This is a genomic window from Spiroplasma endosymbiont of Thecophora atra, assembly GCF_964019735.1.
In the GTDB taxonomy this organism is placed as follows: Bacteria; Bacillota_I; Bacilli_A; order Mycoplasmatales; family VBWQ01; genus Spiroplasma_E; species Spiroplasma_E ixodetis_A.
Map to the genome: position 1 here is coordinate 1,153,431 of NZ_OZ026464.1, position 57,671 is coordinate 1,211,101.

A 57,671-nucleotide genomic window follows, 5' to 3' on the forward strand; every position below is an offset into this window, starting at 1 on the left:
TGTAAAGGTCATAAATAAAGACAACAATAAGCACTAAAACTAAGAATAGAAATTGGATGAATAATTTTTTTATTAAATTTTAAAATACAACTAAAAATTAAAAAAAATAATGCTTTCATTGCTGCAATAGATCAATTAAGTAAATATAAATAAAAACATAAAATTACAAAGCAAATTAAAAGTTTAATTAATTGATTTTTGATAAATCAAAAACTTTTTTTTAAAAAAACAAAGAAAAAATTAATGTGTAAACCACTAACAACAATAATTGGAGTAATACCAAACTTATTAAAAATGGTAAAAATAGATTTGTTTTCTTCAGTTTGCTGACCAAATAATAATAATAATTTAGTTCAAGTTTTAATTTCCTTTGGAAAAGTATTTATATAATTAAAAAAAATAGTTCTAAGAGTTTTTCCAAAAACAACTTTTACTTTATTTCCATTAACTACTATTTGTTTATTAACATTATTAGCATTTAAAAATAATTTAAAATCAAACTCATAAAAATTATTAATAGTTTTTAAATCTTTAGTTTGACCTTTAAAAATAAGTGTATCATCTAATTGGGCATTAATAGTATACTGCATATTATTAATATAATAATGTGATAATAAATAATATTTTTCTCATCCTTCTTGTACTATCAAATAATTTGGATAGGTTTCTACTACTTTCAAATTAACATTTTCAATATTTATATGTTCATCTTTTTTAAAGTTAATATTAACTAAGGAAGTAAAAGTAAATACTAATAATAAAAAGAAATACTTATAAAATGATTGCTTTTTAAAAAAAATATAATACAAAATAATAATTATTATTAATAATAAAACTAAACCACTAAATATCGTAAAACTTGATAAAAAGAAAACTAAAAATATTAGAAATAAAACTAATAAAGCATGATAAGTAAACATCATTAAAAACTAATAAATTTATGCATCAATTGTATATATTTTCTTTTTGTGGTTATTAATAATTTTTCTAAATTCTCTAACAATTGTTTTGCATTTAAATTTTTTTTATTAAATAATAATAATACTTTTTTGGCATCTTGACTATTTAAACCTAAATTAATTAAAGGCTCTAAAGTAATAGTATAATGGGAATAATATTTAATAGCATTATTTCTTGGTGATAATATTAATTTATAATTTTCACTAATATTTTGATTTAGATTTAATGCCAAAATGTCAAAATAAACATTAGAAATATTCAAAGTATTAATTAAATTAATAATACTTATTTTTGAATTAAGAATTTTAACATAATATTTATTTCGTATACATAAATCTTCTCTAATTGGTAAATGTTCTTTAATTTCAACAGTAATAGTAATAATTTTTGTATCATTTTTTTCCTTACTAACTATTTCATTTTCATTAAAATTTTTAATCAACTTTAATACAACTAATCCATTACTTGCAAGAAAAAGAATTGTCAATGTTATAATTAATAATCTCATTTAATTTCACCTCAATAATTATTAAAAATGAGATAAGCAATTTCCTTTTTTTATTTTTTTAATATGCTGAGTTATACTTGTAAGTGCAAGTAAATAAAATTGCAAAAAATTCTCATATAAAAATTTCATAATGCTAAATTTAGTTTAGAAAAAAGTAAGGAGTTTTTATATGAGTTATAAACATCTTGGCATAGATGAAAGGATTTATATTGAGAATCAATTGAAATTTAAATTTAAAATTAGTGAAATAGCTAAAAATCTTAATCGAAGTATTAGTACTATTATTCGAGAAATTAATAGAAATAAAGATAATAATCATTATTTTTCATTAATTGCACAAAATAAAGCTGAAAATCGAAAACAATCACATATTAGTTTTCATAAGTTTAAAAATAAGAATTTAGTAAAATATGTACAACAAAAATTACTATTAGGTTGATCACCTGAACAAATTTATGGCAGAATTAAAAATTTTCATAAAGAGTGAGTTATTAGTTTTAAAACAATTTATACTTGAATTTATTTTGGAATGCTTGATAAAGTTACTAGTAAAAATTTAAGAAGAAAAGGTAAAAAACGAAAATCTAAAGAAAATCGTGGCAAGTTTAATGGTAAATCAATTAAAGAACGAGATATAAATGTTAATGATCGTATAACACTTGGTCATTGAGAAGGAGATACTATAGTATCATCACGAGGTAAAAGCAAATCATGTTTAATAACTTTAGTTGAAAGAGTATCACGATTTACTTTAGCAATATTAGTTAAAAACAGAACTACTAAAGTTATTAATAAAAATGTTAGTTATTATTTATCAATTCTTCCTAAAAACATTGTTAAAACTATTACTTTTGATCGTGGCAAAGAATTTTCAAATTGACAACAACTTGAAAAAAATTTAGATATAAAAATTTATTTTGCCAATCCATATTCACCTTGACAAAGAGGTACTAATGAAAATACTAATGGTTTAATTAGAGAAAAATTTCCTAAAAAATTTATTTTTTCAAAAACTAATAAAAATGAAGTTCATAAATTTATATTGTCTTTAAACCAAAGACCAAGAAAAATACTAAATTATCTTTCACCAATCGAATATTTGGATAGAAAAATAATTTAGTTGCACTTACCTTTACAATTTAGCATATAATAAAATAAAAAAGATAATTCAAAGGCTGATAATAATGACAAAAATAAAAACTGATGGTAAGAAATGAGAAAATAATTTTATAAAAATAATTAAAAATAAAACATTTATTAAATGATGCAAATATAATTCTATTATATTAATATTAGGAACTTCATTAATACTAAATATTATTTATATCCCAAAATTCTTAAATGGTACTACTAATCAAAATAGTATTACTACTAATATTGAAATTACAGCTATCAACGGCAAGGAAACTATTCTTGAAAAAACTAATTATATTACTACTTTTAATACACTTGGTAATTTATTAAGTGCTTGTTCTAATGATTTTACTGTTGAAAAAAGTCAATTGGGAAGATTTTTGGTTGCTGTAAAAGGTAAAAAAGGTACTCAAGAAGATAAAAAATTTTGATACATTGAGCATTGAAATGGTAAAGAATTTATTGATTTTTCAGTAGGTATTGATGATATTAAATTGGAAAATAATGAAATTTTTCAACTTGAATTAAAATAAAAGTTTTTTTATAATTCTTTAATCTTGGCATTGATTAATTTTTTTTGATTTTGATACTTTTCTAATTTCTGCTTTTCTATTTCAACTTTTGTTGGTGGTGCCTTTGCTAAAAATTGTTGGTTATTTAAAATATCTTTACTACGTTTTATTTCATTTTCAATATAAACTAATTCCCCTTTTAATTTTGCTAATTGTTCTTCTTTATTAAATAAATTTGAAACATTAATTTCTATTACTGCTGAATTAATAATTTTAATTATTTTATTATTAACAGACAACGGACTATCACTAATAGTAACAATTTGACTATTAGTTAATTGTAATAAATAAGGATTTAAAGTATTTTTTTCTACTTCAAAAAAAGAATTAGTCGTATTGATATGAATAGTTAACGGTAATTTTAAAGATAAATTAAGTTCTTTACGAATTTCTCGAATATTACCAATAATTTCAATTAATATTTCAACAAATTGTGTTACAACTTTTGTTTTTTCCATAACTTTAACTTTAGGAAACTTATTTGTTAAAATGCTATTTTTATACCCCATTTCTTCATAAATTGCTTCTGTAATAAAGGGAATAAAGGGATGAACCATAATAATAATTTGCTGTAAAACATAATATAATGTTTGTAATGAGTTACTTTGTTGCTCTTGATTTTGTAAATTAACTTTATTTAATTCAATATATCAAGAACAATATTTATTTCATATAAAATTTGATAGTGCTTTAACTACTAAAACAAATTCATATTTTTCCATATATTGCTCTACATAAATAATCAATTGATTAAGTTCTTGTAAAATTCATTGATCAATAAATGATAACGAATTATTATAGACAATATTTTCATCCAATTGAAACTTATCATCAATATTCATTAGTACATAACGTGCAGCGTTTCATAACTTATTATTGAAATTTCAAGCTGACTCAACTTTAGTAATACTAAATCTTAAATCTTGACCGGGAGCACAATTGCTAACTAAAAAGTAACGTAAAGCATCCGCACCATACTTTTTAATAACTTCCATTGGATCAATTCCATTATTTAATGATTTTGACATTTTTCTACCTTGTTCATCACGAATTAAACCATGAATTAAAACATTAGTAAATGGTTTTTGATTAGTAAATTTTCAACCCATAAACAGCATTCGTGCAACTCAAAAAAATAAAATATCATAAGCAGTAACTAATACTGATATTGGATAATATTTTTGCAAATCAACATTTTTTTGTGGTCAACCCAAGGTTACAAAAGGTCATAAACCGCTAGAAAATCATGTATCTAATACGTCTGATTCTTGAATATAATCGTTAATTGGTGATGGTGGGTTATTATCAACATAAATTTTCTTAGTTTTTTTATGATATCAAACCGGAAGCGAATGACCCCATCACAATTGACGGGAAATACATCAATCTTGAATATTATTTAATCACTGCAAAAGTTGTTGTTCAAATAATATTGGATGAAAATCAATCTTTGTTTTCTTATTTTTTTGTTTATCAATAATCATTTCAACTAATGGTTTCATTTTTATGAATCATTGTTGTGATAAATATGGTTCAATAATAGCGTTACTTCTTTCTGAATAACCAACTTGATGAAGATAGTCTTCAACCTTTACAACTAAATTTTCTTTTCTTAATTGTTCAACTAATTGTTTACGACATACCATTCGATCTTGATTAATATATGATTGTGCTAATTCATTCATAGTTCCATCAACATTCATACAAATAGGCATTGCTAAATTGTGACGTAATGCAATTTCATAGTCATTAGCATCATGAGCCGGTGTACATTTCATAGCACCCGTTCCAAAATTCATATCAACATAATCATCAGCAATGACTTTAATTAACATTTTATTAGCCGGATTAATAACCATTTTACCAATAAATTGTAAATAACGTTTATCTTTACTATTTACAACTATACACTGATCAGCAAACATTGTTTCTGGTCTGGTAGTAACAATAGTAATAAATTCACTACTATTTTCTATAAAATATTTTAAATAATACATTTTTCCTTTTGTTTCATGATAATTTACTTCAATATTAGAAATAGCGGTTTTTAATTCTGGATCTCAATTTACTATCTTTTTTCCTCGATAAACTAAACCTTCTTTATATAACTTTACAAATACTTCATTAACTGCTTGCTTAACATTTTCATCTAAAGTAAATACTTCATGCGAATAATCTAATGCTAAGCCAAGTTTTGCTCACTGTTTTCTTATGTTTTGTGCATATTCTGTTTTTCATTTTCATGCTTGTTGTAAAAATTTATCTTTACCTAATTCTTGCAAATTAAGTTTTTGTTCTTCTTTAATACGTTGTGCAACTTTAACCTGAGTAGCAATGCCAGCATGATCCATACCGGGTATAAATAAAGTATTAAATCCTTGTAAACGTTTATAACGAATTAATAAATCTTGGATAGTACTATCTCAAGCATGACCTAAATGTAAAAGTCCGGTTACATTGGGTGGTGGTAAGATAATAGAAAATGTAGGATTAATAGAACTAACATTTGCCTTAAATAATCCAGATTTTACTCATTGTTGATAACGATCCTTTTCAATTTCAATATGATTATATTTTTTGTTTAAATTTCTATTCATTTGTTATACTCCTTTTTAAAATAAAAAAACATTCCACAAATAGGAACGTTTTTTAACGCGGTACCATCCTAATTCATTTACAAAGTAAATGCACTTAATTATTATTTAAATTACTAATAATATAAGTTACCTTCAAATTAAACTTGCTTAGTTTACAGCAACCACTAAGTCTCTAAATTACCATTTAATTTTACTCTTTTATATTTTAAATTAATTATGTATTTTATTTTACATTGTTAATTTTAAAAAACAAGACATTTGAGAAAAGAAAAAATCTAAATATTAAAATTATCTTTTTTAAAAACAGGAGTTGATGTTTTCATAGACTGCATGCAGTCTAATTTATTTTTTATATTTTGATCAAAATCACACAATAAAGGAGTATCATCTTTTTTTATTGTCTTTTTTTGATATGCTTGTTTTTCTAATAATTTTATTTTTCTTTGTTCTGGTGTTAAGTTATTTCATCATTTTTTTGCCTCATTTTTAACAACTTCTACTTGTTTGGGGGTTAAAGTATTTCATCATTGTTTTGGATTTTTGATTATTTGTTCTCTTTGTTGATTAAATCAATCAATAACTTTTTGATAATCTTCCTTTAAAATTGATTCTTCATGTATTAAAACTTCATCTAAAATACTAGATAATATTTCACTATCCTCTAATATCTTTTGTTCATCATTTATAGCTTTTGATTTTGACTTATCAAAATCAATAAAAATTTCTTTTATTTTAATATTTTTTCACTTTTCAATATCATCTCTTTTATTAAAAATTGCATGAGGTATATTAATTTCATAATCATAAAAAAAGTTTTTTTATTTCATGCATAAGTGAATCCTAATTTTTCATAAAATTCACCGACAGTAACATTAGTTGGATCTGATAATAAAATAAGGTTTTCGATATTATTGCTATGACATATCTCAAAAATTTTGTAAATAAGTAAACTACCATATTGTTGCTTACGATATTTTTCTTCAATAAATATACTTTCTAAAATAGCTTCTTTTTTTTCTAAATCAATAATAAGTAATGCGTCACCAATTTTATTACTAAATTCATCAATTAATAATAAACTTTTTATACTTGGATTATTTAAATTATTAGTAATAATAACTTCTCTGCCGTTTGCCATATTTTAACTTCTTTCTAATAAATTCAATATAAAACTTGACTTTAAACGCAATAAACCTAATATATAATATTTTTTTAATTAAATTAATTTAATTAAAACAAAAAAACTAAATAGGTAAAACTATCTATACTAGTAATTAACAGTTATTAAATTAATTTAATAATATCATAAAATATCTTTTTTTTAAAAAAACAAATTGTATGCAAAAAATATATTATATAACTTTTTTATTACATTTAACCTTACTAATAACATAAAATTTTTTCCTAATATTTATATATTTTTATTTCTATCATAAACTAAACACTTATTGCATTTATTTTTAAATGACTTAAAATATAAATTAACTTCTTAAACTTAAGAAGTTATTGGGGAAAAACAAAAAAGGAGATCTTAATGAAAATATTAATCAAAACATTAAGTGTTTTAACACTTGCAACAACCACAGGTAATTTAACTAGTTTCTTAAACACTATCAAACAAAATACTAATATTACACAAAATAAAATACAACAAGATACAATTTATATTGACAAAACAGGAACAAAAGTAGAAACAAATAAAAAAGATTTATCAAATATAGATAGTAAAGAAATTATTCAAATCGGATTTTTTGAAAATGGAATTAGAGAAATTCAAGCTGTTAAAATGCCAAGAATAGTTGAAAAAGTACCAGATCAATTACCAACAAAAATTACTTCTTTAAGTAATATGTTTGCTGATAATCTAACATTTGATCAAAACATATCTTCTTGAAATATATCAAATATAGTAGATATGAGTTATATGTTTTATGATGCAAAAAAATTTAATCAAGATATTTCAAAGTGAAATACTTCAAAAGTAACAAATATGATGGGAATGTTTTGAAATGCAAAAAAAATTAATCAGAACCTTTCAGCATGAAATGTAGAAAAAGTTAATAATTTTGATCTTTTTGCTACTAATTCAGGATTTGATAGCCGAAGTAAATGACCAAAATTTAAGTATCATTAATTTTTAAAAATAAATCAAAACAAGCCTAATTAGGCTTGTTTATTTTGTAAATATTTTTTAAAATTTAAATAATTTCTTTATAAACAAATATTTTTTCTTATTTACTTATTTACGTCGATATTTATAAGCCATAATTGCTCCAAATATTAATGCTCCAATTCAAAGTAAACTAACTAAAATCGGTATTCAGTAATTATCAAAAAGTGCTGCATTGATTAAATCATTTGGAGTACCATAATTATTTCATCCTCTATTCATAATAGAAACGGGATAAGAAAAAGGAATAATTTTAGCAATAATAACTAAAACTGGTTGTCCTTTAATGGCTACATACGGAATATATTGACCCGATAAAAATGATGTTGGCAAATATAATAATAAAGCAAAAGCATTAGCAATTTTAAAATCAGAAGCAAGAATACCAACCATTATTCCTACTGCTGAACACATAATTGATGAAAGCAGAATTGCTAGTAATATATAACCTCAATTAATTAGTTCTCAATTAATCTGATTATGATATAAAGCTGCACCAATTCCTAATGTTCAAAAACTACCAATAAAAATTAAAATAACATGAAATATTAAAATACTACTAATAAATTGTCATGGTTTTAATGGTGTTGCACCAATTCTTTTAATAATTATTGATTGTTTAAAATCAGAATATGTCATTGATAAAGTAACAATTCCTAATACTGGTGAAGCTGACATCACTAACCCCGGTAATACTGTTTGTGCAGCATTTGGGTTACCAGGTGTTAATACAGCAAGTAAAATTGTTAACATAATAATAGGGAAAATAAAGCCAAAGAAAATACTATGGAAAGATTTCTTAAAATAACCAAATAATAATTGAAACATTGCTAGCATTATTTTTTTTCCTTTCTCGTAGTTATTTCTAATGATATTTCTGTTTTTTCTAAATAATATTTTAATAATGAACCATGTTTTTTAGTAACTTCAACAACAGTAGTATCATCAATAATTTGACCATCCTTTAAAAAAATAATACGTTTACATAAAGCTTGGATTTCATCTAAGTTATGACTAACTAAAATTAAAGTAATGTTATTCAAACTAATTTGTTCTTGTAAAAAATTAATAATATCAATTCTTGTTTTAACATCTAAACCAGTTGAAATCTCATCACCAATATAAATTTTTGGTTGATGAAATAATGATAAAAATAAATTAACTCTTTGTCTTTGACCACCCGATAAACTATTTACTTTACGTTTGTATAATTCTTTTAATTGAAACTTATCTAACATACTATTAAAAATTTCGGGTTTTATTTTATCTAAATAAATTTTATGATAAAAATTTATTAATTCTTTAACTGTTATAAAATTAGGATAAACTTGATCTTGAAAATTTATTCCAACAACATATGGAATATCTTTTTTATTAAAGTTATATTCAATTTCTCCTGTACTTGCATTTTTAGTATTACTAATAATCTCACATAATGTGGTTTTACCAGCACCATTAGCACCAAAAATAGCAACAGAACTACCACTCTCAATTTCTAAATTAATAGGTCCCAGTACAACATTACCATTATATGACTTAGTAATATTTTTAACCTTAATTACTTTCATAATTGCTTCCTTTCATATTATTTTAAACTTTATAAATAAGTATAGCATTAAAAAAATCTAATTTTATATCATAACAGCCAACATTTTTTAATTAAAATCTTTTTTTAATATGCTAAATTGTAAAGGTAAGTGCAACTAAATTATTTTTCTATCCAAATATTCGATTGGTGAAAGATAATTTAGTATTTTTCTTGGTCTTTGGTTTAAAGACAATATAAATTTATGAACTTCATTTTTATTAGTTTTTGAAAAAATAAATTTTTTAGGAAATTTTTCTCTAATTAAACCATTAGTATTTTCATTAGTACCTCTTTGTCAAGGTGAATATGGATTGGCAAAATAAATTTTTATATCTAAATTTTTTTCAAGTTGTTGTCAATTTGAAAATTCTTTGCCACGATCAAAAGTAATAGTTTTAACAATGTTTTTAGGAAGAATTGATAAATAATAACTAACATTTTTATTAATAACTTTAGTAGTTCTGTTTTTAACTAATATTGCTAAAGTAAATCGTGATACTCTTTCAACTAAAGTTATTAAACATGATTTGCTTTTACCTCGTGATGATACTATAGTATCTCCTTCTCAATGACCAAGTGTTATACGATCATTAACATTTATATCTCGTTCTTTAATTGATTTACCATTAAACTTGCCACGATTTTCTTTAGATTTTCGTTTTTTACCTTTTCTTCTTAAATTTTTACTAGTAACTTTATCAAGCATTCCAAAATAAATTCAAGTATAAATTGTTTTAAAACTAATAACTCACTCTTTATGAAAATTTTTAATTCTGCCATAAATTTGTTCAGGTGATCAACCTAATAGTAATTTTTGTTGTACATATTTTACTAAATTCTTATTTTTAAACTTATGAAAACTAATATGTGATTGTTTTCGATTTTCAGCTTTATTTTGTGCAATTAATGAAAAATAATGATTATTATCTTTATTTCTATTAATTTCTCGAATAATAGTACTAATACTTCGATTAAGATTTTTAGCTATTTCACTAATTTTAAATTTAAATTTCAATTGATTCTCAATATAAATCCTTTCATCTATGCCAAGATGTTTATAACTCATATAAAAACTCCTTACTTTTTTCTAAACTAAATTTAGCATTATGAAATTTTTATATGAGAATTTTTTGCAATTTTATTTACTTGCACTTACAAGTATAACTCAGCATATATTTAATTTTAAGTAACATTTTAAATGTTACTTAAAATTTTTATTTGAATACAAAATGCCTTCAGTTCCTGCAGCATATAAAGTGTTTTCTGAATTAATTGTTAAGGCAAGAATATGTTCATTATCATTATCTATTCCTAACATATTATAAAAAGTAGATGATTTTTTTACTTTTTTATATATTTGATTTGAATCAACACCAGCAAACAAAACACCATCTCTATCAATAATTAATCGTTTAATTTCATGACCTGTATTTAAAATTTTAGAATACATTCCACTATTAATTTGATAAATATTACCATTATCAGAACCAGCAAAAATAGTTCCAATAGTATCTACGACTAAACTTTTTATTGATCCAGCATCATTTTGTTCTTTAATTAATTGAAAATCATTTACACCATTACTTTTATAAATTTTACCATGATTATTAGCTCCAGCAAAAACAGAACCATCTTCACCTATTGCTAAACTATTAATATAATCATGTGTTCCTAACATATGATTAACGTTACTATTTTTATCAATGCTATATACACCATCATCATTTCCAACATAAACAATGCCGGTTTTTTTATTAACTGCTAAAGCTCATATTCAATTTATTGAATCTGGCAATAAAATTTTTTCAAATTTATGTATTCCATCACTTTTATAAACAGAACCAGAATCAGTTCCAACATAAACATTATCTTCATTATCAATTACTATATTTCTGGCAGTTTTACCAGCATCTAATCCTTCTATTAAAGTTTCTACTCCTGTAGTACTAAGTTTATAAACTCTATCTTCTTGTGTTCTAAAAATATTACTTTGTGAATCAACACCCAAAGCATAAATTTTTTCATTTGCTATTTTTTTATTTAATAAAACAGATGAATCAGATAAATTATGAAATGTAATAGATTCCAAATTTATATCATAAGAACTACCACTAGCACAAAACTGAGAAGAATTATGACCTGCATATTGACAATAAATATTATTATCATCATGCCATATACATAAATATATATGAATTCGATTTTGAGCCATAAAAATTCAAAAATTATTTTCAAACTTAAAATTAAAAGTATCATTATTTAATACTACAGGATCATTAAATGGAGGAGCAATATACTCAGGAATAGATTTATTAATTTTATTAGTCATTAAACTTAGATTATTGTTAATAACAGGACCATTAGAATTAGTTAATTTAATATAAGAATTATTAAATGAAAGGCTAGGTCATAATAGACAAAATTCTTCTCATCTTTTTGCATATTTTGTTCAATTAATTAAAGTGTAGTTTTCTGATTTAAAATCTTCTCAACTATTAGTTCCATCAAATGATTGAGAATTAAATATATTAATATTTTTACTTAAATTCGTATTATTAAATTTATGATAATAAATTTCAATTAAATTATTATCTTTATCAAAAATATAATTAATTGAATAATCTCTTGCATCTTTAGAAAAGGGCAATTCATTAATTAGTTTATAAACTTTTTCTTTATCAACAATTAAATTAATAATCTCATTAGTTAAACTTTTATTAAAACTATTTTTAATACTAATTTTACTAATAAAATCCTTTCCTAAACTATCAGCTACACCTTTAGTAATTTTATTTTCGTGTACTGCTTTAACAATATAGTATAAACCTAATGTTTCATTTAGATTATTACTGTGTTCAACTTTATCAGCACCTACTTGATTTGAAATATCAATATGACTATTTAATCCTCCAAATTGAATATATTGTCAATCATTATTATCACCTTCAAAATAATTATTATCATAAATACTTTCATTAGATATATTTTTTTTATCTTTAGTTTTTGTCACTTTTTTATAGTTAATCATTTCTTGTTTTGTATTTTCAATATTTAACTTATCCTTTTCTAAAATAAGTGTAGAATCATAATTTAAATTACCATCATTATCAACAAAAAAACTTCTCTAGCATTAATATCATTGCTCAACTTATAATTAGCATGATTTGTATCATAACTGTAAAATTTTTGATCTAAATCTGATTGATTCGTAATTCAATTACTATTTATTAAATAATTATATTGATTATTAAATAAATGAGTTAAGGGCTCATTTGTTGATTCTTTTTTTGGTAGTAAGGAATTTTTATTAACAACATTATTATCCGTTTTATTACTATCAATATTAATAATGTTACTTGTGAAAAGTAATGATGCTAAAATACTTATTGTAAATATACTTAATATTTTTTTCATAATTTTGCCCTCCTAAGAAATAGAACGACAAAATGGTTTAATATTTGATTTAACTTCATCATAAATTGAATCGGTATTTATTTTTTCATATATAGGTTGTTCTTCTACTTTTTTTGTAATATTTGATAGTTTAATTTCATTAATTTCTTCTGTCATTACTTTCATATTATTTTCACTTGTTTTATTTCTTGGTGGTAATTGTGGAGGAACATTATTACCAACTGAACTCAATGAAGTTGTTTCATCTTTTACATTTTCATAAATAAATTTTTCAAAAATAGCTTTTTCTTTTATTTCTTCATAAATATGATCATCTTGATTAAAATATAAAGGATTATCAATTGAACTATTTTGATAATTTAATAACATTTTAATAGTATTAAATAAAAAAATATTATCTTCTTTTAGTTTTTTCATCTCTTCTTCTATATAAAGAATTTCTTTTCTTATTTTTTGTAATTCTTTATTTTTCTTTTTAAAGTACTTTTTAAGATACTTATTATAAAATTTTCTTATAAACTTTAACATTTTCTTTCTCCTTCTTATAAAAAAATAAAAAAATGTTAAAACAATCATGCTTTTTTTATTTTTTTATTATTTCTTAATTTCTTTTTTAATTCCAAAATGATTTTATTAGTTCTGGTGTTATTACTATTTTTATATATTTACTTAAACTTATTTTTTAAAATTCTTTCAAAAAATAAAAATTTCTTATAATAAAGGTATGTCAAAATTTTTAATGTCCGTATTTATTTCGTTATTTAAAATTTAATTATTATAAAAGTTTAATTATAACTAAAAATAAAAAAATCATTACTTCTACCATCCTCTAAAATCACACCAGTAACTATAATAATTGTATATTAAATACAATAAAAATAAAACGATAAATATGAATTTATTTGCTAAAATATAATAGAATTTTTTTAACATTTTTTAAACAGAGTTATTAAAATAAATCTATTATTAAAAAGGGATTTTTATATTATCCATGTGGTTCAAATGTCGGATGAGGTACACTTTCTACTTTAGAATTAATAATATTTTTATTTCAAGGAATTATTTTATAAAATACATAAGCACAAATAAAATCAGCTGATTTACTTAAACACGAAATCATAATTACCATTTTAATACTTAAGTCAGTTCACTGCAATAAAGCAAAAGTAATAAAAATATCAATAAATCAAATTAAAAATAGATCAGCAATACTAATAATTAAAGTATAGCCACCAGCATAAAGAAAACTAAATAATGGTTGCATCATATTAATGAAAAAATAAGTTACTGCTGAAAAAGCCATATATCAAACTGCAAGTTTCATAGCATTATTAGATAAATTTGGAAATAATACTTTTGGAACTCAAAAAGCACTACCCAAAATAATTAAAGCAATAACAGTTGAAATAGCAAAACTCAATTTTAATATCTTCTTAGCATTTTCTTTAGCCAGTACTAGTTCTCCTGAACCTAACTTGCTACCAACAGCATAGCCAACTAAAGCATTATATCCCCTAAAAGTAGAATAAAAAATAGCAACAACACTACCAACAATTTGCACACCGGCAACAACTTCAGTATCACCAAAATGAGAATATAAAGCTGTTAACATTACTACTGAAACACCAAATAATACTTGACTAGCAAATAAAGGAATAAAAGTAATAATATATTTTTTATGTAAATCTTTTGTAAATTTAAAAATATTTCAATTAGGAGCATAAATTGGTTTTTTATAAATTAAATAACCTAACAATATAAAACATTCTACTGCTCTTGAAATAATTAAACTTATTGCTAATCCTTCAATACCTAATTGTGGTCCCCCACTATATGGTAATGATAAAATACAAACTAAAAATGTATTTAAGAGTAATGAACAAATAGAAGTTATCAATGGTGTTTTAACGTTACCACATGTATTCATAGTAATTGACATAATAAAAGCAAAACCTAACAATGGGTAATTTCAAGCAATTAATTTACTATATTCTTCAGCAATACCAATAGCATTTTGATGAGAATTATCTTCAGCACCAAGAATTATTCCCATAATTTGTTTACTAAATAATTCTAATATTACAACAAAAAATATTCAAAAAATTAAAGTATAAAATAATTTTATATTAGTAGTTTCTTGAATTTTCTTCTTATCTTTAATACCTAAATATTGAGCAGTAAAAATATTACCAGTAGCAACAATAGCAAAAAAGATATATCAAACCATATCATAAATATTACTTGATGATGCAACTCCGGCAATAGCATCATCATTTCCAAATTGACCAACCACAAAATTATTCATTAAGTTTATTAATGTTTCAATTAAAGATTGTGCACAAATTGGAATCATAAATAATAATGCCATTTTATAAAAGCTTAAATTATCTTTGTTTAACATTTTCATATCATCTCACCCAATTTAAAATTTAATATAATAAAAAAATATATTAATGTTATTATTTAATATTTTGTTATATTTTTAACGAATAATTGCTTGAAATTTTTTCTTTAATATTTCTTGAATATTACTTATTTGTCCACTTACTTTTGTTTCATCTAATTGTTCTTCTTGACTATTAAATTTCAAATTAAAAGTTAATGAGTGTTGATGTTGTGATTTTAATTTTTCATCATTATAAAAATCTACCAAAGATATTTGTTCTAAAAAATCAATATTTGCAAACATTATAGCATTTTTTACATCAGAAAATTGAATATCGCTATTAACAATAATTGATATATCACGACTTAAAGCATTAAATTTTGATCAAAGCTTAAATTTAGAAACTACTTTTTGTTGTTCTTCTATGATTTTAACTAACTTACTACAATTAATTTCTGCTAAGAATATTTTTTCAACATTCATTATTTTTTCAGTTTGTGGATGCAGTGCGCCAATAGTAGCAATATGTTCTTGCTCATAAAAAATATCTGCGCTTAAATACGGATGCATTAAAGAATTATTATTATTTTTATAAACAATAGAGTTAAATAAATTTGGCATAATTTTTGCTAAAAAACCATCTAAAAAACCTTTAATAAAATAATAAGTACTATTAGTAATTTTATTAGCATTAATTTTTGGTCAAAAATTATCCATAATCATAAAAGCTAAATGATGATTATCATCAGTTTCATCACCTGTATAAATAGTTTCATCAGTAAAAATTTTTAATTGTGTTTCTTTACGTGCATAATTATATTGACAAATTCTTAATAAACTATCTGTCAAACTAAAACGCATAACTTCTCTTGTTAATGTCAACGGTGCTTCTAATTTTATAGGTATTTTATATTTAAAAAAATTAAAATCATTTAATCTCTGCATACTTGTTAAACTATATGTTTTTACTTGATTAAAACCATAACTTGTTAAATGTTGTCTTCATTTCATCATTAAATTTTCCAATGCTGTTGGTGACTTAAATGATACATTAAATTGTGGTTTAATAACTGGTAATTTATCATATCCAAATACTCTGGCAACTTCTTCACTAAAATCATTAGCGTTATTTAAATCACTACGATGATTAGGAACTGTTACTTTTAAAATTTCTTGATTTTTTGCATCAATTTCAATTTGACAACCAATAATAGTCAAATAATTAATTATTTCATTAACCTCAAATTTTGTACATAAAATTTTATTAATAAAATTAAAATTAAAGTTAATCACTTTTGTTTTAACTTGATAAGGAACATCATTACTAAAACCGGTAATTTCATATTTAACTTGCAATTGTCCTAAAATAAACAAATAACGTTGTAAAGCAATTAAATAATAGTCAGGAACAACTGGTCTTGTTAAACGTTCTAATAATGTATTAATAAGAGCACCATGTCGTTTTGCTTGTTTACTCATTAAGGTAACATCAGGATTAATTGAAAATATAAAAACTTCTTTGGAACTTGGTTTAACTTCATATTCAATATTATGACTAACTCCTAAAACACTAAAAGCCAAATATTTATCGTGTAATAAAATATCGCCCTCTTTAATTTGCAAATTACCTTCTGGGTATGATTTAGGTGAAATATTTAAAGATGGTTTTTTTAAAATATCAGCACTAAAAGTAATTAAGGGTTGACCCAATTCTAACATTACTAAATGAATAATATCTTCTGATAAAGTTTTGGGTACAATATTTGCAAGTTGTAGTGTTCTTCTAATTCAAATTGGTGTTATTACAGATTTATCATCAAATTCAATCTTTAATGTTGCTAAAGCTTGAATTTTACCATTAAGAACGCTAACTTGACTTTTATTATCAAATTTTCCTATACTACTAACTTCCATGTTTTTTAAAGGAATTTTAAAATACCCGCTTAATTCTCTAGCAATACTATAAATCCCCAAACAATCACTACGATTTACTGTTAAATCAATAAAAAAAATTGTATCATCTAAATTTAAATATTGTAACGGATTAATATTACCAATCATTGCATCATCTGGTAAATGAATAATACCACTTAATTCTTCTTTATTCTGAACAATACCGCTTAATCCTAATTCTGTTAATGAACAAAGCATTCCTGAAGAAACAACATCTTGAATTGTTCTTTCAACAATAGTAAGACCATTACCTAAAACACTTCCTATCCTTGCTACAACAACTTTAATACCAATAACTACATTTGGTGTACCACAAACTATAGTTAACATTTCAGTACCTACTGTTACTTCACAAATATTTAATTTATTCGATTTAGGATGTTTGGTAATTTTAGTAATTTGACCAACAACTAAGTTTGTATTACTAAACATTAAATTTTTTACTTGATCAACCTCAAAACCTAAACTATTTAAAGCATCAACGATTTCATAATCTTTAATGCTATTAATATTCAATCACTGCGAAATGATTTTACGTGAAACTATCATTTTATTTTATACTCCTTTTAATTTTTAAAATTGTTTTAAGAATCGAAAATCATTATTATAAAATAATCTGATATCGTCAATGCCATATTTAATCATAGTAATTCTTTCAATGCCTACACCAAAGGCAAAACCTGCTGTTGTTTCATCTAAACCAGCAGCAATAAAAACATTTGGATGAATCATACCAGCACCCAAAACTTCAATTCAACCAGTATACTTACATAATGAACAACCTTCTGTATTACATTTTGGACAACTTACATCTACTTCAACTGAAGGCTCCGTAAATGGGAAATAACTAGGACGTAATCTTGTTTTAGTTTCCATACCAAAAAATTGCTGACAAAAATAATTTAATGTTCATTTTAAATTTGCAAAAGTAATGTTAGAACCAACTAAAAACCCATCAACTTGCATAAATTGATGAGAATGAGTAACATCATCATCATCTTTTCGATAAACATTTCCTAAACTAATAATAGCCGTGGTTTCTTTTGAATTTTTATCTTGCTCGCTAAGAATGCGTGCAGTCATATTTGTAGCGTGTGTTCTTAATAATCAACGATTAAGTTTGTCATTATTATTTTCAAGATAAAAAGTATCTTGCATATCTCTTGCTGGATGATCAAATGGTAAATTTAAGCGATTAAAATTATATTCTTCATTTTCTACTTCATTACCACTAATGATTTGATAACCCAAATTTTTAAAAATTTCAGATATTTCGGTAACAGCTTTTAATAGAGGATTGATGTGACCAATATTAAAATCAATACCCGGTAATGTTAAATCAATTTCTGAAGATTTAAGACGCTCATTAATGTTATCTTTCTCAATTTCATTAAATTTTTTTATTATATATTCATTAATTTCTTTTTTTAATTTATTAGCTGCTTGACCAATTTCAATTCTAAAATTATGAGGAAACTTTTCTAAAGATTTTAATATATTATTAATATCCGAATTTTTACCTAAATATTGTGATTTTAAAACTTGCAATTTATGTAAATCAGCAACTTCATCAATATTATTAAATGCTTGCTGTCTAATAATTTCTAATCTTTTTTTTAAATCGTTAACCGCTAACATTCTATTCCTCCATTAATTTGTTAATATGTATAATTAAATTTTTATAATTCAAAATAAGTATAATTTATTTTAATATATTACTAGTAAATAAGCAATACGTTACTATTGCTATACTTGTTGCTAAATTTAATGATTCAACATTAAAAGAAGTTGGAATAAAAATATTACTATTAATTTTATCTTTATACTTTTTATTAATGCCTTGTCCTTCATTGCCAAATAAAAAAGCATTCTTTTGCTTAAAGGTAATTTCAAATAAATTAGTACTATTATCTTCATGTAGAAATGTACCATAAATCATATAATTTGCATTTTTTACTTTTAATAAAAATTGATCAAAATTTTCATAATACACATTAGTATAAAAAATAGCTCCTTGACTTGCACTAATTACTTTGTGATTATATAAATCAACGCTTTCATTCGATAAATATACTTCAGAAATATTAAAAGCAGTAACACTGCGTAAAATATTTCCTAAATTACCTGGATCTTGAATTGTATCAATTAGAATAATATGAGAAGAATAAAAATAATTTAAAGGTTTAACAATATTACAAACGCCAATTATTGGTTGTGGTGTTTTTTGTTGTGAAATTTTTTTAATAATCATACTATTTACAATAGTAACTTCAATATTATTACAATCTTTTAATAAATTTGCATATTTGTCTAAATACTTCTCATCAACATATACTGCAAGTAATCTTTTTTTTAATAATGCAATACTAATTAAATGTTCTCCTTCAATTAAAAACTTTTTTTTAACATTGCGATGTTTTCTTTCATGTAATAAAACTAATTCTTGAATTATTGGATTTTTAAGTGAGGTTATTTGTTTCATCCATAACTCCTTGTTTTAATATTTTTTGACAATCTTGAAAATCTGGACAATATTGAGCAACAAAATTTCAAAATGTTTTTTTATGATGAGCATGAATTATATGCGTTAACTCATGAATTATAACATAATCAATTACAGCATAATCAAAATGAATTAATTTATAATTAAGTGTAATGATTTTAGTATTTGGTTGACAAACACCTCATTTATTTAACATCGAACGAATTTTTAGTACTGAAAACTCAATATTCATAATTTCTGATCAATATTGTAAACGACTCATAAAAATATTTTTTGACTCTTCTTTTAAAAATTTTTGAATTTTAATTAATATTTGCTTATCATCTTGAATATTTGTGCATACTACCAAATTATTAAATTCAAAATAAATAATGGTTTTTTTTGAATGATACTTAATAATTAATTTATATTTTTTACTTAAAAAATAAAGATAACTGTCATTATTATTAATAACAATATTAGGTTTTAATATAGTTTTCTTTTTTAAAATTTTAGGTAAACTTTTTAAAATGAAATCTTCAATTAATTTTTCTTGCATAAAAAATGGAGCACTAATAATAATTTGATCGTTGCGCACTTTTAAATACATATGTTTTTGTTGTTTATATGTAATAATGTATTCTCATTTTGTATTATTATAATTGAAAATTTTAACATTAGTCATTTTAATCTCCTAAATAAAACGATCACTTATTTCCATTAATAATTTTGTGATTGTCGTAAATGATTTATTTCATTTTTATAAATATAACAAGAAATAATGTCTTCACTATTAAAGTTACATTTTTTACCAATTGTAAAATAAATATTTAATAATTCAAAAAAATCATTACTTGATTTTGATTTAAAAAAAGTTGTAACAAAAGCAAATAAATCAATGAATGCAAGATTAAGATCTTGATAATTTGTTTTTTCTGAAAAACTAAAATTTTGAAAATCAATATTAAGGCTATTACCGATACTAAGAATAAAATGAAGACTATCAATATATTCTTCAAGCATTACTGATTTTTCACTACTTGGTTTTGAACTTCAATATTTAAAACATCTTTGTTCATTTGCAAATTCACCTAATTCAACTAAAAGTGCTAAAAATCTAGAATTTAATGTTTTAATATCGCTAACACCGCGATTAATAATTATTTTTTTATCTAACTCATTTTGAAGTTGGATAATTGTTGAAAATTGTTTTGAATTTAACATAATTAACTCACTTTCTTTTTTTAATTATTAATTAAGATTTCATTATTTTTTTATCTTCTAAATTTAATTTTTTATAAAATTTTGTAATTAATGATTTTTTATCTTTGTAAATAGGATTAATTTTTGTTCCTTTTTCTAAATAAAAAGGAGATAAAGTTTTTATAATAAAAATATATGTTAAAACTAGTAATGAAATACCAACAACAGACATAAATGTAAAACGTAAAATTGGTAACCACACTGAAGTGTCTAATACTTTTTTACCAAAACTTGCTGTATAACCGGTATTTCCAATAAATAAGTAATTAGTACCAAAGGAAGTATTAAAAATAAAAACACCACCACCAAATAAAGTTAAATATAATATACTTTTTTTGATATATATTTTGTCATATTCAATATGACAATATAAATATAAAAGTAAATAAGAAAAAAGAATAATAATATGAATAAAATAATAATTTCAATAAAGAAAATGCTGTGGACCAAAAACTCATTTTGTTTTATCTGGTAATAAAAATGCCAAAATAACAGGACCAATTAAAGGAAAAGTAATATTAAATAAACTTTTATTAGGAATAATTAATAGTATACCACTAGTAATATTTAATACCGAACATAATTGAAAAGGAAAATAATCATACCATTGATAATTATCTCCATTCAATCCATGAACAATATAAAAACTAATATATAAAAGTATTTGAAAAATACCTAAACTATATTTAAAACTATAGCACTTACTTAAATTAGCATAAAACCTTTTAAAAATAAATAAACTAATTATCAAGAATAATGATATAGATAAGCCAATTCAATAATACATACCAAATAAAGGATTAATAACTGCTTGTGGATTACCATCAAAAAATCCAAGAAAAACAAATTGCATAATGGCCCCCCTCTTTTTTAAATTTCTTTCTTATTTTTATACTAAGAAGCGAATTTATTTTTTAATTTTACCATTAAATATATTATAAAACAAAGTTTGTGATAAAAAAATATTCTTTGAAATTTATATTAAATACATTTCTAAAACTTATCATAATTTTATAAATTAAAAACACTTATAATAAATTTAATTTATTTCAAGTGTTTTTAATTTATATAAAATTTTGCAATTAATTATTTTGCTAAAGCAGATTTTGATGCCAAAACTAATTTTTCAAATTCTTCTGGTTGATTAATTGATAACTCAGACAATATTTTACGATTAAGATTAATATTAGCTTTATTTAAGCCATCAATAAAACGTGAATATGATAAATCATAATTACGAACAGCTGCATTAATTCTTTGAATTCATAACTTGCGAAACTCACGTTTACAATTTTTACGATCACGATAAGCATATGCTAATGAGTTCATTACTTGTTCATTTGCTGTACGATATAAACTATGTTTTGCTCCATAATATCCTTTTGCTGCTTTTAGTATTTTTTTACGACGATGATTAGTTGTATAACCGCCTTTAACTCTAGCCATTTATTTTGTCACCTTCCTAAATTAAATCTTTTAAACGCTTATAGTCAGAAGCAGATACTTCACTTCACCCACGTAATTGACGTTTTTGTTTTGTTGTTTTATTTTGAGCTAAGTGAGAAACAAAAGCACCACTACGCATTCATTTACCACTTCCTGTTACTTTAATTCTTTTTTTTAAAGCTTTTTTTGTTTTCATTTTTGGCATATTTTACCTCCTATTGTTAATTTTCTTAATTTTTCTTTTTTGGAAAAAGATAAATAGTTTGTATATTTTTTTCTTTTTTATCAAAGTTTTTATCATAAATACAAATATCTTCTAATTCTTTATAAAATTTTGTAATTACTTCAAATCCTGTTTCAGGATTATGTAATTCACGACCACGATATTTTAATGTAACTTTTACTTTGTTACCATTACTTAGAAATTTACGAGCCTTATTTGCCTTTGTTTTAATGTCATTGTTATCAATAACAACACTTAGTCGAATTTCTTTTTCTTCAACAATTGTTAATTTTTGTGCTTTTTTAACTTCTTTTTCCTTTTTTTGTTGTTCAAAACGATATGTATCAAATTTAAACATTTTACAAACAGGTGGTTTAGCATTTGGTGATATACATAATAGGTCATATCCTAAATCTTCTGCTTTTTTTAAAGCATCATTTTTTTTCATTAAACCATAATTAGTACCATCATTACCAATTAATAAAAATTCATAAAAGGGAATATTACTATTTCATAAATTATCATTATTTTTAAAAGCCATACATACCTCCTTTAATTTGCATAAATAAAAGTGTGCTAAAACGCACACTCACCACTACAAAACTTTATTTTAAAAATAAAAATTTAAAGCATTGAACCTATAACAACTTAGTTATCAGGTGAGCGTAAAAACTACTTTCTTTATGTCAACTATTATTATATTAGATTTTTAATAAATTACAAGATTTTTTTAATATGTGGGCGCATTAATTTAATAGATAGATTTAGAAATAACAAAGAACGATATAACTATCGTTCTTTTTTTGTTAAAAGATTAAAACTTCATAAAACTGTCGTAGAAGTCAAATAGTGAGTACGAAATGTAAATACTTCTATATCAGTATAAAAGAGCATTTAATGTTAAGCAAGTTAAAATGTTACACTGTATCGCTTAATGTAATTATAGATTAATTTGAATAGCCTTATTATGGCTCAGTAAAGAACCCATTAATCTAATTAATAATTACATTTGTATTATTTAAAAAAATAGGGGTTTTATATATAAATACATACCTCATTAACAATATCATAACACAATAAAAATTTAAAAGGAGAAAAATAAATATGAAATATATTTACTTATTAAAATATGAAGTTAATTATACAGGTCAAATAAAATATAAGGCTTTTTCAACAGTAGAAAATGCTACCAACTTTCATAGAAATTATAAACATCATTTATTCAAAGATGCTTATATTGAAAAATATGAAATATTAATAATGGAATTAGACATAAATTTAAATAATAAGGAATTAAATAAAAAACTTAATTAATGAAAGGAAAAATATTTATGGAATGTAGAGAATATAGAATGAATGGTTCTTGTGATAAATGTAGAAAACAATCTTCTTTTGGTAATAGATTATGTAATAAATGTTTTTGATTATTAATAGGTAGAAAAAAATATGAGTAAATTAATTTTTAAAAAAGAAACTCATCAATATTTTATTGACAATAAAGAATTAATATCAGTTTCTAGAATTATTGATAATTATTTAGGTTTTGGCTATAGTCATATATCACCAGAAGTATTAAAAAATGCTTCAGTTCGTGGTAAATGAGTTCATAAACTTAATGAATTATATTTACAAAATATTAATCAAGAAAATATTATTAATAATTTATTAAAAAAATTAAAACCAGTAACAAATTCAATAAATTATTCTTATTATAAAAAATCACTTATGTTTTTAAAAGAAAAATTTAAAGATAAAAATAATTATGAATTTATTATAGAAAAACCTATTGCTGATAATTTAATTGCTGGAACACCAGATTTAGTTTATTTAGATAAAAAAAAGAATAAGTATTATTTAATAGATTATAAAACTTATGCTTATATTGATGATGATAAATTAAAAAGAATTAAATTACAATTAACTGCTTATTATTGTATGTTACTTGATAATGGCATAATTCCATCTTATAAAACTTATGTTTATTTAACTAATAAAAATACTCAGCAAGAAATAAAAATAGAAATAACAAATGAATTAATAATTGAATGAATGAATGCAAAAACAAAATATTTTAAAGGAGAAAATAAAAATGAAACCATTTAATGAAATAAAAAATGAATTAACAATCAAACAAATTAAAGAAAATATTTATATATGTCAAAAGAACAAATAGAAGAACATTTTAATACTTATTCAGAAACTTATAAAAAAAATAAAAAATTTATTGTTAGTAGTTTTGAAGCAATGGCATTAAAAACTGTACTTACTCAATTATTAAGAAAATGAGGAATTATGTCAGTTGATATGCAAACTGCTTATGAAAATGACCAAGCAATTATTACTGAAACAGAAAAAATATATATTGATAATCCAAGTAATAATAATCATGTTGAAGTTAAAATTATTGATTCAAATAATAATATTGATAATACTGATATAAATTCTGCTTTATCTAAATTACAAGAATTAGAAAAAGAAGAAGAAATTATAGAAAATTTTGAAGTGTAATAAGGCGAATAAATATGATATATGACAATAAATGTTCTATATGCAATAAAGTAAAAGAAAATTCTATAGATAAACACTGTTATAGTTGCTGATTAGAATTACTCAACAAATGAAGTCTAAAGAGTTGAGGAAATTTAGGAGAATTTGATAATGAAAGGAGGTTATTTAATGCCTTGATGAGGGATTTTATTAATAGTAATAGTTAGTACACCAGTGGCAATAATATCATTATTTTGATTAGTTGTTCTTATTTTAGGAGCAATAGCAATAATAAAAGATTAAAGAAAATGATAGGCATTTGACATATACCCTTTTTGACTCCTATTCCCTATTTTTTATTCTTGCTTAAAATATGTCAATGTAAGTCCTAACTATAACAGAGATTTTATCTCTATACAGAACGAAACTATAGAATTATTAAAATTTGGATAACATTATAATTCTATAGTCCACCGTTAAATACGGTGCTGATGAGTTCATAAAAGGATGTGAAATAATGAGAAATATTAGAACTGAATGATTTTATAATGATAAAAGTCCTAAAGAAATAAAATGTCCAACAGTTGGATTATTAAAAAATAAAGAAGATGCTTTATGTTATTTATTAGCATTAAATTTATATCCAAAATTATATCCACAAGATATTTTTTATTCATGAATATTAGAAAATAATCAAACTGGATATTTAATTATAGTTGGTAATAATAGAGATACTATTGGAAATATGCAATTTAAATTTATAAAAGGAGAATAGAAAATGCCAAATACAGAAAACTCACAATCAAATTATACTTTATTAAAATTAATAAGAACTGGAATATCACCATTATCAGCAATGATAGGAACTTCTGCCTACTATGGTCAATTAATAGGAAATCCAATATTAGGAAGTATTAATGCTTTATTATTTAGTAAAAAATTAGGGATTGATATATGAAATTTAAATCAAATGCCAAGTACTAAAAAGAAAATATTAAATTCAAGTAAGAAAATATTATTAGGGTTAGGAACAATTGGATTAGTTAATTATAGTAAATTTACCAATGTTGATATTAATCCTAATCCAACTGAAAGTCCGACCACAACTACAACAGTAGACCCATTTCCACCAGATTTATTATTTAGTAATCCTAATACTACTGATAATCATTTAATGGATTGAGATACTTATATATCTTTAAGTTCATATGGTATTGCTAATTTAGTTGCTGGTATTACTGAATTAATACCTAATAAATTTGAAACAATAAGAAAAATTTGTAATATGGCTACTGGTGGTTGTTTAATTTCAAGTGGTGTAGCAATGGGTATAAATAATGATTTTATGAATGCTTATGCAGTACCTACCATAGTTGCTGGTGCAAGTGAAATAATTCATAATTTATTACCTATTGAAACTATACATCATAATCAAGAAATGCAAGAAACACCATTTAATAATGAAACTACAAGATTAATTAATGATAATAGATTTACTATTAATAGTGAAACTGCAAGTCAATATTATGGTAGTGATAATATGAGTGAAGTACCATTAAATTATGATAATGCTTCATTAAATTGAGATTATAATCATATGAGTTTATAAATAAATACTTTTAACTTCTGGTTGTTTATTAATAGAATTTAATTTAGTTTGTAATTTATTAATTTTATTTTGTTTTTTAATTTCTTTTTTATTAGAGTCTGTTAAAGATTTACCAAATGCAACTAATGCTTTTCCTAATTTAATTAAAACATAACCTCCATTAATACATAAATTAGCAACTATAATAATTGTTGTAGTATCCATATTAATCACCACCTTTCTAAAATATTTGATTAATTTTTAATACAATTTTTACAATAATAAATATAATTAAACCAGCAACAGCAGAAGATAATAACATTCCAATTAAACCTAAAATAATTTTTATTAGCTAAATTGTAAAGGTAAGTGCAACTAAATTATTTTTCTATCCAAATATTCGATTGGTGAAAGATAATTTAGTATTTTTCTTGGTCTTTGGTTTAAAGACAATATAAATTTATGAACTTCATTTTTATTAGTTTTTGAAAAAATAAATTTTTTAGGAAATTTTTCTCTAATTAAACCATTAGTATTTTCATTAGTACCTCTTTGTCAAGGTGAATATGGATTGGCAAAATAAATTTTTATATCTAAATTTTTTTCAAGTTGTTGTCAATTTGAAAATTCTTTGCCACGATCAAAAGTAATAGTTTTAACAATGTTTTTAGGAAGAATTGATAAATAATAACTAACATTTTTATTAATAACTTTAGTAGTTCTGTTTTTAACTAATATTGCTAAAGTAAATCGTGATACTCTTTCAACTAAAGTTATTAAACATGATTTGCTTTTACCTCGTGATGATACTATAGTATCTCCTTCTCAATGACCAAGTGTTATACGATCATTAACATTTATATCTCGTTCTTTAATTGATTTACCATTAAACTTGCCACGATTTTCTTTAGATTTTCGTTTTTTACCTTTTCTTCTTAAATTTTTACTAGTAACTTTATCAAGCATTCCAAAATAAATTCAAGTATAAATTGTTTTAAAACTAATAACTCACTCTTTATGAAAATTTTTAATTCTGCCATAAATTTGTTCAGGTGATCAACCTAATAGTAATTTTTGTTGTACATATTTTACTAAATTCTTATTTTTAAACTTATGAAAACTAATATGTGATTGTTTTCGATTTTCAGCTTTATTTTGTGCAATTAATGAAAAATAATGATTATTATCTTTATTTCTATTAATTTCTCGAATAATAGTACTAATACTTCGATTAAGATTTTTAGCTATTTCACTAATTTTAAATTTAAATTTCAATTGATTCTCAATATAAATCCTTTCATCTATGCCAAGATGTTTATAACTCATATAAAAACTCCTTACTTTTTTCTAAACTAAATTTAGCATTATGAAATTTTTATATGAGAATTTTTTGCAATTTTATTTACTTGCACTTACAAGTATAACTCAGCATTATTTTAAAAAACATAATATTATTCCTGTAATTCTTCTAATTTTCATACATTACCTTTTAAATTACCTTTTCCAGTATAAATAGTAATTAATTTTGCATGTTGAACTGATAAAATTACTATATTAGCACTATCATTAAATGTTTGTATTTGTACACCAGCAATTTTTTTATCAGTTATAATAAATTCTTGAATAGTATAAACTGGATTATATATACTTCAAGAATAATAAACTCTATAATGTTTATTGTCTTGAAAATCATAAGTAATTTGTCAATTATCTCATTTATTTTTCTCTCTTGTTCCTACTTCTTTTCAATTATTTATACTTGGAGTTGGAGTTGGTTGTTTTTCTAATATTTCATTAATGGCTTGTAATAATTTTTTATTTTGAGTTTTTAATAATTTATATTCATTATTTTCTAATAAATCTTTACAAAGTAATAAATTTTCTTCATCATTTAATGCAATTTCATTTGTTTCAGTATTATATTTAAAATAATCATTTGAAAATTTTTTATCTTTTATTTTTTCTTTTAATTCATTAATAGCGCCAACAATAGTTTTATTAGTAGTTTCTAAATTAGGAATTTCTTGACCAATAGCATTTATTTGAAATGCAATAGGAAATTGTGATTTTGTATCTTCTAATTTTTTATCTATTTCTTCTTTTTTATAATAATCAGATAAATCTACTTTACCACCAGTAGCACTAATAGTATTAGTTTTTTCATCAATCTTAATATTTTCACCAGCAATTAATTTATTTTGTTTTTTTCTAATAAATTATCAACATATACTTTAGTTGTAGCATCACTTAAAAATGTAGGTGTACCAACATCAATTATTCTTTTACCATTAACATCAATACCTTTATAATCTTTTAGTTTAATAAAATTAGGATTTTCATTATTTACTTCTCATAATGAATCAATATTACTATCAACATGAATTTTTAATTTAGGTATAGTATCACTTACATCATCTATTTTTATACCAGTTCCTTCAATTATTCCCATTTTTTGTAAAAATGTTTTATTACCAGAATCTCAAGTAATAACTCTTCTATCACTTTCATCAAATATACTAGGTGTATTAAAATTATCTGTATTACATGAAATACTATTATTAATTGCTTTTCTTGGTGTATGTAAATTTGCTTGTTGTAATAAATTATATACTTCCATTAATACATAATCTGGTTCACTTGGTGAACTAATACTACTTGATAAACCATTACCACTAATAGATACTGAACTTCTTATAAATGCCATTCCATCAGTTAAATAATATATAGTCATTCTTGCTGTTGCTCTTTTAACTAATTGTTGTTGAGTTTCATTAAGATTTTTAAATCCTATTACTTCAATTTGATTACCAGTAATAGTATTAATTCTTTCACTTGAAATAGCAATTGCCATAATAGTAAAATCAGTTTTAGTATTATCAGTAGTAGTTTGGTCTGCATCTGGTATAAAACCATATATAGTTTTTAAATCATCTTTTGTAATATAATTTAAATTTACATTTCAATCAATATTATTTTTGTTTTCCATAATCTTTATACCTTCCATATCCTTGTACTGCTTGTGATTTATTAACTGTACTAATAACTGATTTATTAGGTTTAGTTACTGCTCTATTTAATTGACTAACATTTTTTCTAACCGTAGCATTCATTTCTTCTCTTGTTTTACGAACTCCACCTAAATATTGATTAATAAATATTTTATTAGCACCATGACCATAAGCACCAGTTGCTTTACACATATCAATTCAAGTTTCTCTTGAAACATTAAAATAATCATATGATTTACTTAAATTTGTTCTATATGTTAATGTAGCAATACCATAAGTACCTGATTGTGCTTGTACTACTGGAGTTCATATACCGCCAGCAAGAGCAGAACTTGAAAGATTTACATAAACTCCAATCATACTGTCATAATCTTGTTCAGTTAAAGAATTCATTATTATTTCTTTACCTTTATCCATTAATGACTTACCATTTAAATATTGTTTTTGAATATGTTGTAATTTAGCAATATTATTATTAGTAATATGTGTCATTATTTTTTTATGAATTACTGGTAAATTAGTTAATTTTTGTAAAACTTGTTGAAATTCAGATAATTCTTTTTGAGATTTACCTTGTCCTAATACTTTTGACATTAATTGATTTTTTAATATTCCCGCTGGATTTTTTAAAAAACTATTAAATAATGAATTACTTTTTTTAAATTTTTCTATTAATTCAGCAGTTTGTATATCACTAACAGCAGTTTCTAATATCATTCTTAACAATAATATAATAGGCATTTAAATTACTTCTTTGTAAAAGTTACTTGTAAAGAACCATCATATAAAGTTTTACCTTCAACATTAGCACTTGTTGCTGTTAAATCTGAAAAATTAGCATTACCTTTTTGATAATTAGGATTTTTAGCAATAACTGCTTTTTCTACTTCATCTGCTGTTGGAGTATCACCAGCCATAGTTATTTTTCCTAAATTAGTAAATTCAATTGCTGTTGCAATATCAATACTTGAAGTAACTGTAAATCCTTTAACTAAATCTGGTCTTAATGCTTTACCTTCTGAAACTAAAAACTTATGAAAATTCTTAACATTACCATTAGTTTGTAAAACAAAAATATTATCTTGACCACGATTAAATGGAAATGCTAATGCTTCTTTATGCACTAATACAGCATCACATCCTAAAAAGTTAAATCCTTCTTTTTTATCAATAGTTGCAATCGGATAATTTCTACCTAATCAAGGACATTCTACAATTTTAATACCACCAATTTCTACAATTTTACCATCTTTTAATGCTTGTGAAGCACTATCACTACCTAAAATTGTAGTTGATAATAATACTAATGGTTTAAAGAAACTAGATACTCATAAAGTATAATCTTCTTCATCTGTACCGATATATTCATCAGTAATTCTTGCTTTTAAGGTTGCTAATGTATTTGATATTTTTAATCATAATAACATTCTATAATCATCTATTTTTGGTGTACTTGGTAATGCAATATTAATAATTCCATTATCTTTGGCTGTTTTAACTGCTAATGCTAATAATTTTGCTACTAAATATGTTTCAACTGATTTTGCTTTTGCATCAATTCAACTTGATGCTAAACTATCTGATACAAGAACATTACCATCTTCATATCTTGCACCTAATCTTTTTAAATCAAGTGTTTCTTCTTCAAAAGTTATTTGTTTCTTTTTATCTAATAAAATTTGTTCAACTCTTGTTGCTGTTAAATCATTAGCACCAGCACCAGCATCATAATCATCTGTAAGATTTCTTTTAGTAATATTATAAATAGCAGTACCAGCATCTAATTGTTCTCTATTTTCAACTGTTGCATTAATTAATGCAACTCTTTTTGATAATAAAACTTTTAAATTTTTAATATATTTAACTGATAAATCTAATTTACCAGTTGGATTACTTGGGTCATTAATCGTTGTTGATTGTGTTATAATAATTGCCATATTTTTAACCTACCATTCCTATTTTTCTAGTATCTACTTCATCATCTTTTTCTTCTTTAAATTTATCTTTTACATCTAAAGAATTACTAATATTTGTGTCTTTATTTTTATTAAATGCTGAGTTATACTTGTAAGTGCAAGTAAATAAAATTGCAAAAAATTCTCATATAAAAATTTCATAATGCTAAATTTAGTTTAGAAAAAAGTAAGGAGTTTTTATATGAGTTATAAACATCTTGGCATAGATGAAAGGATTTATATTGAGAATCAATTGAAATTTAAATTTAAAATTAGTGAAATAGCTAAAAATCTTAATCGAAGTATTAGTACTATTATTCGAGAAATTAATAGAAATAAAGATAATAATCATTATTTTTCATTAATTGCACAAAATAAAGCTGAAAATCGAAAACAATCACATATTAGTTTTCATAAGTTTAAAAATAAGAATTTAGTAAAATATGTACAACAAAAATTACTATTAGGTTGATCACCTGAACAAATTTATGGCAGAATTAAAAATTTTCATAAAGAGTGAGTTATTAGTTTTAAAACAATTTATACTTGAATTTATTTTGGAATGCTTGATAAAGTTACTAGTAAAAATTTAAGAAGAAAAGGTAAAAAACGAAAATCTAAAGAAAATCGTGGCAAGTTTAATGGTAAATCAATTAAAGAACGAGATATAAATGTTAATGATCGTATAACACTTGGTCATTGAGAAGGAGATACTATAGTATCATCACGAGGTAAAAGCAAATCATGTTTAATAACTTTAGTTGAAAGAGTATCACGATTTACTTTAGCAATATTAGTTAAAAACAGAACTACTAAAGTTATTAATAAAAATGTTAGTTATTATTTATCAATTCTTCCTAAAAACATTGTTAAAACTATTACTTTTGATCGTGGCAAAGAATTTTCAAATTGACAACAACTTGAAAAAAATTTAGATATAAAAATTTATTTTGCCAATCCATATTCACCTTGACAAAGAGGTACTAATGAAAATACTAATGGTTTAATTAGAGAAAAATTTCCTAAAAAATTTATTTTTTCAAAAACTAATAAAAATGAAGTTCATAAATTTATATTGTCTTTAAACCAAAGACCAAGAAAAATACTAAATTATCTTTCACCAATCGAATATTTGGATAGAAAAATAATTTAGTTGCACTTACCTTTACAATTTAGCAAATAAATGTGGAAAATCTTTATTTAATAATGATAATTCTTTATCAATATCTTCTTTATCTCCAAGATATCTTTTTAATAAATTAATATTTTCTTGTGATAAATCATATTTTTTATAACTTTCTGAATGTCTAATTTCTCTATCTTTATCAGTTTTTTCTTTATATAAAGCATTATATTTTTCTTCTAATTCTTTATATTTATCTTCTAAAGTTGGTTCTTTAGATTCTTCAGTTTCTGGTTCTTTTTTATATTCAGCTTCAGATTCTTTTTCAGTATTTTCTTCTGATTTTACTTCTTCTTCCTTAGTTTCTTCTTGTTCATCTTTTTCTTTTTCTTCCATATTATTACCTTCTTTCATTTCATTTTCATTTAACATAATTACCACCACCTTTCTAAGTTGAACTTTTTGGATTAATTACCAATGATGTAGTCTGTAAGTTTCAATTAGCGTTAGTTTTTTCATATGAAGGTGGTCTTTGTGGAGGTATTGCTGAAAACGTAGTTATAAATTGATATTCAATAACAATTAAATTATCTTCTTGACTTTCATATGCTTTTGTTTTAAAAGTCATTATTTTAAATCATGTTGATGAAGATATTGTGTGACCACTACTTGGATTATCATTTGTTCATAATAAATCATTAATATATATATTATTTAATCTTTCTGCATTTGTTAAAGAAGCAATTTGACTATAATCTTCTTTATTATTAACATTAAATGTTCAATTATTATTACTATCATTATGATTTCCAGAATTATTATTATAAATAATATCCTTATCTTGGAAAAGAGCAGTATCATTTTGGTCATCTGGTAAATTACCAATATCATTTAAATTTATTTTAATAGGTGTAAATCAATTTTTAGAATTAGTTCAACTTTTTGTAGTTTCACCATCATAAGTTTCATATAACGCATTCATATTAAAATTAAATGTTATACTTTCATAATCTTCTTTAAATTTATCAACATTATCATAACCATATTGATTTACATAAATACCAATACTATTATGAAATTTACCTTTAACATCTTCTAAAATATGCGGTCTCATTTGATATCTACTTTGATGAACATCTGTTTGAGTAGTACTAATAATACTATTTGTAATCCCATATTGACTTTGATTACTTAAATCAATAAATATAGGATGCGCTCTTTCTATTAATGGTGGTGGTTGTATTGCTTGTGGATAATTAAATGGTTGGTCAAATTTAAAAGTATTATTTGCTAAAATAAATGTATTTTGAATTAATCTACTATTATTACTTGCTTTACCAACTGTTTGATAAGTACCACTTCAAATACTAAAATTATCATTAACAGCACCACTTCTATTATCTGGCATACTATAAAATGTGATTTTAAAATTACTTTTACCTACAACTTTAATATCAATCATATCAATTGCTCATTTTAATATATTTTTATTAGTAAAATCTGATTCTTTTAATAAAGGATTAATATCATTATCTGATGGTAATAAATATATTTGTGTTTTATCAGTTTTATCTAATTGAACTAAATTATCAGTTGTAAGATTATAACCAGTAGAACTAGTATTATCATTAATATTAAATTTTGACATTGATAAACTATCAGTTAAATTAAATGTAAATGATGTCATATGACTGGCTGTTCCAGCAACAGATTGAATAGCATCTGGAGTATCATTTCTAAATACATCGAATGGAATTAATGCTGGATTAGTACTTTGTGAACTATATAATAATGTTGTATAAAAATTATATAATTCAGCAGATATTAAGCCATTTATATAAGGAAATTGTGGTATTAATAAATTACTTGATAATTTAGCACCAATATCTAAACCACCAAGAAAGAAATTCATAAATGAACCAAATACAGGTATAGTATTAAGATTAATTTTAATAGTTTCTCTTACTGTTAAAGGTATTTCACTAATAGGATTATAAATAAAATAATGTAATGCATTTATAGTATTTAATTGCTTAAATTTATTATTATTCATATTATAATGAGTATTACCAATAAATTTTTTATTATTTTTATTATAATATTGAAAATATGGATTACCAGCAGTTGCATAATTATAATCTTCTATTTCAGCACCATTTAAAAAAATATTATCTCAATAATTTACTAATCTATTAGAAACATCTAATTTATTAGTATTTTTAGTTTTTTCAACATTAGTTCTTAAATGACCTTCATAATGTTTTGTTGCACCATCATCATAATTTGGAGCAATTACTTTTTGTCAATCTTGATAACTTTCTAAAACTGATTGTCCTTGAACAGTTAATACATAATTTGTTTCTGGTAATGCTTGAAAACTTACTGGGTCATATGTACTACATTGATATTCTCATGGAAATAATAATTTACTTGTATATTGTCTATATTTATGTTGTTTAGTATTTTCAGGATTATTATCAATCTCTCTACCTCATAATGCTATTGAAATAGGTTTTACTGAACCATAAAAAGATATTTGACAATGAGTAACTGGTAAAGGTGTTAAATAATTTGAATCTAAAATAATATTATTATTTTCATCTAATACTGGTAATGCTACTGGGTCAGCAGGTGCACCTAATTGTACATATTGATTAATTGCTAATCCACTATGTGCTAATTTATCATTTAAACTACTAAAAGTACATTGAATATATGCTAATTCTTTATTTTCATTATTATAAGTTTTACTAGCAACTTCAAGAATATATCATTGTCTATCAACTTTAATAGATTTATCAGTATTTATAACTTTATTAATTTCTGGAATCATATATAATTTATATAAATTTGAAACAATATTATTAATAAAATTAAAATTCTTTTTTTCATTTGGAATATTAATAACTACATTTTTAATTGCTTGTTCTTGAATAAAAGCATTCTTTGCTGGTGTTGCTGAATAAATAATACCTAATTGGTCTGATAATATATTCCCATAAAACACATCACCAATTTGTAATTGTTTATATGCTTCATCTGGATTATCTTTATTTTGAATAGGATAATAAGAATGGTCTCAAACTGCTTGTATTGCTTCACGTCCAGTAAATATTTTACTAAATGAAGTATAATCATTAGGAATGCTAGTTGGTGGTTTATAACCAGTTTCTGTTGAATTTATAGCACCTAAAATAATAATAAAAGGATATACACGAAATTGTAAATCTTTATTTTGTGTAAAATCTTTTTCAATTTCACCAGTTGATTTTCAAACTGTTTTAATTAATTGATGATTTATTTTCGGTATCATTTTTAGTTTCTCCTAAAAAAGTATTATTAAATTCAATTTCTTCTTTTTGATATTTTCTATTTTCTTCAATAATTTGTTGTGCTTCTTCTTCACTAACACCATATCTTTTAACAATAATTCTTTTAATATTAGTAATTCCTAATCTTAATTCTGCTTCATCAATTTCAAGTGATTTTAATCTATCTGTAATAGTATTTTCTTTAATTTCAAATGTTCATTTAGATTTATCACCATCTAATCCCATTAATATAAAACATCTTTGAAATATTTCATTTCAATCACTTTGATTTAAAGTTCTTTTAATTCTTGTAGTTTCCATATCACGAGAATTAGTAATTAATACTTCTGCTTCAGTTTTTTGACTTGTAGTATCATTTACTGGACTATATCCAGAGCCTTCAAATGCTTTATCAATAATAAATTGAATAAATTCTGCATATTTATCTAATATTGGACTACCTTGTAAAATAGCAATTGGTGGTATTCCACTAGTACTTCCTAAACTTCTTAAATTTGCTTGTAAAATAAATTTACCTATTAATTTTTTAAAATCAAAAGCAGTTTTAGATTGATTTATTTCTTGTTCAGTAATATCTAAAAATACACGAGTAACATTATATTCAAGTTCATGTTCAATTGATTCAAATGTTTTATTTAATAATTTTTGTAATTTTTTAATTGGAGTCATATCTGGATAATAATCACCAATAACTCCACCAAAGAAATTCTTTTTAGGTAAATTTTGCATAAATTTAACTGGAATAATACCTAAATTATGATTATCTATTAAAGGTAATTTTAAATCATCACTTATTTGTTTTTTGTAAACCATCTAAAGTAACATAATCACTAGTAAAATATCTAATTATTTGATTTCGAGTATATGTTGTTTTAACATAAATACTTTGGTCATCATATTGTAATCTTGACCATGTTGATGCACTATATTCAGTTTCTAATACTCTTGCAACTCTTGATTGAGCATACGGTTGAGCAAAATTTAATGATATTCTACCACTTTTACTTTTATCAATTTGAACAATACTATAACCATATCCACTCTTTATATGACAATCTTGATAAAATAATAAATCTAAATTATTTCATTCTTTTAATTTTTCAATTGCTCTTTTATATTCTTCATGTTCACTTGTTAAAGTATAACCATTACCTCATAATAATTTACTTGCATGATTTGCTATAATTTCTTGAAGATTTATCATACATCAATTAGGAGTTAATATTTCAGTATTATGATTATTCATATGTTACTTCCTTTCAAAATAAGGATTTATATTTGCACTTAAATTTCTAATATATGGTTCTATAGCATAATCAAATGCGTCACGTAAATGGTCATTACCCGCTAATGGTATTTGTTTAATACTTTTAGGGTCTCATACAGCCAATCTAAACTCATCTAATAATGCTTGTGCATTCATACTAATATTTAATCGTTCTGAAGCCATTAAAGCCACATTCTTACCTATTCTAAACTCAAGTCTTAATTTCATACAGTCTTTAAAATATAGTCATGAATTAACTTGATATTTAATTGCTGTATCATTTAACATTTCAATAAATGTATAATTACTAAAATCACAATATACAGTTAAACCATATTCATAAAGTAAATTATTTTCTTTTGCTAATTTAATATAAAACTCAACTACTAATCTTGCTAATTGTTTATTATCATAACGAATTAATTTATTTTCTATTTTTAAACAATCAATAACATTAACAAATTTAAAATTATAATCAAAACCTATTAATAAACATGCTAAAGCATCATCTTTAAACCCATAATCTAATCCAGCACTAAATCTATAACTTGGTTGTAATAATCTACTAATCTTATGAATTAAATGTGAATATATTCCACCAGATTCATAACCAACTAAACCATGACTTCTTACTCTTGCAGATATTGGGTCTAGAAGTTCTATTTCTAATAATTGTTGTTTATCACTATCTTTTAAATGAGTATTTAATTTTCAATTTTGATAATGATAAATAGTATTATCAATAATAGTAAATTATTCATATTCATTAATAATTTGTTTTTCATTTTGTGGACAAGCATTTATAGTTTTTTTAATAAATTCATTTAAAATACTTCAAGGATTACAACTTTCAATTTCTAATAATTGATTTGCACAACGAATAGCATCTTTTAAATCTTGATAATCATTTTCAGTAATTTCATATCTTTCATCACTTCATATAATTACATAATCATATAAATAATTACTTGCTAATCCAGTTAATTTAACATTACTATTATCTTGTGAATGTAAATATTTACAAGTTATTTTACTACCATTAAATTCAATAGTTTTTTTAGTTTCACTAATAATAAAATTAATACTAGGATATGTTGCTCTAATAATTTGTTTTAATTCTTGTCAACTATCATTTAATTGTTTTGACATATTACGAATTAAATAAGCATGAATATTAATATTATCTAACATTAATAAAATACCTAAGAATTCAATATTACTAAATGTTTTACCAGATTTACGACTACCTAATTGTTTAATTTTAGTAATATTTAAAGGTTGTTTTAAATACATTCTTTTAGCAATATCTAATAAATAATCAAAATTACTTAACATTTATTCTTACCTTTATTTTCTAAACTAATTGCTATAGGGGCTGTATTATCACTACTTTTTATTAAAATTTTTGTAGATAAATGATATTCTTTCACAAATGCTCTTTCTAAATATCATGCAGTATTATTTGCATTTGCTTTTAAATATCTTTGTGTATTAATATGACGTATTTGTAAATATGCTCAATTAATTTGTTGTAAAAAAGTATTTCTCTTTTTTTGTTTTCAACTATAAAGAGTATTTTCTGTAATATCTAAATAAACTAACATACCAATTTTAGTTGGTACTTCTTCAGTTTGTTTACAATGATTAAAATATTCTTCTAATTTTTCTCTTAATGCTTTTGCATCATTAAAAATTGTTCTTATTTTTATTTTTTCTTCTTGCACATAAAAATCTCCTTTCATATGCTTTAAAAACAAAAAAATTTATGATATAATTAATATAATTTTTAAGTTAAACTACCAAAAATAACTTATTAACTTTATTAATTATTCATATATTTATTTTTTTAATTTTTATAATATAATTATAACAAAAAATAGCATTATACTGCTATTTTTTTATTTTTTCTTCTAAATTTATTTTTTACAGTTAATCAGAATTTAAAATTAGGATGGTCTTTTTTATATATTTTATATGCTCAAAATAAACCAAAAAAATTCAAAGATATAAACATAAAAAATATACCCATTTTTTTCTCTATGGCATAAATCATGTCCTTTACATGTAATTAACACCAAAAATACTATTCCAAACATTACTGAAAGTACTATTACATCTGCTAATCATTGCTCAATCATTTTTATTTTCCTTTTCTATTTATATTTTTCTTTATTGTACATTATTTTATTAAAAAAGAAAAGATAACTAATAAAAGTTATCTTTAAACGTTGCAATAGATTTGCTAATTATTTCAATCGTTCTTTAAAATTATACTCTAAAACCAAACATTTTTCAACAATATTTTAACAAATTTGTTAAAATAGTTAGGATAAAAAAATAAATAGAAAGGTGTTAAAAAATGTTTAATTATAAAAATAATCTTGAATATGAAATTAATAGAATTATAACAAATCATGTTAATAAAATCCATGCTTTTGATGAATATTTTTTTCAAAATAGAGATAAAGATAGATATAAAGTTGCTAAAAAATGTAATCGTAGTATTATTTTTGAATTTGGTAAAATGATTTTTAATCAAAGAGTTTATTGAGATAAATTAAAGAAAAAATATTATTATCCAGTTTATGAAGAGTTTAATATTGAAAAAAGAGCAAAAATTATTAGTTGATTAAAAGAAGAAATAATATCATATATTGGAAGAAAGAAACATTATCAAGATATACAAGATATTTTAAAATTTACTTATGTTTCAAAAGTAACAATTAGTAAAATTCATAAAAATGCAAAAGTTCAAGAAAAATTACCAGAACAAAAATTTAAAGTTAAAAATAGTGAATTTATTTATATTAATGCTGATGATTGTTATGTTCCAGTTTGAAATAAAAATCATAAAAGAGAAATGCAAAAAATTCGTAGTATTTCATATAATACTGGTAAAAAACAAATAGGTAAAAATAGAAATAAATTATCAAATAAAATTTATACTTTTATGGGTGATTATAAATATAGTCCTAAAGAAGATTATTTACAAGCAAATCCTACAGTTGATTTTACTTGAAATGGATTAAAAAAATATTATGAATTTGAAAATGCAAAATTAGTAGTTTCTGGTGATGGTGCTGGATGAATATATAATTTAGCAAAATATTTGGGTGCTTATTATGTACTAGATAAATATCATGCTTTTTATTATTTATGAACAGCATATAAACCTGATAAAAGAAAAAATAAAGTTAATCCAGAAAATTTAAAAAACTTTTTAAAGGCTTGAAAATATTTTTGTAATGGTCAATATGATGAATTAATAGCATTTTTAATTGAAACAAAAGTAAATAAAGAAACTTTAAGAATTTTTGAAAATAATAAAGAAGGTATTATTAATCAACCTGCTGATTGAAATATTGGCTGTAGTGCTGAAAGTGATATTCAACATTTAGTTAAATCTCAAACTAAAGGTGCAAAAATATATGCTTATCCAACGTTAATTAATATGTTAGTACATAAATTTAAATAAAAATAAAAAAACTTACTATATAATTAGCAAGCAAGTCTTTTATTTTTATTAAAAAAATACTAATTACTTATATATAACCTATATTTTATTAAAATTTTTAGCTGTATATAAAATTCCTTGCGATCCAGCAGCATAAATTGAATCATCTGGACCAACTGCTAAAGCAAAAATATGATCATCAGTATTTTTTATTCCAGATAATTCAGAACATAAATCTGTATCTTCTATTTTTTTATATACTTTATTAGAGTCAATACCAACAAATAAATTATTATCTCTATCAATGACTAAACCTTTAACCTCGTGGTTTGGATTTGTTTCTAATATTACCTCATATATTCCATTCTTTATCTTATAAAGACGACCATTTCAAGAACCAGCAAAAACAGTATTATCATTGTCAACTACTAAACTATCAATTTGATGCCCATCGTTTATTTGTTGAAATATTCCAAAAGTTTGACTTATTTTATCAGTTTTATAAATTATTCCACGATCATCATCACCAGCATAAATTGAGCCATCTGAACCAACTGCTAAACTATGAATATGATCACCATTTGTTCCTTGCATTAAACTAGTGCTTCCATTTTTGTTGATTTTGCATACACCAGTATTACTACCAACATAAACAGTTTCAGTATTTTTATCAAATGTTAAAGCTCAAATTCAGTTTTTTGGTCCTGGTATTATAATTTTTTCAAAACTACGTACACCATCACTCTTATAAACAAAACCATTATCACTACCAACATAAACATTATCTTCATTATCAATTACTAAGGCTCTAACTGCCCAATATCCTTCTAATCCTGCCATTAAAATTCTAATCCTGTTGGAGTAATCTTATAAACCTTATCTTCTTGTGCTCTAAAAATATTACCTTGTGAATCAACACCTAAAGCATAAATGTTTCCATTTGTTAATTTTTGAGAAACAAAATTAGTAATACTATAATACAAATTAACTGTTCCTATATAATCACCTTTACCAATAATTGTAGCAGTACTATTATCTTGTCTTTTAATATCAAAATCATTAATAGTTAATGATTTAATTGGATGATTTGCTTCAATAATACCTATTAGTAAACTCATTTTAGATGGTGCTAAATCCTTCCCACTATTAATAAGTCCTAAATTATTATTTACTATTATATCTGCTAAGTTAATTGCACTATGTTTATTTTCTAAACTTTTTTTATTTTGAATATAATTAGTTGCAATATTAGTTTTTTCTTCAATTGTGTTTAATAGATTAGTTAAATTTCCTGTTGTTGTTGCAAGTGTTAAAACACTTAATGTTTTTATTAATGTTTTCATAAGTACCCCCTTTTTGATACTACTAATAGTTTTTTATAGTATACAATATATATAATATATATTAAGACTTTTAAAATAAAATACAAATCTTTTAATTTTCCAACTTTGTAATTCTAATTAAATTGATATGTAGGTTAATTAAATAATTAATTAGACTATTTAATAGCCAACATCTTAAAATTAATGTATCTCAAGTAGTACCATTCACAATAAGTGAAATTGAATGAGTTCCTGTAATCCTTGTACTTATATCTGCAAAGCAATGTTTTTTTGCGTAAAATTTCTTCATATTTTCCTTTAAATATATCTCTGATATTTGGAATATTTTACGATTCCGTTTACCACTTGCTTTCACATAATCAATACTATATTCTAATCGTACCTTGATTGCTTTTTTTGTCTCAATCTTAAAAGAAAAAGTCATATTTTCTCCAATAGAAACAAATTCAGCACCTAAAGCAAAATCAATCACATTTACACAATCAATATTGGTAAAACCAAAGATTTTCATTACCTCCATATTGCCTTTTTTCAAAAGGGTCCTACAACCGTGCTTTACAATCCAATCAGTATGATTGTTTTTACCATATCATTCCTTTGCAATTTTTGTAACCAAGTCAGGATGTGTTTTAGAAATATCATTTAAATTATTTGCTACACTTTTACGAACATAAAAAGAGGGATCGGCTTTTAATTGTTGTAAAATTAAAATTTGTTAATGCCTGTCCTCATGGTAATTGAGGACGACAACCTTCACTAGCAAGTCGTCGCACATGCTCATTATCATGCTTAGATCAAGCAAGCATTTAATAATATTGATGAATAAAAAATGATTTATCAATAGCAGAGCGTATAAGTGGTTTAAAACAATCATAAATTAAAAATAAAATTATTTACTTATTTTAATATAAAAATTAAAAAAATCTTAATTTTTACATTAAGATTAACAATAAAAAAAATTTGGCATCGTGCTATTTTCCCATTGCTGGTATTTTCGCCGCTGGAGTGCTTAACTGCTGTGTTCGAGATGGGAACAGGTGTGACCACTCCGCCATGGACACCAAATAGTTTAGCAATTGCTCCCTAAAAACTAGAAACAGACATCTTTAAATTTGATTACTTTTGATTTGCAATAGAGAATATATTCTTCAATAAATCCTCGATCTATTAGTATCAGTAAGCTGAACATATCACTATGCTTACACACCTGACCTATCAACCTTGTAGTATTCAAGGGATCTTACTTCTTTCGAATGAGAAATCTCATCTTGGAACTGACTTCGCGCTTAGATGCTTTCAGCGCTTATTCATGCCCTACATAGCTACCCAGCTGTGCCACTGGCGTGACAACTGGTGCACCAGAGGTAGGTCCATTCCGGTCCTCTCGTACTAGGAACAGCTTTCCTCAAATTTCTTGCGCCCACGACAGATAGGGACCAAACTGTCTCACGACGTTCTGAACCCAGCTCGCGTACCGCTTTAATGGGCGAACAGCCCAACCCTTGGAAGCGACTACACCTCCAGGATGCGATGAGCCGACATCGAGGTGCCAAACCTCCCCGTCTATATGAACTATTGGGAGAGATTAGCCTGTTATCCCCGGGGTAACTTTTATCCGTTGAGCGACGGCCTTTCCACACAGCACCGCCGGATCACTAAGCCCAACTTTCGTTCCTGCTCGACTTGTATGTCTCGCAGTCAAGCACCCTTTTACCTTTGCGCTCTACATATGATTTCCATTCATATTGAGGGTACCTTTGGACGCCTCCGTTACTTTTTAGGAGGCGACCGCCCCAGTCAAACTACCCACCAGACACTGTTCTTAGACCAGATTATGGTCTCAAGTTAGAATTTCAATATAGCAAGGGTGGTATCCCAATGGTGACTCCATACCTACTAGCGTCTGCATATCAACGTCTCCCACCTATGCTGTACAAACTACACCAAAATTCAATATCAAGTTGTAGTAAAGCTCCACGGGGTCTTTCCGTCTAATCGCGGGTAACCTGCATCTTCACAGGTACTAAGATTTCACCGAGTCTATAGCCGAGACAGCGTCCGGATCGTTACGCCTTTCGTGCGGGTCAGAACTTACCTGACAAGGAATTTCGCTACCTTAGGACCGTTATAGTTACGGCCGCCGTTCACTGGGGCTTCAGTTCAAAGCTTCGCTTACGCTAACAAATCTCTTTAACCTTCCAGCACTGGGCAGGCGTCACCCCCTATACATAGTCTTACGACTTAGCAGAGAGCTATGTTTTTGCTAAACAGTCGCCCGGACCTCTTCACTGCGACTCATATTGCTATGAGCTCCCCTTCTTGCTAACTTACGGGGTTATTTTGCAGAGTTCCTTAGCTATAGTTATCTCGCTTGCCTTAGGATATTCTCCTTGACCACGTGTGTCCGTTCTCGGTACAGGCACCATGGTGATGTCTTTAGAAACTTTTCTTGGAAGTATGGCATCAAATGCTTCGTTACTAAGCGAACCGTTCACTCCCCATCGTACTTCAAGGTTAACGCTGTGCGGATTTGCCTACACAACCCTCTTTGTACTTAGCCCAGCACTACCAACCACTGGGACATTTTAGCCTTCTCCGTCATTCCATCAGTCACCATGGTGGTACAGGAATATCAACCTGTTATCCATCGACTACGCCTTTCGGCCTCGCCTTAGGTCCTGACTAACCCTGGGTGGACGAACCTAGCCCAGGAAACCTTGGTCAATCGGCATGAAGGATTCTCACCTTCAATCGTTACTCACGCCGGCATTCTCACTTCTAAACGCTCCACTAGTCCTTCCGGTCTAACTTCGTCGCAGATTAGAACGCTCCCCTACCGCCCACAATATATGTAAACATACATATAGACCCATAGCTTCGGTACAATGCTTAGCCCCGGTACATTTTCCGCGCAGAATCATTCGACTAGTGAGCTGTTACGCACTCTTTAAAGGATGGCTGCTTCTAAGCCAACCTCCTAGCTGTCTGAACAATTCCACATCGTTTTCCACTTAGCATTGATTTGGGGACCTTAGCTGATGATCTGGGCTGTTTCCCTCACGTCCATGGACCTTATCACCCATAGACTGACTGCCAGATATGTAACAATGGCATTCGCAGTTTAATTGCATTCAGTACCCCGAGGTGGGGCCATCATACATTCAGAGCTTTACCTCCATTGCACTAATTCTGACGCTAGTCCTAAAACTATATCGGGGAGAACCAGCTATCTCCAGGTTCGATTGGAATTTCACCGCTAGCCACAAGTCATCCACGGTCTTTTCAACGAACGTTGGTTCGGTCCTCCATTAACTGTTACATTAACTTCAACCTGCTCATGGCTAGATCACCTGGTTTCGGGTCTACGACCACATACTAAACGTCCTATTCAGACTCGCTTTCACTTCGGCTCCGTCTTTTCAACTTAACCTTGCATGTAATCGTAACTCGCCGGCTCATTCTACAAAAGGCACGCCGTCACCCATTAACGGGCTCCGACTTGTTGTAAGCATATGGTTTCAAAAACTATTTCACTCCCCTCTCGGGGTACTTTTCACCTTTCCCTCACGGTACTGGTTCACTATCGGTAATTGGTTAGTATTTAGCCTTACACAGTGGTCTGCGCAAATTCCGACAAGGTTCCACGTGCCTCGCCGTACTCAGGATACTGTCAAGAGATTTATACATTTCGCATACTGGGCTTTCACCATCTATGGCGTTGCTTCCCAACAACTTCTGCTATATATAAATTTTGTAACTCTTCATAGGTCGAACCTAATAGATAGTCCTATAACCCCAGTCTGACGACTGGTTTAGGCTGCTCCCTTTTCGCTCGCCGCTACTAAGGGAATCGCATTCGCTTTCTTTTCCTCTAGGTACTAAGATGTTTCAATTCTCTAGGTATCACTCTGCACAACTATGAATTCATTGTACAGTACTATCTGATTAAAGATAGTGGGTTTCCCCATTCGGACATCTCCGGATCAAAGCTTATTTCCAGCTCCCCGAAGCTTATCGCAGGTAATCGCGTCCTTCATCGTCTTCCAATTCCAAGGCATCCACCATACGCTCTTAATAATTTATTTTTAGAATATCCTATTGCAAGATAAAAATTATCTTATTTTTTTAAAAGATGTCTATTATCCAGTTTTTAAAGAACAATTGCTCAGAGAAAACAATCCCTGAAAACTAAACAGAACAAAAGAAGTAATCCAATAAATCATCCATCTAATTTTTCTTGTTGTCTTGGTTTCTTATTAGAAACTAAACTCCATAGAAAGGAGGTGATCCATCCCCACCTTCCGGTAGCGATACCTTGTTACGACTTAACCCCAATCATCAACCCTGCCTTTGGCAACTCCCTCCTTGCGGTTAGGACACCGACTTCTGGCATTGCCAACTCTCGTGGTTTGACGGGCGGTGTGTACAAGACCCGAGAACGTATTCACCGCGACATTGCTGATTCGCGATTACTAGCGATTCCGACTTCATGAAGTCGAGTTGCAGACTTCAATCCGGACTGAGACTGACTTTTTGAGATTTGCTTGACCTCGCGGTTTAGCGACTCTTTGTATCAGCCATTGTAGCACGTGTGTAGCCCAGGTCATAAGGGGCATGATGATTTGACGTCGTCCCCACCTTCCTCTAGCTTACACTAGCAGTCTCCTTAGAGTCCCCAACTTAATGCTGGCAACTAAGGACAAGGGTTACGTTCGTTGCTGAACTTAACCAAACATCTCACGACACGAACTGACGACAACCATGCACCACCTGTATCCTTGTTAACCTCTACTATATCTCTATAGCTTCGCAAGGTATGTCAAGACCTGGTAAGGTTCTTCGCGTTGCTTCGAATTAAACCACATGCTCCACCGCTTGTGCGGGTCCCCGTCAATTCCTTTGAGTTTCACTCTTGCGAGCATACTACTCAGGCGGAGTACTTAATGCGTTAGCTACAGCACTGCCTCATGGCAACACTTAGTACTCATCGTTTACGGCGTGGACTACTAGGGTATCTAATCCTATTTGCTCCCCACGCTTTCGTGCCACAACGTCAATAATAGGCCAGTTAGCCGCCTTCGCCACTGGTGTTCCTTCATATATCTACGCATTCCACCGCTACACATGAAATTCCACTAACCTCTCCTATACTCTAGTAATGTAGTTTCCAAGGCGGTCAGGGGTTGAGCCCCTAAATTTAACCTCAGACTTGCAAAACCGTCTACGCACGCTTTACGCCCAATAAATCCGGATAACGCTTGCCACCTATGTATTACCGCGGCTGCTGGCACATAGTTAGCCGTGGCTTTCTGGTAAGGTATGGTCGATACTAAAATCATTTCCTATTCTAGCACTTCTTCCCTTACAACAGACCTTTACAATCCGAAGACCTTCATCAGTCACGCGGCATTGCTCCATCAGGCTTTCGCCCATTGTGAAAAATTCCCTACTGCTGCCTTCCGTAGAAGTTTGGGCCATGTCTCAGTCCCAATGTGGCCGTTCATCCTCTCAGATCGGCTACGCATCGTTACCTTGGTAAGCCATTACCTTACCAACTAGTTAATGCGCCGCATCCCCATCAATTAGCGAAGCAAATGCTCCTTTCATTATTTATCATTGCAAATAAATAACATATGCGGTATTAGCTCTGTCGTTTCCAACAGTTATTCCCCACTAAATGGTAGGTTAGATACGTGTTACTCACCCGTTCGCCACTAAAGATTGCTACTTTCGTTCGACTTGCATGTATTAGGCATACCGCCAGCGTTAATCCTGAGCCAGGATCAAACTCTCAATAAAATTGTTTTTGTTAAAAGATGATGTCTGACTTATTTAATTTTTAATAAAAAATTGACGGATTAATTCTTGTTCTATTTAGTTTTCAAAGATCGTTTTTTCTAGTTTGTAACCCATTTATTTTCGGGCACAATAAGTATCTTACAGAAAACAAAACCCAATGTCAATGAAAATAATAGTAAAAATATAAATATTTTTTTCGTATAAAAAAATGGTTTAAATTTTACTAAGTATATTAGTAAAATTAAATTGCTTAATTAACTAAAAAACCATTTAAGAATTAGAACCTTAAATGGTTTTTTAATTTTTATAGTTATATTTTATTCTCAACTTGTTTTGTTAATAATTTTAAAAATTCTGATAAAGTAACAATTTTACTTTCTTTTTGACCATACTGACGATAACTTAAATTATTATTTTCTATTTCCTTATCACCAATAATAATTTCATAAGGAATTTTTTGAGTTTGTGTTTCAACAATACGTTTGCCAATAGTTCCACTGCTAATAATTTCAGTTCGTAAATTATGTTGTTTACAAGTTTGCAATAATTTATTAGCATATTCTAAGGTTTTTTCTTTTTCATTTATTGGTAAAATTGCAATTTGCCTTGGTGCTAATCATAATGGAAAAACGCCTTTATTTTGTTCTAATAATGTGGCAATAAAACGTTCATATGTACCAATTAATCCTCGATGAACAATAACTGGATTTGTTTCATTATTATTTTCATCAATATAAGTTAAATTAAACTTTTTCGGTAATAAGAAATCGAATTGAATAGTAGATATTGTAATTTCATGACCTAATGCTGTTTTAATTTGAACATCAAATTTTGGTCCATAAAAAGCAGCCTCACCAATCATTGGTTTATACTCTAATTGTAATTCATCTAATACTTCACGTAATGCTGTTTCTGCTTGATTTCACATTTTATCATCATTAAAATATTTTTGTTTATCAGCAGGATCTCGTAAAGATAATGATAAATAATCAATTTTAATATTTAAAGTTTTTAAAACCTCAGCAATTAACTGATAACAACGTTTAAACTCTGTTTTCATTTGATCAAATCTAACAAAAATATGAGAATCAGTTAATTCCATACTTCTTACTCGTTCTAAACCAGTTAAAGCACCACTTGCTTCATAACGATATAATAAAGCATGCTCACTTAAACGCAAAGGTAAATCTTTATAACTACGAAGAGCACTTTTATAAATCATACAGTGATGAGGACAAGTCATTGGTCTTAATACCAATTGTTCTTCTTCTTTTTTAATTGGAGTAAACATATTTTCACGATAATGATCTCAATGACCACTTTTTTTATATAATTCAACAGAACCTAAAACTGGTGTTGATACTTCTTGATAATCTCACATAAATTCTTGTTTTCTCAAATATTTCTGCAAAACTTTTTTAATAACCATACCATTTGGTAAAAATATAGGTAATCCTTTACCACAATCATCATTAAAAATAAAAATATTTAATTCTTTACCTAGTTTGCGATGATCACGATTTTTTCGTTCTTCAAGTTCATTAAGTTTATCTACTAATTTTACTTTTGAATAATCACAAATACCAGAAATGCGCTGTAATTGTTTATTTTTATCATTTCCTAATCAATATGCACCAGTAATACTTAATAATTTAAAATCTTTTATTGATGAAGAATTATTAATAGCAACACCCGATGCCACTACTAAAGTCTTATTATCAACTAAATAAGAGCATTTTAATCCATTAACATGATTTAATTTAATATATTCTAAAGCAAAAGGATTGTCTTTATGAGTTTTTAAAGATTCTTCTTTAGTTTGACAAACTCTTTTAATTTCAATATTTTTTATTAAAATTTCACGCATTTTCTCTTCAATTTTAATTAATTCATCATTAGAAAGTCGCTTTTCATAATCAAAATCTAAATAAAAACCATTATCATTAGTATTAGCAATCGTAATTAACGCTTGTGGATACATTAATTTAATAGTATGAGCTAAAATCATAGCACATCCATAATTTAAAATAGTTCATCCTAAAGCATCATCTTTTTTAATAAACTTGATTTCAGCATCTTCTTTAATTTCTCAATATAAATCTTTTAATTGTCCATTCAGAGTAAAAGCAATAATTGAAGAATCTATATTTTCATTTTCCTGTTTTAATAATTGATAACCAGTAATTGGATTTTCAATATTATAAGTCATCGTTTTGCCATTTAATTTAATTACATTAATTTTCATGTTTTACCTAATTCCTTTTCTAATTTACCTAAGTAGTACTAGGTTATTTGACAATAAAAGTTGTAAAAGGATTAGTATTATTATTAATATCTACTACTAATACTTTTGATTTAGTAGGGATTATATAAGTGCTACTAATGCTTTTAACTAATTGCGAAGAATTACTTAATTCTACTGGAATTCCTTCAACTGCTAAAAAAGTATAAATTCCAAAGTTTATTGCAAATTTATTATAATCAATAACATTATTAACAATAGGAATTATATAAACTGGCAAATGAGCATTAGCAATAGTTCTAATATAATTACTATCTTGACTATTAGTAATTAAATATTGTGGTTTTTCTTCAATAATTTTTTTAATAGTTTTAGCAACTAATTGATCTTTTGTATGCAATAAATCAGTAGCAATTTTACTCTGTTCTTGATGACTTTCAGCATCAACAAGAATTTTACTCATTGTTGCAATTGATAACACAGAATAGTTACCATTGGCAGATTCACCCGATAACATTGTACATGTTGCTCCCCAATCCATAGCAACCCAAACATCAGTAACTTCAGCGCGTGTTGGATGAGGATTATCTATCATTGAATCTAGCATTTGCGTAGCAACAATTATCGGTTTGTTAACAGTACGACATTTTTTAATTCATTCACGTTCTAAAAAAGGAACTTTTTCAAAAGGAATTTCAACTCCTAAATCACCACGAGCAACCATAATAGCATCTGATTCTTTTAAAATTTCATCAAAATTATTAACTGCTAATTGTGATTCAATTTTAGCAATGATTTGAATATGTTTACCATCATTATCATCTAAAACTTTGCGGATTTCTTTAATATCAGCTGCTGAACAAACAAATGATGCAGCAACATAATCTACTTTTTGCTGACAACCAAAAATTAAATCTGCTCTATCTTTTTCAGAAATAAAAGGTAAAGACAATTTAACATTTGGAATATTAATAGCACGACGATCTTTAATAGTATGTGTATTTAAAGCTTGACAAATAACAGTATGATCTTTAACCGCTGTAACCTTTAATGTTAATTTACCATCATCTACTAGTAAATTAACATTAACTTTAATATCCTTTGCTAAATTACCATAATTTACAGAAAACTTATCGGCAGTACCAATAATCTCTTTATTATCAATTATCGTAATAATTTCATTTTTTTTGATTTCTACACTACCCTTTGTAAAGGTATGTGTTCTAACTTCTGGACCTCTAGTATCTAACATAATAGCAACTGGTACATTTAATTGTTTAGATACTTCTCTAATCATTAAAACCCTTGCTAAATGTTCATCATGAGTACCATGAGAAAAATTTAAACGCCCACAAATTGAGCCATTTTCTATTAGTTGTTTAATAACATCAGCAGAATTTGAAGCAGGTCCTAAAGTAGTTACACATTTAGTTCTTTTTATAATTGATATCAAATTATTCACCTCTTTTTATTAAGTATTTTTTTTAAAAATAACTCCTGACAAACGTAAAATTTTATTAGCAACGTTATTTTTATTTATTGAAGGTGTGTTTAATGCATCTTGAATTTCAATAGCTACTAATTTATTATCTTGTAATCCAATACAAATACTAGATTTATTACTATTTGCAAATCTTTCGGCAGCAAAAATACCCATCATTGTTGCTAAATAACGATCAAATGCACTTGGTGTTCCCCCACGTTGAATTTGACCCAATATTACTGCTCTTGTTTCACAATCAGTATCTTTTTCAATGATTTTAGCTATTTTATTAACATCATATTGACGTTCAGTTACTACTATTACTAATGAACGACGTTGTTTTTTAGTGTACAACTGTTTAATAATATCAATCAATGACTGTTCTCCAATTCCTAAATCTTTAGTTGCAACTAAATCACAATTTGCAGCAGCAACACTATGAAGAGCAAGGTCACCACAATTACGACCCATTACTTCAACAATCATAATTCTTCCATGAGAATTAGCGGTTTGACGAATTTTATCAAGATTTTCAACAATTGTATTAAGAGCGGTATCAAAACCAATAGTAAACTCACTTGAACTAATATCATTATCAATAGTACCTGGAATACCCACACATTGAATAGCTGCTTCATTACTTAATTTTTGCAAACCATTATATGTGCCATCACCACCAATAGCAATTAAACCTTCAATTTTTTTAGATTTTAAAATTTCAATACATTTTTTACGAGTTTCTTCTTCCTCAAATTCTCTAAAACGAGCAGACCCAATGATTGTTCCCCCCATCTCAGTTCCTAGATCAATTAAATTTGCTCAATTGTTATCAATAACATGAATGTCATTTGTCATTATTCCTTTATAACCATTTTTTATTAAAACTAATTCAAATGGTCTTTTATCAGCAGTAGCAATTTTACTATTTTCATGATTTATACCACGAAGAGTCTTATATACTGCATTAATAACATTATTCATACCTGGTGAATCACCACCAGAAGTTAAGATTCCAATTCTTCTTTTATTTAATTCTTGCATATTTAGTCATCCTCTCTTCTAATTACATTATTTTAGTGATAATTATTATAATTTGTTTAAAATTAAAAAGGATATCAGTAAATTTAACCATAAAATATGATTTTAATTAATTAATATTATAAAATACATCGTCACCTAAAAATTTAGCTTGATCTGCTAAATCAGCTTCAATTGTTAATAAACGATTGTATTTTGCAACACGATCAGTTCTTGACATTGAACCTGTTTTAATTTGTCCAGTATTAAAAGCTACTGCTAAGTCAGCAATCGTTGTATCTTCAGTTTCCCCAGAACGATGAGATACTACTGCCGTTCACCCAGCTTTTTGACACATTTCAATAGCTTCCATAGTTTCAGTTAATGTTCCAATTTGATTTAATTTAATTAATACTGAATTAGCAACGTTTTTAATAATTCCTTCTTTAATAATTTTTGGATTAGTAACGAATAAATCATCACCAACAACTTGGAATTTACCTTCTGATTTTTCTAATAATAATTTAAATCCTTCTCAATCACCTTCAGCCAAACCATCTTCAATTGAAATAATTGGATATTTTTTAGTTAAATCAACTAAATAATCTACTAGTTGCGCTGAAGTTAATAATTTTTCAGTATTTTTACTTTTACCATCTTTATTACCAAAAACATATTTACCATTTTTATAAATCTCTGATGATGCACAGTCCATAGCAATTTTTATATCTTTATTTGGAGTATAACCCGCTTTTTTAATAGCTTCAACAATTAAATCTAATGCTTCTTCGGTTGATTTTAAATTAGGAGCAAAACCACCTTCATCACCAACTGCAGTAACTAAACCCTTACCTTTTAAAATACTTTTTAAAGCATGAAAAGTTTCGGCAGCCATTTGGATTGCCTTTGAAAATGTTTTAGCACCAACTGGCATTATTAAAAATTCTTGAAAGTCAATATTATTATCAGCATGAGCACCACCATTAATTACATTTAACATTGGGACTGGCAACTGACAAGCATTAGTACCACCTAAGTATGTATATAAGGACACATATAATTCATCAGCGGCAGCTTTAGCAACTGCTAATGATACCCCTAAAATAGCATTGGCACCTAATTTTGTTTTATTTTCTGTTCCATCTAACTTAATCATTGTTTGATCAATTAATCTTTGATTAGTAACTTCCAAACCAATAATAGCTTCGGCAATATTTTCATTAATATTTTTAATGGCTTTCATAACACCAAGTCCACCATAAACTTTAGTATCTTTGTCTCGTAGTTCTAAAGCTTCTCTAGTACCTGTTGAAGCACCTGATGGCACTAAAGCAAGCCCGTATCCACCATCTTCAGTTCAACATTCAACTTGAATAGTTGGATTTCCTCTTGAGTCTATTACTTGTAGTGCTCTAATATCAATAATGCAAGACATATTTATTAATTCCTTCTTTCTTTAATATTTCACTAATTATTATACAGAAAAAAATATTGTTTAGAATCAAAAAAGCACAAATATTTTTTATTTGTGCTTCTAAAATAATGATGATTTAATTACATTTGTTGTTGTTGTGGATGTTGAGTTGTACTACTTGGTAATGATGCTCCATTAACTTTAGCAACAGTATCACTATTTCATGGTTTTGGAGTTACTCCATCATCTTCTGGTATTAAACTTTCAGGATTATTAAGAGCAGTAACTATTGTTTCCATTAATTCATCAGTTTCAATCCTTTTTTGATTAAAATTATTACTATCAGATAAATCTTTCCTATTAATAGTTACATTTTGTTTTACTTCATCTCTATAAAAGGTATAACTTATACTTTTAAAATTATCATCTTTATCAAAAGTTAAAGAAAAATCAACTTCATTTTTAGCTAAATATGATAATGCACGAATTTGTTCAGGACTAAGTTTCACTTCTGCTTTTAATGGAATTCCAAGTTCATCATTACATAAAACATAACATTTTCCATTAAAAATATTAAAATTAAAAGTTTTAGTATTTTTTAAAAATAAGTTTGATTTTAAATCAAGTATTGGTGTTACTGTTCTTGCTTCTAATACTCTTGCTTTTGCTTTTTGATTTATGGTACTAAGTTGTTCTTTATCTTCATCACTTAACTTATTAGAGCAATTTACTTTCTTATTATTTTCATCAAAATAATATGCTCTTAAAAATTTACCATCACACTTATTAAATAAAATAACAGTATTTGCTTTTTTATTTTGTTCTATTAAATTATTCAAAATATCATTTTCATTTTTTTCTAATTTTAATTTTTTATCCAATGTTTGCTCATCAGTTGTTATATTTAAATCTCATAATTTTCTACTATCATCTCATTTTAAATTAATAACATTTTTAACGATAACTGGAGATAATTTTGTAACTGATGGTTTTGGTGATATTACCTGTTCAGCAGCAGCTCTTGCCACTTTAACTTGTGCTCCATTTTCTCCACAGTGAATACCCTTTAATCCATCAGGAAATAAATTATTATTTGCAAAACTTTTTCTTAATTCCGATAAAGAAATTGTTCCAATACATTGTAGTTGATTTTGATCAGCAATAACTACTCATTTTTCTACTAAATTATTACTTGGGTTTTTCGCAAAGTATACTTTTTGATACTTACCAGCAACTTCTATATCATTATTTCATATATTTTTATTTTCTTGAGAAAGTTCTTGTTCAAAAATTACATTTTCTGGATCTGATTTAGCATCTGATATTTTTATTTTACCATCTTCTATTACTAAACTATACAAACCTTCTATGCTATTATTTTGCAATGTTTCAGAGATATTATTTGCAATCTGTAAAGGTTCAGGTAAATCTTCTGGTAACACTTCTGGTGCATTTACTAAAAAACGCATAGCAACTAAATCAATTTCTTGTTGCTCTTCTTTAAGAAGAAATGCTAATCCATTATTAATTGTTGGTTCTATAGTAAATCCTAATTGTGGAGGAATACTTAATGCTTTTAAATCATCAAATTGCTGGTCGGTTAAAGGATTAAATTCATATGCTTGATATTTTACATTATCATATATTCATCCTAGAACAGGTTTTTTTGTTATTTTATAGGTTTCTCAAAAAGTTTCTCCATTTTTGTTAATCTTTTTATTTAAATAAAAAATATCATTATCAGTAATACTTTGAGCAGTTGTTGAGATTATAAAAGTATCATTTGGATCAGTAACATTTTTAATAAAAATTTCATTTCCTTGACGATAAATAAAATAGTCTTTTTCAACATTCACTAAGTTTAAATGTTTTTTAAAATTTTCAATCATTGTACTATTTGAAGAATAATCATTAATTTTATAGTGTTCCACATCTCAAACTGGGTTTAGTTGTTCAAATGGATTTCGCAACTGTGGAGCATCTAATAAATTATTAATCTTTTGATTAATTAAAACATCATTTTCTTTAAACAGTCCAGAATTTATAAAAATTCCATTAAATTCTGATAATTTTATACTTCCTAATAATCCTAATTCAGGTCTTATTTCACCTTCAGATTCATCAAATAAAATTTTATATATTTTAATTTTAGTATTGTCAGTTTCATCTTCAATGAAAACTAATTGGTCTTTTTTAAATAAACTTTGATCATTTTGAGTTAATGATTCATCACTAATAAATATAGTATTAACTAATGAACCACTATCAACAACAAATTTTCTATCTTGATTTAAACTAACTATTTTTTTTACTTTTAATGGATTAATCTTGAAAGAAGAATTCTTTAAAATATTAAGTGTATTCTTTTTTGAATATAGATCATCCTCTACTTCAATAGCAATATCTTCAACATCACTTATTTCTGATTGATATATATTTCTCATAATGTTTGTAAATCATTTAAAATTTTTCATTAGTGGCATTTTTATTTTTCTCCTTTAATTATTACATTTATGGTGTTGGTGTAGATAAAACTGACTTAACACTTTGTTCTACTGGTTTTGATGGTGGTTCAGTACCATTAACTTCCTTTGCAGGAAAAGAATTATTACTTTGTACTTCTTTTTTAGATGCAACAGAATTATTTTGTCAATGTTGTGAATGTAAAGAAGAGGCTGTACTAATTACTCTTTCAAAAGTATCAATTAATTTTTCAGCAATTTTTATATCTTTCCTCTTATGAGTCTGGTTATCAATAATATATGCAAACAAAATCTTTCCATTTTTATCAACTTCAATATTTATACTACCATTACGAGGACATTTTTTGGCTACAAAGTTTTTAAATTCCTTAGCATCATTTACATCTACAGGAACAATTGTTTTGTTTTTATTATCAATAAACAAATAACACGTTCCATTTTCAGTAAATGATAATTTCATAGGCTCTTCAGATCTTTTTATAATATTAACATTAAGATCATCTAACTCTTCTTTATATTCTTCATTATTTAAATTATTGGATTCTGATTCAGTTTTTAATAATAATGCTGGTAATTCTTTTTTACCTAAATATTCAAGAATAATCTTATCATTTTCTTTTTTAGTTCGATATAAATGTACTAGAGAACTATCTAATTTTTCTTTTACTATTACTAGTTGTTGTAATTGATCACTATTAATTACTAAAGGTGGTTGTTGAATAATACTAACGTTTTCATCATTAGTTTTTTTTACTAAACGTCCCTTTTCATCTACATATACAAGTTCAATAATATATTCTTTTAAACTACTATCCAATTGTGTTTTTATATCATCAATCTTAACTTCCAAACTATTTAAAGTTATATTGGGTGATGATTCATCTTTTTTAGAACTTAATGATTTTTGTAGAAAATCATTAAGTTCTCGATATTCTACTGTCTCTGATAATGGCATACTCTACCTCCATAATTTTTAATAA

Annotated in this window: 52 protein-coding genes, 3 rRNA genes and 1 pseudogene (1 of these 56 only partly in view); 12 read left to right on the top strand and 44 right to left on the bottom strand. The window is 25.5% G+C overall.

Going from position 1 to position 57,671, the window contains the following annotated elements:
• Window positions 1-809: the start of a ComEC/Rec2 family competence protein gene (locus AACL05_RS06525; protein ID WP_338985909.1), read on the bottom strand. 1,192 nt of this gene lie to the left of the window's left edge; the window shows 809 of its 2,001 coding nt (coding positions 1-809); it begins with the start codon at window positions 807-809; its stop codon lies beyond the left edge, outside the window.
• Window positions 810-922: 113 nt separating this feature from the next.
• Entirely contained in the window at window positions 923-1,468 is a 546-nt protein-coding gene (locus tag AACL05_RS06530; RefSeq protein ID WP_338960866.1) for a hypothetical protein, read from the bottom strand.
• A 169-nt stretch (window positions 1,469-1,637) separates the two neighbouring features.
• Between AACL05_RS06530 and AACL05_RS06535 the strand changes: the two genes are divergently transcribed.
• Both AACL05_RS06535 and AACL05_RS06540 read left to right on the top strand, forming a co-directional pair.
• Window positions 1,638-2,588 carry an IS30 family transposase gene (locus AACL05_RS06535; RefSeq protein WP_338960236.1) on the top strand — a complete coding sequence of 317 codons (951 nt, stop codon included), beginning with the start codon at window positions 1,638-1,640 and terminating at the stop codon, window positions 2,586-2,588.
• 64 nt (window positions 2,589-2,652) lie between these two features.
• Complete coding sequence (locus AACL05_RS06540) at window positions 2,653-3,135, top strand: hypothetical protein (protein WP_338960869.1); 483 nt, start codon at window positions 2,653-2,655, stop codon at window positions 3,133-3,135.
• An 8-nt stretch (window positions 3,136-3,143) separates the two neighbouring features.
• On the opposite strand, the gene AACL05_RS06545 is transcribed toward AACL05_RS06540, so the two are convergent.
• Both AACL05_RS06545 and AACL05_RS06550 read right to left on the bottom strand, forming a co-directional pair.
• Entirely contained in the window at window positions 3,144-5,771 is a 2,628-nt protein-coding gene (locus AACL05_RS06545; RefSeq protein WP_338985911.1) for a valine--tRNA ligase, read from the bottom strand.
• Window positions 5,772-6,498: 727 nt separating this feature from the next.
• Window positions 6,499-6,909 carry a GNAT family N-acetyltransferase gene (locus tag AACL05_RS06550; RefSeq protein WP_338960875.1) on the bottom strand — a complete coding sequence of 137 codons (411 nt, stop codon included), beginning with the start codon at window positions 6,907-6,909 and terminating at the stop codon, window positions 6,499-6,501.
• Window positions 6,910-7,305: 396 nt separating this feature from the next.
• On the opposite strand from AACL05_RS06550, the gene AACL05_RS06555 reads away from it, so the two are divergent.
• Window positions 7,306-7,905 carry a BspA family leucine-rich repeat surface protein gene (locus tag AACL05_RS06555; RefSeq protein WP_338960878.1) on the top strand — a complete coding sequence of 200 codons (600 nt, stop codon included), beginning with the start codon at window positions 7,306-7,308 and terminating at the stop codon, window positions 7,903-7,905.
• Window positions 7,906-8,010: 105 nt separating this feature from the next.
• Here AACL05_RS06555 and AACL05_RS06560 read toward each other — a convergent pair whose 3' ends face one another.
• The 16 genes from AACL05_RS06560 to infC form a co-directional block, all read right to left on the bottom strand.
• Window positions 8,011-8,694, bottom strand: coding sequence for an ABC transporter permease (locus AACL05_RS06560; protein ID WP_338985912.1), 684 nt, complete (start codon window positions 8,692-8,694; stop codon window positions 8,011-8,013).
• An 83-nt stretch (window positions 8,695-8,777) separates the two neighbouring features.
• Entirely contained in the window at window positions 8,778-9,509 is a 732-nt protein-coding gene (locus AACL05_RS06565) for an ABC transporter ATP-binding protein (protein WP_338960882.1), read from the bottom strand.
• A 135-nt stretch (window positions 9,510-9,644) separates the two neighbouring features.
• Entirely contained in the window at window positions 9,645-10,595 is a 951-nt protein-coding gene (locus AACL05_RS06570; protein WP_338960236.1) for an IS30 family transposase, read from the bottom strand.
• A 135-nt stretch (window positions 10,596-10,730) separates the two neighbouring features.
• A complete protein-coding gene (locus tag AACL05_RS06575) occupies window positions 10,731-12,557 on the bottom strand; it encodes a hypothetical protein (protein ID WP_338960885.1) in 1,827 nt (608 codons plus the stop codon).
• Between the two features lie 62 nt (window positions 12,558-12,619).
• Complete coding sequence (locus tag AACL05_RS06580) at window positions 12,620-12,943, bottom strand: hypothetical protein (RefSeq protein WP_338960888.1); 324 nt, start codon at window positions 12,941-12,943, stop codon at window positions 12,620-12,622.
• Between the two features lie 12 nt (window positions 12,944-12,955).
• Entirely contained in the window at window positions 12,956-13,471 is a 516-nt protein-coding gene (locus tag AACL05_RS06585; protein WP_338960889.1) for a hypothetical protein, read from the bottom strand.
• A 457-nt stretch (window positions 13,472-13,928) separates the two neighbouring features.
• Window positions 13,929-15,350 carry an MATE family efflux transporter gene (locus tag AACL05_RS06590; RefSeq protein WP_338960892.1) on the bottom strand — a complete coding sequence of 474 codons (1,422 nt, stop codon included), beginning with the start codon at window positions 15,348-15,350 and terminating at the stop codon, window positions 13,929-13,931.
• A 75-nt stretch (window positions 15,351-15,425) separates the two neighbouring features.
• Entirely contained in the window at window positions 15,426-17,831 is a 2,406-nt protein-coding gene (gene pheT, locus AACL05_RS06595) for a phenylalanine--tRNA ligase subunit beta (RefSeq protein ID WP_338960895.1), read from the bottom strand.
• Between the two features lie 24 nt (window positions 17,832-17,855).
• On the bottom strand, window positions 17,856-18,920 hold the full coding sequence (pheS, locus tag AACL05_RS06600) for a phenylalanine--tRNA ligase subunit alpha (RefSeq protein ID WP_338960896.1): 1,065 nt from the start codon (window positions 18,918-18,920) through the stop codon (window positions 17,856-17,858).
• Between the two features lie 64 nt (window positions 18,921-18,984).
• Window positions 18,985-19,764 (bottom strand): RNA methyltransferase, encoded by a 780-nt coding sequence (locus AACL05_RS06605; protein WP_338960899.1) that lies wholly within the window; start codon window positions 19,762-19,764, stop codon window positions 18,985-18,987.
• Window positions 19,742-20,449: a SprT family zinc-dependent metalloprotease gene (locus AACL05_RS06610; RefSeq protein WP_338960901.1), complete on the bottom strand. Its 708-nt coding sequence runs from the start codon at window positions 20,447-20,449 to the stop codon at window positions 19,742-19,744. Before AACL05_RS06610 ends, AACL05_RS06605 begins: the two co-directional genes overlap by 23 nt.
• A gap of 35 nt (window positions 20,450-20,484) precedes the next feature.
• On the bottom strand, window positions 20,485-20,988 hold the full coding sequence (locus tag AACL05_RS06615; RefSeq protein WP_338960903.1) for a dUTP diphosphatase: 504 nt from the start codon (window positions 20,986-20,988) through the stop codon (window positions 20,485-20,487).
• A 31-nt stretch (window positions 20,989-21,019) separates the two neighbouring features.
• Entirely contained in the window at window positions 21,020-21,880 is an 861-nt protein-coding gene (locus AACL05_RS06620) for a hypothetical protein (protein WP_338985914.1), read from the bottom strand.
• 233 nt (window positions 21,881-22,113) lie between these two features.
• A complete protein-coding gene (rplT, locus tag AACL05_RS06625) occupies window positions 22,114-22,473 on the bottom strand; it encodes a 50S ribosomal protein L20 (protein ID WP_252320320.1) in 360 nt (119 codons plus the stop codon).
• Window positions 22,474-22,489: 16 nt separating this feature from the next.
• Complete coding sequence (gene rpmI / locus AACL05_RS06630) at window positions 22,490-22,678, bottom strand: 50S ribosomal protein L35 (protein ID WP_174480739.1); 189 nt, start codon at window positions 22,676-22,678, stop codon at window positions 22,490-22,492.
• 25 nt (window positions 22,679-22,703) lie between these two features.
• Window positions 22,704-23,237: a translation initiation factor IF-3 gene (gene infC, locus AACL05_RS06635; protein WP_338960909.1), complete on the bottom strand. Its 534-nt coding sequence runs from the start codon at window positions 23,235-23,237 to the stop codon at window positions 22,704-22,706.
• Window positions 23,238-23,800: 563 nt separating this feature from the next.
• Between infC and AACL05_RS06640 the strand changes: the two genes are divergently transcribed.
• The 6 genes from AACL05_RS06640 to AACL05_RS06665 all read left to right on the top strand — a co-directional run bounded on the left by AACL05_RS06640 (window position 23,801) and on the right by AACL05_RS06665 (window position 26,792).
• Window positions 23,801-24,010, top strand: a complete 210-nt coding sequence (locus tag AACL05_RS06640; protein ID WP_338960911.1) for a hypothetical protein — start codon at window positions 23,801-23,803, stop codon at window positions 24,008-24,010.
• Between the two features lie 17 nt (window positions 24,011-24,027).
• A complete protein-coding gene (locus AACL05_RS06645) occupies window positions 24,028-24,150 on the top strand; it encodes a hypothetical protein (RefSeq protein ID WP_338960913.1) in 123 nt (40 codons plus the stop codon).
• Window positions 24,143-24,799: a PD-(D/E)XK nuclease family protein gene (locus AACL05_RS06650; RefSeq protein WP_338985915.1), complete on the top strand. Its 657-nt coding sequence runs from the start codon at window positions 24,143-24,145 to the stop codon at window positions 24,797-24,799. Before AACL05_RS06645 ends, AACL05_RS06650 begins: the two co-directional genes overlap by 8 nt.
• A 51-nt stretch (window positions 24,800-24,850) precedes the next feature.
• A complete protein-coding gene (locus tag AACL05_RS06655) occupies window positions 24,851-25,204 on the top strand; it encodes a recombinase RecT (RefSeq protein WP_338985917.1) in 354 nt (117 codons plus the stop codon).
• Window positions 25,205-25,700: 496 nt separating this feature from the next.
• The gene (locus tag AACL05_RS06660; protein ID WP_338960924.1) at window positions 25,701-25,958 is read left to right on the top strand and encodes a hypothetical protein; all 258 of its coding nucleotides are present in this window, start codon (window positions 25,701-25,703) and stop codon (window positions 25,956-25,958) included.
• Window positions 25,959-25,961: 3 nt separating this feature from the next.
• Complete coding sequence (locus AACL05_RS06665; RefSeq protein ID WP_338960927.1) at window positions 25,962-26,792, top strand: hypothetical protein; 831 nt, start codon at window positions 25,962-25,964, stop codon at window positions 26,790-26,792.
• Here the strand turns inward: AACL05_RS06665 and AACL05_RS06670 are convergent.
• Complete coding sequence (locus tag AACL05_RS06670; protein ID WP_338985918.1) at window positions 26,787-26,996, bottom strand: hypothetical protein; 210 nt, start codon at window positions 26,994-26,996, stop codon at window positions 26,787-26,789. The genes AACL05_RS06665 and AACL05_RS06670 overlap by 6 nt on opposite strands.
• A gap of 150 nt (window positions 26,997-27,146) precedes the next feature.
• Window positions 27,147-28,097, bottom strand: coding sequence for an IS30 family transposase (locus AACL05_RS06675; protein ID WP_338960236.1), 951 nt, complete (start codon window positions 28,095-28,097; stop codon window positions 27,147-27,149).
• A 471-nt stretch (window positions 28,098-28,568) separates the two neighbouring features.
• On the opposite strand from AACL05_RS06675, the gene AACL05_RS06680 reads away from it, so the two are divergent.
• The gene (locus tag AACL05_RS06680) at window positions 28,569-28,703 is read left to right on the top strand and encodes a hypothetical protein (protein ID WP_338985920.1); all 135 of its coding nucleotides are present in this window, start codon (window positions 28,569-28,571) and stop codon (window positions 28,701-28,703) included.
• 256 nt (window positions 28,704-28,959) lie between these two features.
• Here AACL05_RS06680 and AACL05_RS06685 read toward each other — a convergent pair whose 3' ends face one another.
• The 3 genes from AACL05_RS06685 to AACL05_RS06695 are packed head-to-tail and all read right to left on the bottom strand — an operon-like array spanning window position 28,960 to window position 31,716.
• Window positions 28,960-29,757: a hypothetical protein gene (locus AACL05_RS06685; protein WP_338960935.1), complete on the bottom strand. Its 798-nt coding sequence runs from the start codon at window positions 29,755-29,757 to the stop codon at window positions 28,960-28,962.
• Window positions 29,741-30,520, bottom strand: a complete 780-nt coding sequence (locus AACL05_RS06690) for a hypothetical protein (RefSeq protein ID WP_338960938.1) — start codon at window positions 30,518-30,520, stop codon at window positions 29,741-29,743. Before AACL05_RS06690 ends, AACL05_RS06685 begins: the two co-directional genes overlap by 17 nt.
• Window positions 30,521-30,525: 5 nt before the next feature.
• On the bottom strand, window positions 30,526-31,716 hold the full coding sequence (locus AACL05_RS06695) for a hypothetical protein (RefSeq protein ID WP_338960940.1): 1,191 nt from the start codon (window positions 31,714-31,716) through the stop codon (window positions 30,526-30,528).
• A 220-nt stretch (window positions 31,717-31,936) separates the two neighbouring features.
• On the opposite strand from AACL05_RS06695, the gene AACL05_RS06700 reads away from it, so the two are divergent.
• On the top strand, window positions 31,937-32,887 hold the full coding sequence (locus AACL05_RS06700) for an IS30 family transposase (protein WP_338960236.1): 951 nt from the start codon (window positions 31,937-31,939) through the stop codon (window positions 32,885-32,887).
• A 12-nt stretch (window positions 32,888-32,899) separates the two neighbouring features.
• On the opposite strand, the gene AACL05_RS06705 is transcribed toward AACL05_RS06700, so the two are convergent.
• The 7 genes from AACL05_RS06705 to AACL05_RS06735 all read right to left on the bottom strand — a co-directional run bounded on the left by AACL05_RS06705 (window position 32,900) and on the right by AACL05_RS06735 (window position 39,180).
• Window positions 32,900-33,289, bottom strand: a complete 390-nt coding sequence (locus AACL05_RS06705; RefSeq protein ID WP_338985921.1) for a hypothetical protein — start codon at window positions 33,287-33,289, stop codon at window positions 32,900-32,902.
• 16 nt (window positions 33,290-33,305) lie between these two features.
• A complete protein-coding gene (locus AACL05_RS06710; RefSeq protein WP_338960944.1) occupies window positions 33,306-36,170 on the bottom strand; it encodes a hypothetical protein in 2,865 nt (954 codons plus the stop codon).
• Window positions 36,139-37,002 carry a hypothetical protein gene (locus AACL05_RS06715; RefSeq protein WP_338960946.1) on the bottom strand — a complete coding sequence of 288 codons (864 nt, stop codon included), beginning with the start codon at window positions 37,000-37,002 and terminating at the stop codon, window positions 36,139-36,141. Before AACL05_RS06715 ends, AACL05_RS06710 begins: the two co-directional genes overlap by 32 nt.
• Window positions 36,950-37,435: a hypothetical protein gene (locus AACL05_RS06720; RefSeq protein WP_338960949.1), complete on the bottom strand. Its 486-nt coding sequence runs from the start codon at window positions 37,433-37,435 to the stop codon at window positions 36,950-36,952. Before AACL05_RS06720 ends, AACL05_RS06715 begins: the two co-directional genes overlap by 53 nt.
• 3 nt (window positions 37,436-37,438) lie before the next feature.
• Window positions 37,439-37,744 (bottom strand): hypothetical protein, encoded by a 306-nt coding sequence (locus tag AACL05_RS06725; RefSeq protein ID WP_338960950.1) that lies wholly within the window; start codon window positions 37,742-37,744, stop codon window positions 37,439-37,441.
• A gap of 465 nt (window positions 37,745-38,209) precedes the next feature.
• Window positions 38,210-38,791 carry a phage terminase large subunit gene (locus AACL05_RS06730; protein WP_338960954.1) on the bottom strand — a complete coding sequence of 194 codons (582 nt, stop codon included), beginning with the start codon at window positions 38,789-38,791 and terminating at the stop codon, window positions 38,210-38,212.
• Complete coding sequence (locus tag AACL05_RS06735) at window positions 38,785-39,180, bottom strand: terminase small subunit (protein WP_338960956.1); 396 nt, start codon at window positions 39,178-39,180, stop codon at window positions 38,785-38,787. Before AACL05_RS06735 ends, AACL05_RS06730 begins: the two co-directional genes overlap by 7 nt.
• A 635-nt stretch (window positions 39,181-39,815) precedes the next feature.
• On the opposite strand from AACL05_RS06735, the gene AACL05_RS06740 reads away from it, so the two are divergent.
• The gene (locus tag AACL05_RS06740; RefSeq protein ID WP_338960959.1) at window positions 39,816-40,931 is read left to right on the top strand and encodes an Mbov_0401 family ICE element transposase-like protein; all 1,116 of its coding nucleotides are present in this window, start codon (window positions 39,816-39,818) and stop codon (window positions 40,929-40,931) included.
• Between the two features lie 78 nt (window positions 40,932-41,009).
• Here AACL05_RS06740 and AACL05_RS06745 read toward each other — a convergent pair whose 3' ends face one another.
• From AACL05_RS06745 to AACL05_RS06800, 12 genes and pseudogenes are all read right to left on the bottom strand, one after another.
• On the bottom strand, window positions 41,010-41,750 hold the full coding sequence (locus tag AACL05_RS06745; protein ID WP_338960962.1) for a hypothetical protein: 741 nt from the start codon (window positions 41,748-41,750) through the stop codon (window positions 41,010-41,012).
• Window positions 41,750-42,253 carry a hypothetical protein gene (locus tag AACL05_RS06750; protein WP_338985922.1) on the bottom strand — a complete coding sequence of 168 codons (504 nt, stop codon included), beginning with the start codon at window positions 42,251-42,253 and terminating at the stop codon, window positions 41,750-41,752. Before AACL05_RS06750 ends, AACL05_RS06745 begins: the two co-directional genes overlap by 1 nt.
• 91 nt (window positions 42,254-42,344) lie before the next feature.
• Window positions 42,345-43,059: pseudogene (locus AACL05_RS06755) on the bottom strand (DNA alkylation repair protein); the annotation flags it as partial.
• Window positions 43,060-43,211: 152 nt separating this feature from the next.
• Window positions 43,212-43,318: ribosomal RNA gene (gene rrf / locus AACL05_RS06760) — 5S ribosomal RNA — on the bottom strand.
• Between the two features lie 82 nt (window positions 43,319-43,400).
• Window positions 43,401-46,338: ribosomal RNA gene (locus AACL05_RS06765) — 23S ribosomal RNA — on the bottom strand.
• Between the two features lie 191 nt (window positions 46,339-46,529).
• Window positions 46,530-48,052, bottom strand: a 16S ribosomal RNA gene (locus tag AACL05_RS06770).
• The 16S, 23S and 5S rRNA genes sit together here, the layout of an rRNA operon.
• A gap of 310 nt (window positions 48,053-48,362) precedes the next feature.
• Window positions 48,363-50,297 (bottom strand): threonine--tRNA ligase, encoded by a 1,935-nt coding sequence (gene thrS, locus AACL05_RS06775; RefSeq protein WP_338960970.1) that lies wholly within the window; start codon window positions 50,295-50,297, stop codon window positions 48,363-48,365.
• A gap of 43 nt (window positions 50,298-50,340) precedes the next feature.
• Window positions 50,341-51,747, bottom strand: coding sequence for a pyruvate kinase (gene pyk / locus AACL05_RS06780; protein ID WP_338960972.1), 1,407 nt, complete (start codon window positions 51,745-51,747; stop codon window positions 50,341-50,343).
• An 18-nt stretch (window positions 51,748-51,765) separates the two neighbouring features.
• Entirely contained in the window at window positions 51,766-52,818 is a 1,053-nt protein-coding gene (locus tag AACL05_RS06785) for an ATP-dependent 6-phosphofructokinase (RefSeq protein ID WP_338960974.1), read from the bottom strand.
• A gap of 106 nt (window positions 52,819-52,924) precedes the next feature.
• Window positions 52,925-54,229 carry a phosphopyruvate hydratase gene (gene eno / locus AACL05_RS06790; protein ID WP_338960977.1) on the bottom strand — a complete coding sequence of 435 codons (1,305 nt, stop codon included), beginning with the start codon at window positions 54,227-54,229 and terminating at the stop codon, window positions 52,925-52,927.
• A gap of 119 nt (window positions 54,230-54,348) precedes the next feature.
• Window positions 54,349-56,691: a hypothetical protein gene (locus AACL05_RS06795; protein ID WP_338960980.1), complete on the bottom strand. Its 2,343-nt coding sequence runs from the start codon at window positions 56,689-56,691 to the stop codon at window positions 54,349-54,351.
• Between the two features lie 28 nt (window positions 56,692-56,719).
• A complete protein-coding gene (locus AACL05_RS06800; protein WP_338960982.1) occupies window positions 56,720-57,646 on the bottom strand; it encodes a hypothetical protein in 927 nt (308 codons plus the stop codon).
• Window positions 57,647-57,671: the final 25 nt, after the last annotated feature.